This window comes from Agathobaculum sp. Marseille-P7918, assembly GCF_900625105.1.
Classification (GTDB): domain Bacteria; phylum Bacillota; class Clostridia; order Oscillospirales; family Butyricicoccaceae; genus Agathobaculum.
Map to the genome: position 1 here is coordinate 1 of NZ_UYYD01000011.1, position 57,174 is coordinate 57,174.

Sequence of the window (57,174 nt, forward strand, 5' to 3'; positions counted from 1 at the left end):
AGGCTGCCCTCTTGACCGAGGGGCCCAGGCCGGATTTTAAGATTTGCCCTATCTGCGGCGGGCCCGTTGCCCCGGATCGGCGGCAGGCTTACTGCTCGGCGGCCTGTGCAAAGAAAGCCCACCGCCGCCAACAGCGGGAATATATGCGGAAAAAGCGGGGCTGGGGCGTTGACAATTAGGCCCTCGAAACCCGCTGATTACAAGGCTTTTCGGGGCCGCTTTTGGGGCAGGCCGTATGTTTCTACGGCCTGCCCCTGTTTGGCTCGGATGCTGTCAACATTTTAGCGCGGGACTTCTGGACGCTTTGTCCAGAAGTTGCCCGATCCCGGAAAGGAGGTACAATGGACAAAAATCAAGGCTATTCCATTCTGAAAGCTGTTATGCTGGAAAATGGCCGGGGCTTTGCCCTGGGGCATCATCCCACGGCCCCATCCCCCTATGTAACGTGGGCCTGCTACGATGACGAAAAGGGCCAGCGGCAATATGAATGGGGGCACTATGGCAACGATCTGAACGCTATGGGAAAGGACTTTGCAGACCGGGTGCAGGACTACCAGCGGCTTTACAAGGTCAAGGTCGTACAGGTCGAGGCTCCCGGCCTTTACAAGTATTATTCCACCCAGCGCCCAGTGGACATCGGGACATTCCCTAAACCGCCCCACAATGCCCCGGATGAAATCGTCAACTACGATCAGCGCATCCCGGTGGAGGGCGGCGCGTTCCTGGCCTGGGGTCATCTGACCTACACCAAACCGCTGACAGAAAAGCAAGCGGCGGACTATGAGCTCCGTCCCGCCCCGGTTATTTCCGAGCTGCGCCGGGAAAGCGGCGGCAGGCCCCGCCCGATTGCCGAACAACTGAAAGCGGCCCAACGGGAGGCCCAGGAGCAGCGGGCCCCGGACGCCCCCAAAAAGAAAGCCCCTGACCGGGGCGACAGATAGGAGGATGACTATGGACAAGAAGCATGAACAGGATTTTGCCGATCTGGAAGTGAAGCGGCTTTGCGGGGTATTTGGTACGCCGATCCCCGCGCTGCCCCCGGAGCGTGACAAGGCGCTGGACAAGGTAAAAGAGCCGCCCCGTACCAGCCGGAGCCTGGAACGGGAGGAGCGGTGACAAAGAAACGCCGCCGCCCTATTCATCTTCATGTGATGGTGTCCGAGGAGGAGCTGGCGCTGATCCAGGAGCGCATGGCCGAGGCGGGCATCCGCAACATGGGGGCCTATATGCGGAAAATGGCCCTCAATGGCTATGTGCTCCATGTTGACCTGTCACCTGTCCAGGAGCTGGTGTCGCTCCAGCGGCGGTGCTCCAACAACTTAAACCAGGTGGCGATCCAGGCAAACACCTATGGCGGTATCTACCCGGAGGAAATCAAGGCGTTGCAGCGGGACTATGAAAAGCTGTGGCGGCCCCTGTCCGATCTTCTGGAAAAGCTCTCCGCCATTGTGCGGCTCTGACCTGCCGGGGAGCGGCCTTGTGCTGCTCCCCGGCTATCTCGACTTCTGGACATTTTGTCCAGAGGTGGGGATAGCCGAGGCATCCTTGTTGGCCCCCTCCCGCAGAGTTATAATATACATATAGAGGCGAACAACGAACTTTTGTAGGAGGTATGAACGATGCGGATAATCTTAAAAATCATCGCGGCTCCCTTTGTCCTGGCCCTGATCCTTATTGTGGCGGTGCTTACGTTCCTGTCCTGCGTGGCGGGGGCGATGTGCATTGTGGCTTGTGTGGGCCTGTCCCTGCTGGCGATCCTCTGCCTGCTGGCCGGGCAAACAGTAGGCTGCATCGCTATGTTTGTGCTGGCGTTCCTGGTTTCCCCCTTTGGGCTCCCGGCCCTGGGAGGCTGGCTGGTGGAGCGCCTGTATGGTGTGAAGTATGCGGCGATGGATTTTATGGCAAGCTGATACTTCTGGACAAGGTGTCCAGAGGTTACATGGACAGGTTCAAATTAGCATGATATATTATTTGAGTAAGTAAAAATCACTTTTGCAACGGTTCATTGCGGCGGTTCCCGCTTGTGTTGGTAGAAATAGAGTGCCTAATTTGTTATGATTTTCTCAAATCAAACAGCAAGGCTGGAGGAAACAACAATATGACCATCGGAGAGAAAATACAAAGATTAAGAAAGCAACGGGGGCTTTCACAAGAGGCACTCGCTGAAAAGGTAACAGTTACACGACAGACGATTTCAAAATGGGAATTGGGACAATCAACCCCTGATTTGGATTTTATAGCCCAGCTTAGCGACATTTTCAACGTGTCCTCTGATTATCTTATTAAAGATGAAATGACCGAACCAGACGAGTTGCCTTATAAGAAGCGTAGTTATCGTTTATCTGAAAGAGGCAAGCGTATTGTTTTGGTAATCGTTTCTGCGTCAGCATTGATTGCAGGCTGCGTATGCCTGATCTGTGACTACTTTACTTCGGAAAGGTTATCATGGTCATTGATTGCCGCTGTTTCAATCGTAGCTGCATGGCTTATATTGCTTCCAAGTCTGATTTCCAGAACAAAGATCGTTTTGAAAACCTTAGTTGTAGTCAGTACCATTCCTATTCCACTACTGGCAGTCTTGTCCTTGCTATTGAATAAGTCAGTTATATTCACATTGGGCATTTGCATAACGCTGATTGCGATTGCTGCAATCTGGATAATATACGGGATTTTCCGCAAGTGCAGGAAAAATATGTGGCGGGCATTTGGTTTTACCCTGTTGGTTTTGATACCAGTACCGATTGCGATTACCCATATTTCAGCTTACTTTTTGCCACAAGTCCAGTTTGATTTTACATCTGACATATTCAACAGTGGGATCACTCTGGCGCTTTCTCTTGTATGCTTTGGGATAGATTATTTGCATTATCATAAGAAAGGGGATGCCGCAGACAACAAATGAAAACAGTTCTTCTACACGGATTAGGACAAACAGCACAAGACTGGAAAGATGTAGTCTGTCAACTTTCAACTTCTAATGTTGAGTGTCCAGAGCTTTTTCCTTCAATGAGGAATGAAATATCCTACTCCCGGATTTTGGCTAATCTTGAACGGCAGTATTCTAATGCAACAGAGCCACTTCATATTTGTGGCTTATCGTTAGGGGCGCTACTTGCACTCGACTTTACTATTCGGCATGGGGATAAAGTGGCTTCGCTGGTCTTGATCGGCGCACAATACAAAGTACCAACATTACTGATAGATTTTCAAAATCTCTTGTTCCGCTGTATGCCCGCTAAGAGTTTTTACAACATGGGACTATCAAAAAGTGACACGATTAAGCTGTCCCATTCGATGCGGTCATTAGATTTTACTTCACAATTAAGCAAGATTACTTGTCCTGTTACTGTTTTGTGCGGGGGAAAAGATAGGGCCAATCTAAAAGCATCAATAAAGTTAAATGAGTTACTTCCCCAAGCAACTTTGCATATCATCCCTGGTGCGGGACACGAGGTCAATAAATATGCACCAAAAACAATCTCAGCCATATTAAATGAATAGTTAGCCAAAATCCAGAGATAAACCTTGTTTCATAGAGTTATTGCTATGAAAACCTGATTACTAATACTTCTGGACAAAATGTCCAGAGTTGCCGGGCGGCGGGTGGAACAGACCGCCGCCCGTTTTTTCTGCTGGGAAAGGAGGTGCGGCTATCGCTACAACCTACATCCGGCCCTACAAGGTAGCGGATGGGAAAACGGCCATCCAGACGATGGAGGAGCGGTTTGCCTATGGGCTAAATCCGAAAAAGCTGGGGGCCGTGTCTGCCTATCTCTGTGATCCTGCATCCGCCCCCGCTGAGTTCCTGCTGCTGAAAAGTCAGTACCAGGCGGAAACGGGCCGGGCCTTGGAGCGCGGGGCCCTGTTCTTTCAGATCCGGCAGGCGTTCCCTCCCGGCGAGGTCACGCCGGAGGAAGCAAATAAAATCGGCTATGAAACGGCCATGCGCTGGACAAAGGGCAAGTATCAGTTCTTTGTGTGTACCCACATTGACAAGGGCCACATTCACAATCACATTTATTACAACTCCACCGCCCAGGACTGTTCCCGGAAATTCCATAACTTCATCGGCTCCAGCTTTGCGGTGCGGCGGCTCTCTGACCGGGTGTGCATTGAGCACGAGCTGTCTGTTATTCAAAATCCGAAGCAGCACAGCAAGGGCCGCTTTCTTCACTATGGACAATGGATCAGGGAAAAGCTCCCCTCGGCCCAGCAGCGGGTGCGGCTGGGGATCGTGGCGGCTCTGGAGCAAAAGCCCGCCGACTTCCCGGCGTTTCTGCGGCTCATGGAGGAGTCCGGCTTTCAAGTGAAGCATGGGCGGGGCGGCGCGATCTCGTTTCTGGCCCCTGGGCAGGATAAGTACACCCGTCTGCGGGCATCCACCCTGGGCCCCGGTTTCGATCCCGATGACATCCGGGCGGCGATTGCCGGGGAGCGGCCCATCCCGGAGCTTCCCCAGGACAGCCCGGCCCCGGCCCGGCGCGTCAATCTGATCATCGACATTCAAGAGCGTATGGCCCAGGGCAAGAGCCCGGCCTATGAGCGGTGGGCCAAAGTCTATAACATAAAGCAGATGGCCGCCGCGCTTCTGTATCTCCGGGAGCATGGGCTTTCCGATTACGAGGCTCTTGCGACAAGCACCGAGGCGGCGGTGGATCTGGCTCACAAGCTGGCCGGGGAGCTGCGGGACACGGAGGCCGCCCTTTCCAAAACCTCCGAGCTCATGGGCGCGGTGGTGCAGTATGCAAAGACGCGGCCTGTGTTTGACGGCTACAAGGCGGCCCGGTATAGCAGAAAATATCTGTCCCAGCATGAGGCGGAGCTGGCAGACTACCGGGCGGCAAAGACGGCTATGAGTGAGCTTTTGGGCGGAGCAAAGCTCCCCAAAATGGACACGCTGAAAAAGCAGCACCGGGAGCTCTCTGAAAAGAAAAAGGCCCTCTATGCGGAATACCGCAAGGCCCAGGCGGATATGCGGCAGGCCGTGGCAGTCAAGGCGAATATCGATCACCTGATCGGACACGCGGACGAGCAAAAAAATAAGGCCCAGGAGCGTTAGCTCCGGGCCGCCGACAACAGGCGCTTGCGCCGGGACTTCTGGACAAAGTGTCCAGAAGTTCAGCGGGTTTGGGGAGCTCCCCAACAAGCATTTTCACGGGCCTGCGGCCTGTGAAAATTTCGGAGTGTGGCCACACCCGAATTGCTTGCCGTTTTGTGCAACCCCCCGAAAATGGCGCGAAAAAACGGAGGTACACGCTTTTCTTACGCATCCTCCGTTTCCTTAGCCGCTTTCATCGCTTGGATTGTGGCTTCTACAATTTTCAGCTCTTTTTCGTCCAGGGAGCCCAGCATGGCGTCAATCCGCTTTCTGCACTCGCTCCCCTTATTCTTGGACGGATAGAAGTATTGGTCAACCGATATATTGAACATCGTCACCATCTGATAAAAGGTGTTTAGGCTGGGGTGCTGACCGTCATTCTCGTTATACATGATGGTGCGCGGAGCCCGGTCAACAATATAGGCCAGTTGCTCCTGCGTCATCCCAGCGGCCTCCCGCGCCCGCTTAATGGCAAGCCCTATATCGTGAAAATCAAAGCGGCGTTCATCTCGTTTAAACTTCATAATATCACCTAATGTAATTTTACATTTCAGGTATTATTATTTGAACGATGGTGTATTTCATACTACTGACTATTTAATTTCGTTTCAAGTAAACATGACATTTAACTTGTCAAGTTATGCCGATATTTCTTCCCATAGTTGGTGCTTTTGAGAAATTTCCAATCTCCAATCAAGGTATTGACATTCCTACAAATTGATATATAATTAATGTTATATAACATCAATTATAGGAGGGACAAAGCGTGCCGCCAAGAGCGAAGATTACAAAAGAAATGGTCATTGACGCTGCCTTTGAGGTTGCTCGTGAAGTGGGTGCAGAAAATATTAACGCAAGGACAGTCGCAAAAAAACTAAACTGCTCTACTCAGCCAGTTATGTATCACTTTGCAACGATAGAGGAATTGAAAGAAGCTGCTTATGCAAAAGCAGACGGCTATCATTCTGAATACCTGATGAATATTAAAAGCCCGCAAGAAGGTGTTATGCTTGGAATTGGGTTGAACTATATCCATTTTGCAGTTGAAGAACCGCATTTGTTCCGCTTCCTTTTTCAATCAAACTTTTTTAATGGAAGGACATTACTTGAAATAATAGATGCCGAAGAACTTATGCCTGTTCTTTTGGCAATGCAAGGAGCAGTCGGAGGAAGCATAGAGCAAGTAAAAGAAATCTTTTTGACAGTTTTTTTATTTGCTCATGGCTATGCAAGCATTATTGCAAACAATTCATTAGAGTATGATGAAGAACTCATAAGGACGCATATAGAGCGAGCTTATACTGGTGCGGTATTAGCGGCACAGGAGGATACGAAATGAGAACGCTATATGAAAAAAGCGAGCTGACCTTTACAATCGTATGGATTGTGATTTATTGTGTTCTGCAATCTTTAGCCAATCCACTAAATGAAAAAATAGGGATTGAATATTCTGCAAGTGCTATTTTCTGTATCTTACAGTCTGTTGTCCTCTTGGCATTTATTAGGAAAAATAACTTGCTGAAACGATATGGGCTTTGTAAATCTCCCATACCCGCCAGCCGCTTTCTGTTCTATATTCCATTGATAATTTTAGCCACAAGAAATTTTTGGAACGGAGCGGCATTTAATTTGAACTTGACAGGAACCGTCTGCTATATTGCCTGTATGTTTTGTGTTGGGTTTTTAGAAGAAGTGATTTTTAGAGGACTGCTTTTCAAAGCGATAGCAAAAGACAATGTAAAAACGGCGATTATCATTTCAAGTGTTACATTTGGTTTGGGACATTTACTAAACTTGGTGAATGGCAGTGGTGCGGAAATAGTAGAAAACATATTTCAAGTTACAGGGGCGATTGCGATTGGTTTTCTGTTTGTCATTCTTTATTATCGTGGCGGTAGTTTGTTCCCTTGTATGATTACCCACTCCGCAATTAATATCACAAGTGTTTTTGCAAACGTGGTAGGATTGACGATAGAAAAGCGTATCATCTTCCAGTTGGTACTGTTTGCAATTACTATTGCTTATTCTTTTATTCTCACAAAGACACTCCCCCAAAATCAGTATTACGAGAGGGAGCATAACTGATATGGAAAATGTGATTTCAGAATGGTTGCGCTGCCCTGTTTGCGGAAATAAGACAAGGCTGAAAATTCGTGGGGATACAGAACTAAAATATTTTCCGCTGTTCTGTCCTAAGTGTAGACAAGAGACTTTAATCAATGTAAAACATCTGAATACCACAGTTATCAAAGAGCCAGACGCACAGACGCAGAGCCGATAACACGCAGATCAAAATGCGGTTATCGGCTCTTTCTTTTTGACAACTGATTGCGCTGTACGATTGCTGGCTAAGCGGAAAAACTAAACCGCTGCTATTTTGAGTATGGCTGCAAACCGGAAGCAGGCGGTTTTGAAATAACAATTTCAAGCCGCCGTTTTCTTTTCAAAAAATGAGAATACGGGGGGTGTGTTAAAGTCGCCCTTTTTTAAGGATACGGCGGTGTCCAGGAGGTATCGCCGTGTCCTTTTTCCTTTTCCATCCCCCTAACCTGTCAAAAAAAGCCCACCCGCACAGCAGGATCAGTCTGGCGGCGGATGCGAAATTTGGCAGTACATAAATGAATTTGTCATTTCATGCGCTTGTGTGGCCTTGTGTCGCGCAGGCGCATTTTGTTTGTCCTGCTTCTGGACACTTTGTCCAGAGGTACAGATCGGCTCTCCTGGGTGCCGCTCCCCACCGGGGCTCCGTTCAGATCGCCATTCACCCCCTAACTATCTGAACGGAGGAATTACAAATGACGACCATCAATCTGAAAGACTTTTATCCGTGGTACGCCAACAATGAATACATAGAGGTTTCTGACGAAGTGGCCGAGGAACTCATAGCCAGCAAGCGGCACGAAGCCGCCCATGCGGAACGGGTACGCTACAACAAGGCTTATTATTCCCTGGATTGTGACGATGGGATCGAATACTCCGCCTGCCTGCACGAGCCCAGTCCCCAGGAGCTCATGGATCGCAAGGAACTGTTCTTCCGGCTGTGGAACGCCCTCAACTCCCTGTCGGAAATCCAGGGGCGCCGGGTGGACGCTCATTTGATACTGGGAAAGAGTTACCGTCAGATCGCCCGCGAGGAGGGCGTAGACAAAAGCGCCGTCCGGCACTCTGTGGAGAGCGGTATCAAGCAGATGAAAAAATATTTGCAGGAAAATTTCTAATTGCTATCTCCATTTGACCTCTTTTTTCTGGTGGTATATGAGAGGAAGTTCCTCTCCGCAAAGGGACACCGGGGCCCCGATATAGCGCGGGGAGCTCAGCGGCGGGTGTCTGACACCAGCACCGCAAGTGGGACAGGCCATCCCACGGCCACGATCCGCCGGGTCAGGCTGGCCACCTGACCGTCCGGGCCGCCGCCCCTTTGTGCGGGGCCGTCGCGCCGAGTATTGCTGTCTAACGACAGGCCAAGGAAATGAGCGCGGCGGCCCCAATCTTTAGACCTATGGACACTTTGTCCAGAAGTGAGTCAAGGAACAGGGCCAGTATCGGAAACGGTGCTGGCCCTGTTCGTTTCCCAACGGGACAATGGGAAGTTTGTTCGTGTCAGTCCATCCATGAGAGAGGAGGCCGTATATGCCAAAAGCAAATGCCGTTTTTGCCATTGATGGGTTTGAAATATCCGCCACCTTTGCGGAGTCACGAAACACAGCAGCCATTGGACAGGTCAAGCAGATTTTGCTCTCGTCCTTTGTGGCGCAGACCTCATCCACCCGGCCCGGAGTCATCCTTGTCAAACCCTCGGAACAGAGGGATAATAATGGTGGGGGGAGTCCCTATGCACCTTGACAAGTTCAAAAATCCTGCGTATGAAAAGCCTCTTTTCACCTGCCAAAATGACATTTGAAAGGATGGCTTATATATGGAAAATCAAATGATAACTGGCACTCGCGTTGATTGTTTATACCGGGTGTCTACCGATAAGCAGGTGGATCACAACGATAAAAACCAGGCCGACATTCCCATGCAGCGGAAAGCCTGCCACGCCTTTTGTGAGAAAATGGGCTGGACGATTGTTCATGAGGAACAGGAGGACGGCGTTTCCGGCCACAAGGTACGGGCGGAAAACCGGGACAAGCTGCAAATTATCAAGGAACGGGCCCGTCAGGGCAAGTTTGATATTCTGCTGGTGTTCATGTTTGACCGCATCGGGCGGATCGCGGACGAAACGCCCTTTGTGGTGGAATGGTTCGTCAAGAACGGCGTCCGGGTCTGGAGCACCCAGGAGGGTGAACAGCGGTTTGACAACCACACCGACAAACTCACCAACTACATCCGGTTCTGGCAAGCGGACGGCGAAAGCGAAAAAACCTCCATCCGCACCAAAACCGCCCTGGGACAGCTCGTGGAGGATGGAGGCTTCAAGGGCGGCGTTGCGCCCTATGGCTATGACCTTGTGAAAAGCGGGCGCGTGAATAAGCGTAAGCATGAGGTTTACGAGCTGGCGCTCAATGAAACCGAGGCCGCTGTTGTCCGCATTGTCTTTGACAAGTATGTGCATGAGGGCTACGGAGCCCAGCGGATCGCCACCTACTTGAACAAGCAGGGCTACCGGGCCCGGAGCGGCAAGATGTGGCACCACGCTACCATCCGGGGCATCCTCTGTAACCTGACCTATACCGGTGTACTCCGTAGCGGGGAAAGCCGCTCCCCAGTGCTGCCCTATCTGCAAATCATCGAGCCGGAACTGTTTGAGGAGGCCCAGCGGATTCGTACTAACCGGGCCAATGAAACGGAGCGCACCGTTCCCCGCAATATCGCGGGCCAGTCGCTCTTGTCCGGGAATGTGTACTGCGGCCATTGTGGGGCCCGGCTCAACCTCACCACCAGCGGCAAGGCGTACCCCTGCAAGGATGATCCCCACCGGGTCATCAAGCGGGTGCGGTACATCTGCTACGGCAAAACACGCAAGCAGACCGACTGTGACGGGCAGACGGGCTACACGGCACATATCCTGGACGGGATCATTGATAAGCTGGTGCGGCAAATCTTTGAGCGCATGAAAGCAATCCCCAAAAGTGAGATCGTCAACGCCCGCTACCGGGAAAAGATGGAGGAACGAAAAAATCTGCTCCGCTCCGTCCGGGCCGACTACACCAAGGCAGCCGATGAACTGGATATGCTCAAAGCGGAAGTCATCAAGGCTCTGCGAGGGGAAAGTGCCTTTCCCAAAGACTTGCTGGTCTCTATGGTGTCCGAGGCCGAGGCCAAATGCGCCGAGCTGCAAAAGCAGTTTGAGGACGCTCAGGCCGCCTATGAGGAAGGGCAGGCCGTTCTGCACTCCCTGGAGGAGCAGTACGACAATGTAATCTCCTGGGCGGATCTATATGACACGGCCAGCCTGGAGGCAAAGAAAATGATTGTCAACTGCCTGATCCGTCGGGTGGAGGTCTATCGGGACTACAAGCTGCACATTGATTTCAACATTGACTTTGCACAATTCAGCCTGGGGCTGGACATTGTGGAAATCGCCGCATAAAAACAAAAGCCCATTCCCGGCAGGGAATAGGCAAAAAAACTTGCCTTGAAGCAAGACAAGTTATCTAAGAATACCCAGCGCATCCTATGGTGGAGATAAGCGGGATCGAACCGCTGACCTCTTGAATGCCATTCAAGCGCTCTCCCAAACCATATTTTCTATGTGGTTTTGATATGGGGGCGCTTGATGTGCGCCCCCACTCATCAGCTGCTATTTTATGCTGGCGATTTCCCTTTGCTGGCCTTGGTGTTTTCCAGACTGACCAAAAACTGCTCCACACTAATGTTAAGTTTGAGTTTCAGTTGGTAGCCGCGGTATACATCTACCCGGTCAATCATGCGGGAAACAATCATTTTCTTTGCCGACATACTGGCAGTATCATAAGCGGCAGACCATTTAAGCAAATCATCATATCGTTCACCCATACTGGCAATAGCGGTTTCTCCGTCCTCTAATTCTTTTCGCGCTGCATATACCTTACCGCGCAATTCGGAACAGCGTTGTTCTTGCTCTTGGATTACTTCGCTTAGGAGTTCCGTAGAAAAAGCACTTTCACCAGCTAACGATTTCATGATTTCGGTTTTCAAGCGGCCTAAGTCGTTCTCTGCTCGATTCAGCTCTTTCTCCAATTTCTTGAAGATTGTCCTTTTCGCAGAAAGTTCTCGCTTGTAGCAAACATCCAAAACATCATTTCGGTTAAGATTGCAAACCCGCGAGAAAATTCCACGGATGATGGAATCAATAATTGCATCCAGTTTTTCAACTGTATAGCCTGTCTGGCCGTCGCAATTTCCATGTGTACGGCTCTTGGTTTGGCAGGTGTAGCGGATGCGGATATCGTTGGTTCCATCTTGACGTTTCCGACCTTTACCGCTTGTAGTAATACACAAGCGCGCACCACAATGGCCGCAAAAAATATTGCCAGCCAAAAGAGATTTTCCCCGTGTATTCAGTGGGGCAGAGCGGATTGCCTGTTGCTTTCTGGAACGTACTTCTAACATATTCTGCACAGTTTCAAATGTCTTATCGTCAATGATGCGTAACCGCTCTTGCACATCGGAACGGCTTTTGCCGCTGCGTAAAATGCCTGTATACAGGATGTTTTTTAACATTCCTTGAATAGAGGCTGGATGCCAGTTCTTCCCGGAGCGATTTTTTAGTCCTTTGCCGTTGAGGTAGTTGGCAAGCCGTTGGGCACCATATCCCTCGTCTGCGGCAAGGCGAAAAATAATTTGCACAATGTATGCCTCGTCCTCGCAGATTTCCAGATCGTACACCTCTTGCTTGCGTCGGTTGGTGCGTCCCAGTTTAACGTAACGATAACCATAAGCACAAAGGCCGCCGGTGAAATGTCCTTCTTCAGTCAATACTCCCATGCTGTTAGAAGTGCGGGCGGAAATTTTCTGGCTCTCGCCATCTGCCTGCCAGTAGCGGATATAGTTTGTCAGCCTATCGGTGTGCGTTTCAATTCGCTGTTCACCCTCTAAAGCGCTCCAAACACGGATGCCGTTGGAAATCAGCCATTCAACAACAAAAGGGGTTTCATCAGCAATTCGCCCAATGCGATCAAACATGAAAACCAACAGGATATCAAATTTTCCTTCTTTGGCATATTCCTTTATAAGCTGGATTTTGTCGCGCTGTTCTGCTCTGACTTTGTGACCGGAAACACCTTCTTCTTGTAATTCGCATACAAGCGTCCAATTCATCCGTTCACAAAATTCGCGGCACCTAATACGCTGCATGGGAATATCGGCATCGTTGCTATCGGTATGATATAGCTGCTTGTCGGTGGATACCCGATACAACGACAAGACCCGGGAACCGGGTTCAATATACGCGGGTAAGTCCAATCGCCATCCAGTAGCTTTGTCGAAAATATAATTTGGGATAATGCTTGTTTGTGTCATTGTCAATCCGTCCTCTCAAAAGAAAATGAGATGATGAATCGACATATCCGAGTATGTAGTTTTCAAGGTACATACATGGGTTTTCCCATTCATATTATCTCATATTTCTTGCATTTTGTCCAATTTTATATGGATTTTTCCGGCGTTTTGATAACTGAGCCGACAAGAATTGTTTTGAGTTCTTCATAGATATTCGTGTTATCGTCTGGCGCACAGATTGCAGTTACCATACAGCCGTTTACGACAAGATGGATTGTATGGTTTTCTCGGTCAACAGAAGAAACAATAAGACCTGTTCTCGCTCCCTTCACGCTGATGCCTCCTCGATACGACAAAATCCGCACCGTTGAGCAGTGCGGATTTCTCGGTTTTACATCGTATGTTCAAAGGCAAGGCAGACGGCGGCTGGCGGCCGCTCCATAGGTCTAATGTGCCTCCCCCCATTCCCATGGCGGGGCGTCCTACGCTGTGACGCATAGCCGACGCAAGTATCTCTCCTGTATGTGCATTTTGGCCCGCAGTGTTGCCGTCCACTGCTTTACGGTGATGGTGTTAATCGCTCCCGCCCATAGTTTCTTTGCCCTCCTTTCACGATGGACATTCCCGGCGCACCCTCCGCACGGCTCAACACGATACAGAACGTATCTGGCTGCCCTATTCAGTTGTGAAAAATCAAGATAAGGCTGTTTACCAGCCCGCAAAAACGCGCCTTGCAAAAATGACAAGGTGCGTTTTTGATGTATGGTAAACTTTAGTCCAGCTCCAGCACTTCTCCCGGCGGTAAACGGTGAATGTCATAATGGAGCAGGACAGCCTCCAGATATGCCGATTCGATTTGTTTGCGGTATTCTTCATCAATCACGGTATGCGGGATGTTATTTTCGTCGTATACCGTCCGTCTGCAATAATGCAGAATATATCGTTCATAGTGGCGGAGGATTTCCTGAATTGCGTCAGGATCGCCGTGTTTTGCCTCTACAATGGTTTGGTATGCAATCCGTCCGTTATGTTTCATGGCTTTCCATGGCCTCCAAAATATCGCGCAGCGTGTCAAGGGCTTTCTTTTTTCGGTAGTTCACAGCGGCAGCTGTGATATTGAGGATGTGGCCGATTTGCGGTTCGCTTTTGCCTGCAAAGTAAAACAGCAACAATACCTCGCGCCGCTGTGGCGGCAGAAAATATAAGGCTTGTCCCAACGGGTCGGAAATGGTGACGGGCGTTCCCAGAACAAGAAAGGTTGTCCCCTCCGATCCCAGCAGGTATGTATCTTCGGTAAACAGGGAGTCCATCTCTCTTTTTGGCAGCGCCGAAAACGCGACTTCAATATCGGCAAGCGCCTTTTGCTTGTTGTGGAGATCAATGCCAATGTTCTTGATGACCCGCTTACTGAAAGAGTCAAAGGTCTGCTCTTGATAACAGAAAAACTCATCCATTGTCATTTGTGTTGCCTCCTGCATTGTCTTTGTTTCCTGTGGCACTTATTACTACTGGCAAAAGAAACGAAATGAAAAAAATCCATCACAAGCAGACAAAAGTAGTGAAAACAATGATTTGTGCTGCACTTCCCGGCATTTCCCGCGTAATTACATCAAAAAAATGCGTCCCAACTTGGGACAGATTTCGCGCAGAAATGTAAAAAAAGAGCAGGACGGCCTTTGCCGTCCTGCATCTCAATCGGTCATTTCCTCGTTATAAAATCATGTGTAGTACCCACAAAACCGCATGAGCATGGTAGCGATCTCAGCGCGGGTGGCGTTGCCTTGCGGGTCGAGGTAGCCGCCGTTGCCTTGGATGATGCCCGCGCCGCAGGCCCACTGCATGGCGGGGATGGCGTACTCGCTGATCTCCAGGGCGTCAGTGTAGCTTAGAATGTTGGTATCCTCGCCCACGGACACATCGTAGCCCTTGGCCTGGGCGTAGCGGTAGAGGATGGACGCCAGCTGCTCGCGGGTGATGTTGTCCTCCGGCCCGAACAGGCCGCCGCCGTAGCCGCCCACAATGCCCTGAGACGCCGCCCAGGTCACGGCATCGGCATACCACGCGCTGTCCGCTACATCGGTAAAGACGCTGCTGCCGCTTGTCGCGGGCTGGCCCTCCATGTTGTAAATGATCTGGCAGAGCTGTGCCCTGGACAGGTCATCATCGGGGCCAAAGAGGTTTTCTCCATACCCGGCCATGAGATCGTGGCGGTAGACATAGGCCACGGCGTCGGTGTACCATGCGTCCGCTGCCAAATCGGTGAAAGGCAGGTCGTGGCTCTTGCTGTCCAGCACAAGGGCGTACTGGCTGGCATGGTCAAAGGGCAGGGCCACATTGCCGTCCTCGTCCACCAGGGCGGCGGCCTGATAGACCATCTTCCCGGCGTCCTCGTCATAGTGGTAGAGGTTGGCCCACAGACCGGCGTTTTTCACGCCCACGGGGGCGGTCAGCATCATCTTGAAGCCAAACTCACCATTGTGCTTGAGAGTGAGCTGCACCGTGCCTGCCTCACCGGTAACGGCATTGATAAGGTTCACCGGGATGGTGCTGGTGTTCATGGACACACCCATGTCAAGATCGGTGAGGTCTGCGTCCGCCGGAATATCTTGCCCGTTCACTGTCCACATGACACCGCCCGGCAGCTTGATCTCCAGGGTCACATCCTTGCCGGACAACTTTTCAAATACTTCCTTGTTCAGCTTTGTGTTGCCGGTTGTGAGATTGACGGTCACGGTGTCTCCGGCCTTGGCAGCCTCAATCTTATCCGTGGCCTGCTGGCTGGGGGTCTTGCTGGGGGTGGTGGAGCCGGAGGAAATTCTGGTAAATCCGGCAGTCACGGTCACATCACCGGCAGGCATGGTGAAAGTGGTGCTTTCGCTGGACGCATCGGCAAAGGTGCCACCATTGGAGGAAGTCCAGCCGGTAAAGCGGTAGCCCTGGTTGGCCTGGGCGCTGAGGGTGACGGTTTCGCCCTCAGCGTAGGAGCCTCCGCCCGTGGCTGTGCCACCTCCCGACGCATTGACAGTAACCGTATAGACCTTTTCAAACTTTGCGGTAAGGCTGCGGTTGCTGCTGGCTTGGAAGGCATAGGTGGTATCGGTACTCACGGTCTGGTCGCCTTCCATCCAGCCCACAAAGCGGTAGCCGCTGTTGGCCGTGGCGGCAAGGGTGACTTCATCGCCCGCCGTTACGGTAGCCGAGGTGCCGCTGCCATTCACCTTCACGGTGCCCGCGCCTGCGGGGGCAACATTGGCGGAGATGGAGTAAGAAGTGGGCGAAACACCTTTGTTGACCGTCAGGGTGGCGGCTTGGCTGATGACGCCGACGCCGCTGGCGCTCTTCACCACACAGCGGTATTGGTAGTTGCTCATATCGGTAGCGGTGCTGCTTATGGTATAGCTGGCGCTGGTTGCGCTTTCGATATTTGCCCAGCTGCCGCCGTTGTCTGTGCTCTGCTGCCACTGGTAGGTCGGGGTTTCACTCCCTGCGCTGGCCTCCACAGTAAAGGTGGCGGTTTCGCCCGCGGTCACTTCCTTGTTCTGCGGCTGAACGCTGATGCTGGGGGTCGTAACCGTCGTTGAGCCGCCGCTCAGGCTGCCTGTCACGGTGCCGCCGCTGACGAGGATGGTGCCGTTGTTGGTCAGGTTGTTATTGCAGTCGAGCTTGGAGCCATCCGGGACGGTCAGGGTTTCGCCTTCATTGATGGTGAGGTCATTCTGCAACTCCACCGTTCCGTACACGGTGCCGTTCTTGTCGTCAAAGACGATGCCGCTGCTATTATTACCCGTTGGTGTCGGCGTAGGAAGCGTTTCCAAAATTCTTGATGCACTGATCCCGCCATTTCTGGCGTCCACGATCGCATTTTCGCTGACCGTCAGCCTGGTAGTGGCATCGGTGGCTTCAGACGATCCCACATAAAACTGTATCCCATCATTGCCCTCGCTGGCGCTGGCGGTCAGGCTGCCGCCGTCGACGGCAAGAGAGATATTCGGGGGTTCGGTGGCGCTTGCGCCGGACTGCACACAGACGCCGGCGGCATAATTGCCATTGGTGCTGCTTGTGACAGTGGCTTTCTCGATGTTCAGGGAGGCGTTGCCTGTTCCGCTATTGACAAATATTCCGTGATTAGAACCAGATACTTCCAGGCTGCCATTGTTTTCACTCGTAATAGTCAGGGTGGCGTTTGTACCATAGCTGGACGCGTCTATCTCTGCATTCAAAAAAATCCCAAAGGTGCCTGTGATGGTATTCGTGCCAATCAGTTCGATGGTCAGGGCAACTGGTTGATTGCTGCTACACAGAGCATAGATCCCGGAGCCAAAAGGCGCTGATCCGGTATTAGACCCTCCCTGGATGGTCGCATTGTGCAGTTTCAGGGTGCCTTGGCCGTCATAGTATATATAGCTATCTCCCGTTGGTTCCTCCTGTGGTGAGGTCCAATTTGTCCCATCGTCGCTGGATGTCCAGTATCCGGCAGTAATTGTTGTACTGCCCACATACAGTGTTTGAGGCGCAGTGTCTACCGCCAGCGCCGTGACGGGCAGCAGGCCCAGGCAGAGAGCCAACACGCAGAGCAAACTCAAAAATCGGTTTTTCATCTCACACTTCCTCCTTGGCTCTCACAGGGATGAGGGCGGCGATGGCCGCGGCCGCTGCAAGGACCGCGCCGATGGCAGCGAAAATGGCCCACCGCCGATTCCGCCGGTTGATCTCTCCAATGCGCCGCTTGACTGCGGCAACCCGTTCTTCCGTGGTTCGCATCATATTCCGCCTCCGATCTCCAAATTCCGAATCGTCAACGCCCCGTCGGGGCCGATGGTATAGCGGCTGTCCAGTTCCGGCAGTTCCGCCAGCAGCTTTTCAACGGGCCAGGCCGTACAGCCCTGGGCCATCTGCTCCTGGGGCACGCCCTCCCCCTGGACTGACAGACGCTGGTCAAAATAGTTGTGTTCAAATACGGCCCCATCCGCGTGGGCGACAATGGGATGGGCCCTGCCGGTGGGGTCCCTCAGGATCAGACTTCCCAGGCAAACACAGTTCCGCACCAGGATCGCAGTGTCCAGGGGCTTGTTGTAGATCTCACCCACAATACCGCCGCAGGAGCCGCCGGGGCTTTTGGGGGACTGAATCACATCCCCCAGGTTCAGGCAGCAGTCCACGGCAGTGAGGGGAGTCTTTCCCTGGTAATCCATAGCAATCCAACCGGCAATGCCGCCAGCCGCTTTGCACCCGCCGGACATGCTGCCCCGGTTGACGCTCTCCAGAATGACACCATCGCCGTCGATATGGCCGACGACGCCGCCGATAATAGAAAAATCGAAGTCATACTCATAGGCGTCCACGATGCCACGATTGAGGCAGCGCACCACGGTGGAGTGACCCTGGACATTGCCCACGACACCGCCCGCGTCTATATAATAGCCGGGGCCGCCCAGGACCTGGATCGAGCCGTCAAAGGTGCAGTGGGCCACACGGGAGTCCTCGGCGGCGCCTGCCACACCGCCCAGGTAGAGAAAATTACCCAGTACATTTTCAAACCGGGTGCTGGAGCGGCAGCCCCGGATGGTGCCCTCCTTGATCTGGCCCACCACGCCGCCTGCGTACATCCCCAGGGAGAGGCGGTTGCTGTCGATGGTGAGGTCGGCGGTGCAGTTACTAAAGTAATGGGTCGTTCAGACATAATACCGCCCCCTTTGCGTTCATAATGTTATTCCCTCTCCAAGCCCTCCAACGACTTGAAGGGTTTGGAGAGAGGGGGGATGGCTCCCCCGCTCTCGGAAATGGCTGGTTATGCGATGTTTTCGATATATCGCATGAGGATAGTTGCTACCTGTGCTCTGGTAGCCGGGCCCTGGGGACTGAGGGTGGTGGTCGTGGTGCCGCCGATGATGCCCTGCTCCACGCACCAGGCCATAGCCTGCTGCGCATAGGAACTGACCGTGCCAGCGTCGGTATAGCCGCTCAGGCTGTTGGAGACGCTGGGGCTGCCCGCATAGCGCCACAGCATGGTAGCCAGCTGCTCACGGGACAGGCCCTGGTCCATGTTGGTGCCGTCAGAGACGCCGTTTTGCACGGCCCACTGCTGTCCGGCCTCGTACCAGGTGCTGCCGGTGGTGGTGTCCACGCCCTCAAAGCGGGCCAGGACGGTGACGATCATGGCGCGGGTCATGGCCGTGTCGGGGGCGAAGGTGGTGGCGCTGGTGCCCGCGAACAACTCCCGGCTGCTGGCGAAGGCCACGGCCTCAGCGCCCCAATAATTGTCGGAAACATCATCAAAGGTCTTGCTGTTGTCCACGACCTTGACGGTATCTCCGTCGGAGAGGGTCACGGCCACGCCGTTTTCAGTGGTGAGGGAGGTCTTAATGACCTCCTCAGTGCCGTCGGCCTTGACGATGACGGCCACGGTGCCAGGGGTAACATCCGCCACAGGGATTTCCACCTTGGCGGAGGTGCCGCTGGGCAGGTCCACGGTGACGGTGGGGGCATTTTCCCGGTCGGTGGTGACAGGCACCTCCGGCATGGGCAGGGTGACGGCCTCGCCCTTCTCCTGGGCGGCGGCCACGGCAGACTGGGACAGGGTGGCCTCGCTGACCACCTGGCCGTTTTCGTCCACCACGGTGACGGAGCCGGAGCCATCCTTGTTGTCCACGGTGGTCTTGCTGGAGCCGTCGGTGTTCTCCACCACCTGGGTCTTGTTGCCCGCTGTATCGGTGGTGGTCGTCGTCACGGTGCCGTCCTTCTTTGTCTCCACCACCTCCTTGGAGCCGTCGGGGAACTTGGTGGTCTCGGTGACGGTGCCGTTGGAACTGGTCACCGTAGTTGTCGTGGAGCCGTCGGGGTTGGTGGTGGTCTCCGTCTTGTTGCCGGAGCCGGAGGAGCTGCCGCCTCCGCCGCTGGAGCGGACGGTGACCGTCAGGGTGCCGGTGTTCTTCAGCGTAATGTCGTAGTTGTCGGCACCGGTAAAGGTAGTGCCATCCGCGTTGCTCCAGGTGATGGTATAGGTACCGGCGGTCTTGACTGCGTCCGCCAGGGCGATCTCGGTGTCGTCAGACTTGGTGATGGTAAAGGCGGGGGCCTCAGAGGGCGTCACACTCTCGCCGTCCACCAGACCTGTGTAGGTCAGGGCCAGCTCCGGTGCGTTGTCGCCCACATAGACCGACGCGCTGGGGGCGGAAACCGTCAGCGGCTTTTTGGCGATGGCAAACTCCAGAACAATGCTGCCCACATACTGGGGATCGCTGTCCGGGATGGCGATGGTGACGGCGTAGTTCCCGGCGTTGGTGGGTGCCTTGCCATCCGTGGTGTTGTAGGTCACGGTAAAGTCGCCGGTATAGCCCTGGGCGCTGGGAGTGCCGGTGTAGCCCGCCTGCGTCTGGCCGTTGTAGGTGCCGTTCTGGGCGGTGACGCCGGTGATGGTCAGCACCTTCTTATCCGTGCCGGTGAGGGTGACGGTGATCTGGTAGTCGTTGTAATTGGTCGCCCCGGCCACCGGGACGGTGACGGTGTAGGTCTGATCCTTCACAATGCCACTGCCGCCGGTGTAGTGCAGGACGCCGCCGGTGATGCTCATGCCGGTCACATCGTTGCTGGAAGGCTCACCATAGCTGGCCCCGTCGGGGAGGCCGGGCAGCTCCACTTCGCCGGGCCAGTTGGCCAGAACGGTGCCGGTGGCGGTCGTGGTCCCGTCATAGGTCCCCTTGTTGATGGTGATGGTTGCGGACACGCTGGTTCCGTCGTTGTAGTTGTTGTCCCCGGCTTTGACAGCGGTGACAGTGACGGTACCTGCTTTGGTGGGGGTCAGGGTATAGCCGCTGACGGTGGCCGCGCCGGTGCCGTTGGAAACGGTGATGGTGACCGCACCGCTGCCGGAGCCGCCGCTGGTGGTCAGGGTGTAGTCCTGACCATATGTGGCGTCACTTGTACTGGTGATGGTCAGGGCAGCCTGATCCGCCTTGTTGATGGTGTAGCTGGGCGTCTGATTTGCCTCGCCGGAGTAGTTGCCCGTGCCGGTGACAGTGACGGTGACTTCGCCCGCATTGGTGGTGTCGCCGTCATAGGTCACGGTGTAGTCGGTATTCTCGGTCAGGGTCTTGTCGCCCAGCTTCACGGTGACGGTGGGGGTATGGCTGTTGCCGTCGTAGGTGAAGCTCTCCGGGCTCAGGGTCACGGTGGCCCCGGCGATGGACGCGCCGCCAATGCTCCACGCCTGGGTGGTGCCGGTGGCGTTATCCAGAGTATAGTTGGTGTTGTCGAGGCTGGTGACGGTGGCGGTATAGCTGTTCACAGCGGTGCCGGTGTTGCCGGTGTAGGACAGGGTGATTTCGTCCTCGCCGACCCTGTTGTTCACTGTCGCAGTGACGGTCTTTAAGTTGCCGTCATAGGTGAAGCTGGTGGTCTCCCACTCCAGCACCACGGGCAGGGGGCTGATCGTCCCGGTGGCGGAGTCGTAGGTGGCCTCGTCCTGGTTCCCTGCAAAGGTATAGTTGCTGCCCCCCTTCAGGGTCACGGTGACGGTGGCGGTTTGACTGCCCGCATTGGCGCTGCCGAAAACCGCCGTGGCGGTGTAGTCGGTGCCGAGGGACAGGCTCTCGCTGTTCACCAGGCCGGTAAATTCCACGCCGGTGACGGTGGCATCCTGGTTGCCGTCGTAGGTTTTGTCCTGCACTGTGGCGCTGGTGATGCTGATGGTGGCGGGGTTTACCGTGACCTCTTTCACGATGGTACTGGTGCCATTCTTGGCGGTCAGGTTGTAGGTCCCCGCATTTTTGATTTCCTGCTCAACAAGGCTCCAGCCCTCGGTGGTGGCGTCATCGGAGATGGCAAACTCCTTCCCCATCACCGTCACCGTGCCGGTGGGGGCGGTCAGGCTAAAGTCGTTGAACTGGTCGGTGCCGTCATAGGTCAGAGTATCACTGCCGGAGATGACCGGGTCGGGGTTGGTCAGGTTGAAGGCGCCGCTGCCGTCCAGCGTTCCGCTGCCCGTCAGGCTGGACTGGTTGGCAATGTTCAGGGTGCCGTTCACGGTCAGGGTCTTGCCCTGGGGCACCGTCAGGGTGCTGCCCGCCGGGATGGTGAGGGTGTTCCCGCTTTCAATGGTGAGGTTCTCTTCCAGGGTATAGTTGCCGCCCACGGCGCTGGTCTGGTTGCTCTGGCCGTAGATCAGCCAGCTGCCGTCGCCGGTGGGGGCCAGCGGTTTTTCAGCGTAAGACTGATCATACAATATCACACTGTTGGCCAGCAGGGTGGAGTTGTCCCCGACGGTCACAGCCCCTGCGCTGCCAAGGAGGTTCCGGACGTAAATGCCGCCCGCCCTGTCCGCCGATTCGCTCCGGGCGGTGAGGGAGCCGCCGCCGGATATGGTCACGGAAGGGGAAGAGGACTGAATATGAAGGCCATAACTGTACTTTCCTGTGCCGCCGGTGGCGGTCACGATGGCATCGTTCACGGTGACAGACGAAAACATAGAGATGCCGTAACTGCCGCTACCGGTGGTACCGCCGGTGGCGGTCAGCGTCCCGTCCTGCGCCGTAACTGTGCCATCGGATACATAGAGACCTGTCGAAGTATAGTTTCCGTTGATGTTGCCGCCGATGGCGGTGACGCTGCCGCCTTGCTGGGTGAATGATCCAAAGACAAAGATACCATAACTGCTGCCTGAGCTTGTCTCAGCGCCCTGCGCGGTCAGGCTGCCGCCGCCTTGGATGGTCAGGTTTCCCTCTACACGGATGCTCTGGGTCTCGCCGTTTGGATCCTGAACGCCCGTGACGGTGCTGCTGCCCTCCAGCACGATGGTCAGGTCGCCCGAGGCAAAGATGCCCGCGCCGACATGATAGATGGTATTCGTGCCGTTGATGGTGGCGTCCTTCAGGGTCAGGGTGTTGCTGTCCTTGTCGTACTTGACGTTGTAGTCACTTTCGCTGGCCCCGTCGGTGGTCAGGGTGCCGTCGGCGTTGGTTTTCCAGCAGCCGCCGCCGTCCAGCACATTGGTGCCGCCCACGGTGAGGGTGGTGGGTGCCGCCGCCGAAGCCGTGACGGGGGGCAGCATGGCCACCACCAGGCATAGGACGCAGAGGATGCTTATCATTCTTCGTTTCATACGCTGTTCTCCTTTACTTGTAATTCCAAAGCCCTCCAGGTCTCCCAGAGGCGCAGTCCTGCCTGCCAGAGTAAATCCCGCTCAGACAGGAGAAAAAAGTAATCCACATCCGCGCGCCAGGCGTGAATGGCATCATCCCGGTCGCTCCCCCACAGGATGCCGCAGCGGGGGTAGGCCGCGCGGAGCTCCCGGGCCAGAGCCAGCCCATCGTCCCCGGGGCAGAGCATCACCACCAGGTCCACCGGCCTGCCGCACCGGATGGCGCTGCGGCAGCGGGCGGGGCACAGGCCGGACACCTGCGCCAAAAGCCCTTCGTACCGCAGGCGGGTGTCCATGCGCCGACGCAGGGAAAGCCGCTCTGCGGCGTCGGCGGATATGGCCCATACCTGTAAAGAGTTTGGTGCTTGCATGGCGGAGTTCCTTTCGTGGTTTTGAAGGCTGCTCTTAGGAGCCGGGAAGGATGGTTTGGTACACAATTTTCGTTCAGTTGTAATCTGATGCTGAGCAGCGTTCCAACCTTAACCCCATTATACACGAAGTAGGCGAAAACGACAAATTCATTCCCTTCAAAACTGTATAAAGACATAGGAAATCAGACGGGCAACATAAAAGTTTGTGCCCGTCTATTTTTGTGCGCCCAAAATCCCTGCAATGCGATTGGTTTTTGCGTGGTATGAGGGAATTGGCCTTGCGAATCTGTCAAAAATTCGCTATACTGACTATGTATAATCTCTTGTGCCGCAACAGAACGAAAATTCTGTTGTGGTCTTTTTTTATGCCAAAATGACAGAACGAAAATTATGTGACCACCAGCCCCAGCCGCCCGATCTGCCGGGCGTGGATGCTGCCGCTCTCGGCGGTATAAATGCGGGTGGTGGTCACACTGCTGTGGCCCAGGATGTCCGCCAGCCGGGACAGGTCTTTCTCAATGGAGTAAAATGTCCGGGCAAACAAATGGCGAAGATTGTGGGGGAATACCTTGGACGGCGCTACGCCTGCACTCTCGCAAAGGGCCTTCATTTCCCGCCAGATATTGCTTCGGTTCAGAGGTTTTCCGTTTCGGCTGACAAACACCGCTCCGGCGGTGATTTTTTGTTTCTGGAGATAGGATTTCAACAGTTTCCGCAGTTTGTCCGGCAGGAAAACGGTGCGGCACTTGCCCTTGTTGCTGACTTCGGCGCGGCCACACTGCACTGCCTCGGCAGTGATGAAGCGCAATTCACTGACCCGGATGCCGGTGGCGCAGATGGTCTGGATGACCAGGGACAACCTCTCGTTTTCCTTCCGCTGGGCGGCCCGGACAAGGCGCACATACTCGGCGCGGGTCAGTTCCCTGTCCTCGGAGAGAAAGAGGGCCTTTTGTATTTTCAGTTTCCGCAGCCGCAGTTCCCCCATGCCGCAAAAGACAAGAAACCCGTTGACGGCGGCCAGCTTGTTGTTGACGCTGGCCGGGGTGTATTGGCCGATCAAATCCTCCTTCCACTCCAGCAGCGCCCCCTTAGTCACGGGCCGTCCGGCCAGGAAACCGGAGAGGGCGGTCAGGTCGTGGACATACTTTTCAATGGTGGCCGGGCTGCGCTCCTGCTCCCGCAGGTAGGCGGCGTATTTCTGGATCAGCGCCGGGGTGATAGTCAATTCCTGCTTTTTCATGGTGGTATCCTCCTTGGTAGGTGATACCACGATTTTACCGGATGGTTACGCCAGTATGCACAGGGCGTTATGGGTGAACCTGCCGTCCTCCTACAAATACAGCGTGGGTGTAGTAGTCCAAGGACATGATAATGTCATAGCCGCTCACATTAGCAAAGAATGAAATATCATCCGCCAGCCTCAACACCTCTGTAAAATAGCGCAGGCTCCCGCCTTCATAGAAATAGAAGTCGGCGGAGATATGGTCGATATGCTCCGTGATCTTCACATCCAGTTGGTATATTCCAGACACATTCTTCGCCGCCGTGATAAATGCTTATGCGCCATTTACCCGATTTGGAATTGGGATGGAAAATCGGTTTTCAAATGCCCTCCGCATCAATTCTTCAAAGGATATGTCCGGCATTGTCTGTTCTTCCGGCTCTGTCGTCTGTTCTTCAAGGCTCTCTTTGGGGTACTCTTTCTCATAAATAATCCGGCCCACGAAAATCCCCCATTCCTTGCTGTACAAGGTTTGTCACACGGATAAGGCCACGCGCCTGACGATTCAGCGCCGCGTCCAGTATCTTCCGTGAATTACTGCCCGTGTGCCACACATAGGCAATCAGAAAATCGCTGTGGTCAACCATATATTGATTGGCTTTGGGAATGGCTGCCCGTGGCGGTACGCGCTCCATGCCAAAGGGGTAAAAAGTGTTGTCGAATCCTTCCGGCGGGATGGTTGGACGGCCAGAGTTCTGATAGGGCAGCAACATGATAAGCGATACTTCGGGATGGCGCTTTTTTGCCTCTATAACTGCCTGACCTGCCAAAGCGTCAAACTGCCCGTAATGACCTACGACAAAAGAATTTACACCATATTCCGTTATGTGCCGCTCCACTTCGTCGATCAATGTGGGGAGAAGTGAATCCGGTGCCTCCCTGTGGCCGATAAAGAAACAAGTTTTTTTCTGCATGGCTGACATCCTTTCTTGCATTGTGTAGGCAATATTGCCTATAACGGTCTATCTCCATTATAGGCAATAATAGAGATATAGCAAGCGAAAGGAGGGCTGCTGGGTGATTTCTTACGCGCCATTATGGGAAACGATGGAGCGTCGTGGTGCAACCACCTATACGTTACAGGTCAAGGGCGGCATCAGCAGTTCTACCATTCGCCGCATGAAAGCCGGGGAATCGGTATCAACAAATACGCTTGAGGCACTATGCAAGCTGTTGGATTGTACGCTCGCGGATATTCTGGAATATCTGCCGGATGAATAGAACGCAGTCAACCGATGGATGGAAAAAACAACTCCCATCCATCGGCTTTTTTGTGTCCCAACTTGGGACGCATTTCTTCACGGGGTATCGCAGATCAGTCCTCTGGCGGAATTGCAAGCGAAATATGTCTTTGAGTTGCTTTATTATATCATTGTATTGCTATAAAAGACAATCCATTTCCATAAATAAAATGCAAAATAGGTGATACCCTTTTAACAAAAGGGGTGTGCTATGGAAACGAAATATAGGGAGCAATTCATCAAATTTGGACTAAAGGTACAATACTACCGCAAGCTGCGCGGGTTGACGCAGGAGGCATTTGCCGACGAGATCGGCAAGTCATGGTCATTTGTAGCAAAGGTCGAAAGCCCGACAAGGCCGTTTGGCGTGTCGATGGACACGATGTTCCGTATCGCAGAGGTACTTGAAGTGCCGGTGTCTAAATTGTTTGAAGATTAAATAATCTCACGGTAGGCGTGTTTTTCGCGCCCACCGTGAGATTTGTTTTATTCGGTGAAATATGTCGGCCTGGCTATGGAAGTAAAACCGCTCGCGCCGGTAATGACCACATTGTTGGCTCCGCTGGCACAGTGGATGATAAGCAGGTTGCCGCTCTCGTCCCTGCCGCCCACGATACCAACATGGGAGTCCTCTGGATAGAATACCAGATCGCCCGGCTGAGCTTCACCCCATGAGATCGCAGTACAGTAGTTATGCTGGCTTGCTGCCCCTCCGCCGTGACCGATAATATACTCGCCGCCGCTGGCGTTATAGAATACCCAGTCCACAAAGCCCGAACAGTCCATACCGTAGGGACGGTAGGTGCCGCTGCTGGAGCTGCCGGGGGCTGTAACTTTCATGGTAGTGCCCCAGCGGGTATCCCAGCCCAGGGTGAGGCTTTTGCCGCCCCAGAAGTAATTGACCTTGCCTACCAACGTCAGGGCGTGCTGGATCACAGCCTTTCGCTCCGGGGACAGATCTTCTGGCAGGTTTTCCAACAGCGCCACGGCGTCCTCCTGCGTGATGGACAAGTCGCCCAACAGGCCGCCCAGCATTTCCATTTCCTCCAGCAGCGCATCCAGCGCCTCGTTCTGGTAGTCGGTGAAATTGTAGACTGTCCGCATTTCATCGGCGGTCTTGGCGGTGATGGTGATGGTCAAGGCGGTCGTGTCGCCATCCTCACTCTCAACAGTATTTACTTCTGTCGTGATGGTGGTCATATCCCAAAAGACCGTCCGCAGGCGCTCTACGCGATCCGGGTCGAGGGTGGCCACATCCACGCCGTCCTCCGCCGCCGCAGTTTTGCAGGCAAATACGGCGATAACCTCCCGCCAGTCCGGGGGCTGACCATTGATCTGGATGCTGTCATAGTCGCCTTCCTGCAACTGGGCCAGTTTATCCGCATACTCCACGTTGATTTGCGCCACGGCAGCATTGACGGAAATGGCGTCCGGCTCTTTTTGCTGGTCGGCAAAGAAAATGCCGAAAGGTGATGATACGATAGCGGCAACCAAAAACACGATACAGAGCGCAGGGATCAGTACAACAGCCCCTACGGCTCCAACTACGGCGCTTATCAGCGACGCAACTGCATGGACAACGGCCTGTGCCGCTTTCCGGGCCAAATTGGCAGCGGTCTGCGCTGCTTTTTTGGCCCGGTTGATGGCAAGCTGCCGTGCCTGCGTCTGTGCCGCCTGTCCGGCTGCTTTTCGTGCGGCAGTCTTGCCGATGGTCTTTGCCGTGGCCTTGGTGGATGCTCCGGCCTTTCCGGTGGTCTGTATTGTGGCCTTGGCCGACGTTCCCGCCTTGCCGGTGGCCTGCGCTGCGGTGCGCTGTTTGATGGACGCTGCCTGCTTGCTTTTGATTGCGGGCGCATTACTGCGGGGACGCTCCTTCAGCTTTGTAAGGGGCCGCTGTCGCCCGATAGGCTCGGCGGCAGCCTGACTTGCCCGCCCCGGTGTCTTATAAGCAGCAGCCTTACCCGCTGGGGGATGATATACCGGGGGTGGATCAGCGGGGGATATGGCATTGGCATCAGGGGCGATAGATGCAGAAAAGGGCGGCGTTTGTGCAGAAACGTCGCCCTTGCCCTTTATGACCTGTTCTTTCTTTTCTTTGATTGCCGCCTGTTTCATTCGCTCTCCGGGGGTAGGTGTCCGGGGATTGTCCGGTTGCTCCGGCATGGCGGCATCCGGTTTGGCAGTCCGCCGCCCTTTTACGGTGCGCCGCACCCGATCCATCCCACGGCTGGCAGAGTCCGCAACCGTAGTGAAAGATTGCCCGGTATACTGCTCTACCTGTTCTTCAGCGGAAACGGCTGCATCCGATTCGCGCCCCAGCTGGTTTTTGGCCTGCTCCTTGCGATAACGGTCTTTCATCAGTTTCCCGATTTGACCGCCTACGGCGCGCTTGATGCTGCCGCCCCGCTCTTTTAACCGTCTGGGCTTTTCCCGTGGCTTATTGACTTTCTCCTTAATGTCCCGCATGGCGTCCCTCCTTTGCCGTTAATCTGTCCCAACTTGGGACGCATTTATTTTTCCGCCACATCGTCACCGGGGGTCGTGGACATGAGGCGGTAAAGCGCGGTATCTCTGGGAATGGTATTGACAAAGGGGACGATGGTGCCGCCCATACGGATCAGGCCGGAGCCGGGGGCGGAATTGGTGATGTAGCCCATTTGCGTATCAGAAATATGCAGCAGTTTGGATAGCTCTGCGCGATCCGTCGCCGCCTGATTCAGCAGCACCAGAAACTCGCTGTTGGCAAACATGAGGCGGGCAGTTTCGGAGCGCAGGCATTCTTCCACATTCTGCGTCGCTGCCGTCATTGGCGCAGCGTACTTTCTAAACCGTTTCCACGCCTTGTAGAGAAACTGAGCGGAGTAGAAATACTTGAAGAACAGGTACACCTCGTCAATAAACACCCATGTATATTTGCCCCGCCGTCGGTTAGAGGCGACACGGTTCTGGATGGCCTCCAGCGTCACCACAAGGCCGGTGGGGCGGAGCTGTTCACCCATTTCGTACAGGTCAAGGGAAATGATGCGGCTCCCCATGTCCACATTGGTCGCATGGGCGAATACGTTGAGGGTGCCTTCCACGATGATTTCAGAGGCCAGCGCAATTTCCTGCGCGGCCTCCTCCGGCTGTTTCAGCACTTCTTGCCGCCAGTCGGACAGCACCGGGGCAGGCCCCTTGCAGCCGTTTTTCAGATATGGGCGCAGGATGTTGGACGTGCAGCGGTCAATAATGGATTTCTGTGCGCCGCCCAGCGTCCCAGTCCCCATTTGCTGCTCGATGATGCTCATAAGCACCTCGGATTTCATGGCGATGGGGTTTTCCCCGTCGCCGTAGCCGTCCCCGATATCCAGCGGGTTGATATGGTGGTGGCTGTGGGGGGATATCTCGATGATCTCTCCGCCCAGCGCCCGGACAAGGGGGCCGTATTCCCGTTCTGCATCAATGATGATGATATCGTCATCGGTAGCCAACGCGATATTGGTGATGCAGCTTTTCATGGTGACGGATTTGCCGGAGCCGGACACGCCCAGTACAAAGGCATGAGGAGAAATGAGGCGTTTGCGGTCGCAAATCAGGGGATTTTTAGAAACAGCGTTGATACCGTAATTCAGCCCGCCGGGGTCTTGGATTTCCAGCGCCCGGAAGGGCATCAGAACGGCGGTGCTTTCGGTGGTCAGGGTGCGGATGGCCTTGATGCGCCGCAGGCCATAGGGCAGGACAGTGTTCAAGCCGTCCTCCTGCTGATATCGTAAGACAGAAAACTGGCACAGGTGGTTCCGGCCGATGGCCATGAGGGTTTCAGTGTCCGCGTCCAGTTGCTCCAGATCGTCGGCCAGATGGACAATGGTGACAACAGCGAACATCATGCGCTGGTCGCGGGTGGTCAGGTCGTCAAGGAACTCCTTGGCCTCCCCGCGCAGCTGCTCCAACTCATAGGGAACTGTTGCAGAGAAATTATTGTTGGAGTTTTGCTTTTGCTGCCAGCGGGTGATGTCCGTTTCCACAGCCAGGATGCGGCTCTGGATTTCCTTTACTGCCTCGTCCGTAGGGATCGGGAGAATGTCGATGGACAGCATGAGGTCGCGAGAGAAGTCGCATAGATCGGAGATCATATCATCCTTCAGGTAAGAGGCAAAGTCTTTGAGGAACAGCACCCGGCCCACTTTATCGCCCACTTCAAAATGCCCGGCCTTAAAGGCCATACTGTCCGGGCAGATCAGGTCACGGAAGTCCATCCCCTTGCGGATGGTTTCCGTCTTATCAAAGGTGAAATACTGTTCCTCGCCGGGTCGGAAAAAGTCATGGAAAATCCGCAGCCGGTCATGGTTGGAGATTGCACGCGCCCCGGAGTCCAGCCGTCCAAAACTCTTGGTCAAGTCGCCCTCTACCCGGCGGAAATATGCGCGAGTGTCCTCAATCTTCCGCTGGGCGATGGAGAGAGTGATGAATTTCTCCTGTACCAGATTGTTGCTCTGCGCCATCTTGTCCAGCAGGATTTGATTGGATTCCCTGCGGTACATATCCAGCGTATCGCCCCGCTCTTTCATCAGGATCGTGCGCTCGAAGTCCACGGGATTGAGCCTGCGGTTGCAGATGGTGATTTTGGCAGCGGCATCCGTAGGCAGGGAATTGAGCACCCCGCAATAGGACAAAAAAATAGACCGGCGATCCTCGTCGGACGCGGCCTCATAGTTGATATCAGCAAAGCGCCATGTTTTGCTGTGCTTGTTTCCCACCTGCCAGATACCATCGGTATAAATGCGTTTGATGGGAATGGATTTCTGTACGCTGCGCGGGATTGTGAATCTGTCACGCTCTGACTTGTTTGCTGCCAGCAGGGTTTTAATCAAAGTCGATGCCCTCCTTTCTGCCCAGGGCGTTGTAGTAGATATTTTCAGCACGGAACACGCGGTTGCCTGCACACAGCAGTTCGGAGCGGAGAAACGCCCACAAAAACTGTTCCAGCGTCATCCCGTTATAGTTGAAAAAGCCCATGATAGCTACCGGAGCTGCGGCAAGGATACAGACCCAGCTGGCCGTCTGCTTGCCGATCACCGTACCCAGCCCCAGATAGACGCCCACAGCGATGCCAACGGCAAAGAACGCGCACAGGAATTGCCGGGCGGACAGACCGAAAAAAATGGTTTCCTTATGCTGGCGCACTTCCTTGGGAATTTTGATTTCCAATCACATCATCCTTTCTGTTCGCATTTTGGAAATTTGACAGCTTTTTGCAATTATGAGATAATATAAGTGTAAAAAAGACGTTATTTGAAACAAATTACCACACTTCAAAGGGGGTTATCCTATGAGTGCCGTCACACTGATTTTGCGCTGCCTGTTTCAGTTGTTCCTTTTTCTTCTGGCGATAAAGGTTCTTGGTAAATTAAAACTTCTTCCGCTGGCCTTGTACCTGATCGGTGTCAACACGCTTTTCCCCGTTTGGGTAGAGGGGCATCCATTCGCATACTACGGGATTGCCGTTCTATTCCTGCTCTATCCGGCGGCTTTTTGGTGGATGAAATACCAAAAACACCGGCAAGAGGAAATTGCGGCCATGGGGGAACTGCTGGCCGGAGCGCGGCCATTGATTCCGGGGGCTGGAACCGACAAGTGAACCATGATATCAGGAAAAGGCGGGCTGCGGCCCGCCTTTTCCCGTTGTAATGCGTCCCAACCTGGGACAGATTCATAAGCCGAACATCTCACGCACAATACGCTCCGCCCCCTTGACCAAAGCCGTCAGCACCAGCATATTGAATACCATTTGGCCGATGTACTGATAGGCCATTGTGACCGCCGGCAATGAGGTGTCTACGGATGGGCTGCTGCTGGAGAGAAATGCGGAATAGATCAGGCAGGCCAAAATGATAACAGCTCCCTCCATACACACGCCCACATAGGACTTGATGAAAGCCTTACCCATACTGGAAGTTCCCTCACCGGCAAAAGAGGCCAATGGCAGCGGTGACAGAGCCGTATACATATAGAGCCGGAAAAATCGCCCGTACACCGTCAGGATCAGGATAAAAGACAGGACGGTGACAAGGAGCGAGCCTAAGAACGACACCAGCCACAAAGGTATGGATTCCAAAAAGCCGATGCTCTCGATGGCATCCACCAGGTCGGATGGCAGCGTTGCCGCCGTACTCACCGAACCGGCGATGCTCCCCATCACTGTCTGAACGATACCGCCACAGATAGAGAATATGGCGGTCATAAGCTCCATGCCGTATCCAACGGCCACCTTGGCGGCGGCAAAGCGGATGAAATGCCGCAGGGCATACTCGGGGCGCTGGATTTCACGGAAGGATGCTGCGCTCTGAAAGACGCCCATCGCAAAAAACAACACCAGCAGGCCATAGCCGATGCCCTGCAAGGCGCCGTTAATGCCTGTAATGACATTCCAGATATCGCCGCCCTTAAAGGTCTGGGGCGTTTCTGTCAGCAGCGTCCATATCTCCGCCAGTTTATCGTTCCAAGTTCCCAGCGCACTTTCCAGATTGCTGACTACCCAATTATCACTGATCGTCTACACCTCCCGTTTTGCGTCCCAACTTGGGACGCATTTCTTTTGGCCAACCTTTCACACCACACCGATAGCGGTCAGGATTTCCTTGGCAAAGGCGATCAGCAGCCCGCCAAAAAGGCAGAGAAAGCCCTGGCTGCGCTGGGATGCGTCGTGGCTCTGCACGCTCATGCCTACCTGTACGACGCCCCAGCCCAGAATGATAATGCCGATGGCTCGGATACAGGAGAAGATGAAGTCCGAAAGGTTATTGACGATAGTAAGCGGATCGTCCGCAGCCAGCGCGGGAACAGTGAAAACGCAGATCGCCAGCACCAGCGCCGCCCATGCGGCCATCATGCGGCGGGTTTTGCTGCGGTTAGAAGTCAGTCGGTCAGGGTGTTTGTTCATATGATTCCTCCGTTTCTTCAATGTCGGATGTGCCGACGATTTCGACGGCCTCCAAAGATGTAAAGGTGAAACTGATATCCTCCACTGCATACAGGCAGGAGGGGCTGTGAATATAGGGGGCGGCTCCGCCGTCCTCCGTTTCCTTGATGTTGGGGTGTTTCAGAATATCATACTTGTCGTCTATGACCGGCCTTTCGCCTCGGATCAGGACGATAGCTTTGGCGTTGTCCAGCATCCGCACCTCGTCCGGGGTCATCAATTCACGCCCAGTCTGTTGAAAGTTTTGCGAGTAGGAGCCGTTGCGGCCTCGGCTGCGGCTGGAGGTCTGCGTGTCAATGGTTTCCTTTCCCAGCAGCTCCGAAATGTACTTGTGGGACTCTTTTTCGTTGCCGCCCAAATACACAAAACTGTCCGCGTTTCCTACCAGTCCCTCCCAATCGTCTTTGAATAGGGCCTTTAGCTGACTGATATTTTGCAGAATGATGGTGGACATGATGTTGCGGGAGCGCATGGTCGCCTGCAACCGCGCATAGCCGTCCGGCAGAGCCACGTTGGCGAACTCGTCGAACATCAGCCGTACCGGCACAGGCAAGCTGCCGCCATGTACCTTGTCCGCCTGATAATAAAGTTCTTGGAACGCTTGGGTGTAGAGCATACCAACGAGGAAATTCAGGCTGTTATCATTGCTGTCCGGGATTACACAGAAAATGGCCTGTTTTCGCTCTCCGAGTTTTCCCAGCTCCAGCGTGTCAGCAGAAGTGATCCGCTGCACGTCCCGCAGGGTGAACACGGAAAGGCGCACCGCTGCACTCACCAAAATGCTTTTGGCAGTCTTGCCGGCGGCCTGTTTGAAAATCTTGTATTCCCGCACGGCGATGTGGGAAGGCTGTTCTTCCTCCAGCGCCTCAAAAAGCAGGTCAAGAGGGGATTTGTAATCATCATCGTCCTCTTTGGCACCACCGTACTCTATCATGGTCAGGATCATCTCTAAAGTCTGTTCCTCCGGCGGAGCCTCATGGAGCAGATAGAGCATCAAGGCGCTGTCAAGGGCGATCTCGGACTATAGTGATAGGTAATCCTTTGAAATTATCGCCAGATTTTCCCCCACTCCACACCGGACATGCGGCTTTCACCGCATCCGGCGTTCCATCGATTGTGTTATCAGGCATTTAATCAATCACCAATAGAAAGTTGTTCAGATTGCCGCTAATTTTGCGGCAGTACGCAGGTTGTTGATTTTGGTCAGTTGTTTTCTTGTTACAGTCAGTTGTTTACAGATACTCTTGAGGGCAGCAGCATCCTGGTCGGTCAGCAAGGGCAGATACCGTCTATGGAGCAGCACCAGATTGCTGTATCGCTCTTGGCCGCCCTGCTCCTTTGGAACTTTCATGTGACACACTATGCTGTCGGGCTGCAAGAACCATTCACCGCTGACAACGCACTTGCCTTTCTGGGCCGACAACAAAGAGAGCCTGCAATCGGCATATTCCAGGCTGTGGCCCTCCGGCGGATGTTCCCGCAGATACGCGAACAGGGTCGCATCTATCTCCAGATTATCGTGTATCTTTTTCCGTCCCGCGGGAGAGAAGCAGCAGACGACGGTGCTGATTCCGATTGCGGTTTTATACTTGATAAACGCAATGGGGTAGATTGGCCGGTTGATACCGGACACATACCGCACCATCTGAGAAGTGCCGAAACGCTCCTTTTCGCTGTCCGTCCTAGCACCGCCCTCCCGGACAAGCTGACAGCCGCTTTCCGTGTTCAGACGGTTGGTCAGCACTGTCATGACTCTGCGGTGGATTTTCCGGCAGTCCAGACTGATGCAGGTAGCAATCCTGTAGTAGTTCTGGATGCCCAACACCATTTCGTCAAACAGGCCGATTTCCTCTGACTGCGTTCGCCCTTGGGCTGGCTTTGCAATGCGCTTTGCCTGCTCTACGAGCTTGCTTTCTTCCAACTGTAGCTTTTTATCACAGATATGGGACTTCACGACATATTTTCCACCCTTGCGGTACACCATGATTTTGAAGCCGAGAAACTCGGAGTAACGCTTTCGCACATTGACAATGCGTGTTTTCTCCGGGGAGGCCTCCAACTTCAACCGTTCGGTAATCCACCTTGTGACAGCTTCCATGGTCTTCTCCGCGTCCTCTCGGTTCCGGCAGAAGATACGGAAGTCATCCGCATAGCGCACAATGAACATTTCCTTGAGATTGCTGTTCCGCATTTTCTGGTAGCCCTTGCTCTTGTCAAAGACCTCGGAGGTGCGGATGGTGCGCCATGTTCCGTAGCGGTTTGCCACGGGGTGTTCCGTCCATTGGCTGTCGATCCAGTGATCCAGCTCATTAAGCACCACATTGGCCAGCAGCGGGGAAATGATCCCGCCCTGGGGCGTTCCCTTTGTCGGGTAAACGGTGCTGCCGTCCGGCATACGGATGGGAGCCTTTAGGATACGCTTGATGACAAACAGAAGCTGTTTGTCCTGGATACCCATCGTCCAGAGCTGCTTAATAAGTTTGCTGTGATTCACATTGTCAAAGAATCCTTTGATGTCAAACTCCAAAACATAGTGTAAATGCGCCCGTTGCAGCAGGGAGTAAGTACGGGAAATTGCGTGCTCCACTGACCGATTCGGGCGGAACCCATAGCTGTTGTTGCTGAACTTTGCTTCGCAGATGGGTTCCAGGATTTGTTTGATGCATTGCTGCACCAATCTGTCCCAGATGCAGGGAATACCCAGCGGCCTGGTTTTGCCGTTTGGCTTTGGAATGTCTTTCCGGCGCACTGGTTTGGGACGGTAGCCGTGTTCGCTGCCTGTGACGATTTTTCTGACCTTACCGATGACCTCAGCCGGTGGAAGCCGCCCAATGGCACCGATATTCTGCTTATCTGTTCCTGCTGTGTAGCTGCCTGTGTTGGCCTTGATATTCCTGTAGGCCAGCATGATGTTGTCCGGGCTTAATACCAGTTCCATCAGGCCGGTGAAAGTTTCTCCGGCTTTGCTTTTGGCGTACAGTTCGTCAAATGTCCGCTGCATACCGTAATACTCAGCGTGCCGCTGGGCGTCCATACACAGGACTTTTTTCCTTTCTTTTGGCATAAGGCATCACCTCCAATTTGGAGAAGTGACCCTTTTGGTCTTACTCGAATCCTTATGATTGGATTGAATAATGCCTGTTTCCACAATTCGACTTGTGACCATTCCTCCATCCCCATTACAGGGACTTCTTCGGTTCGATCACTACTTTTCAGCAGCGGTTCACCCGCATATTGTTCTTCGCCGGGTTCTTTCTTACGAAAGCCGCTGCCTTTCCTCGTTCCGGTAATTCTATCTGTGCATCTATACCTTTAGGTTTCCGCTATGAGCCTGCCGGCTGGGATGTGCCTGTAACACAACATGGTCGTTCGTAGGGACAATTTCTACTAAACCACACCGGCTGCGCTTGAACGCACCCATACATTTCTATATGGTCTTCTTATAGACCCGTACATTCGCGGATTCGTCAGTCCGCCCGCTACGGCGAACATTCTAACCATGGGTATTTTATAGACCCTTGGCCTATAGGCAACACAGTCTGCCTCCAGACCGCTTTCGGCCACCGTTAGCGGCGGTTACGGTTGCTCTCAGCCGTTGTCGTGGGGCTTCGTACACCGGATTTGCAGCCGACGCACGCCCACCGAGGGCAGGCGTTTCAGGGCGTTACCCCGTCATTCCACCTGTCGAATTACCAGTTATCCAAACAACGGTATTTGTTGTTTGTCCGCTGACTTTTTACCGCCAGCGAACGAGTCGCACTCTCCCAAAACGGGTCGTTGTTTGCCGCGTTCTTTGGGGTCGTATTTTTGATAAGGTTGTCAATGAGCCGGAATACATCAGCATCTTTCCGGATGTAACAGAACGGGTTATACCAGTCTGAATGGGACGGGTCTACCAGATCGAACACCCGCAGGACATAGCCACGTTTCAGCAGCAGCGGCCCGGTGGCTCGGACAATCTCTCCTTTTGGGTCAGTCACAATAAAGGATGCGTTTGCCAGCATGACATTCGGCTTGACCAAAAAACGGGTCTTGCCCGCGCCGCTGCCGCCCACGATGATTTGCAGCAGGTTGCGGCGATGTTTACGGCCGTCCATTCCCATCTGTAAATGCTGGGTCAGTATGACATTGTTGGCAGGGTTTTTGTGATCCCGGTATTTCCGGTTCAGCGCCCGGGGGTCGCCCCATTTGGCAGAGCCATGCTCCACACCAGGGCGGCGGTTGAGCCGGGTGGAATAGTACATGGTAATCGCAAAAGCATACAACATCAGCGCACCCAGCAGGAACTTGGGGGTATGAGCTGTCCAGCCGATTTTCCACGGCTGGCTGACTACAACGGTAAATTGCTCCATCCAGTCAAAGACGGTCATGCCGTCCTGAAAAGCATAGGCGGCGACAGCTCCCAGCCAGAGAACAGGGATCGTCAGCAAGCCCCATAGGGGCAGACTGCTTTTGAAGTCTTTTTCCTGATGCAAGGATGCGCCCCCTTACCGTCCGTGGAGCAGGGCTGTTTTGTTGGGGTGCGGCTCCGTGGGGGCAAGCGCCTTATAAATGGCCTCCCGATTTTGACGGCACTCCGCCTCTGTGGCTCCTCCCTGTGTGATGGTTGCCGTATGGAGTCCCCGGATACGGGTGGCTTGCACACGGTCAAAGGAGCAGCCGTCCAGGATGGATTCTGCAAATGTCACCCTTACCATTTGGCAGTCCAGCGTATGACATCGGTTCAGTCTGGAGCGGATAAAACCGCCCCGTTGCTGGATGCAGTCATAGAAATGCGTGTTTGCCAGCGTACTGTCACTGAAAATAGTGCCGGACAAACAGCAGGAATGAAATTCGCTGCCGTACAGGCTGGCATCCTCAAAATGGATTCCGTTCATCCGGCAAACCGCGAAAGTGCAGCCTTGAAACACAGCGTCCAAACAATGGGTGTAGTCCGGCATACAGTAGATGGTTACGCGGTCAAAATACGCGCCTTCAAAAAATTCCGGGGGAAAGCCGCCTTTAGCCGCCCAGTCAAAAAGCCGTTGGTTCACGATCTTCAGCGGTTTGTCCCCATGTTCAAACATTCTGAAATGATACTGTTTGGCGCTTGTTTTGGTGTACGGCTGGTCGATCATCTGCTTTTGCGCCTGAAATGCAAGAATGTCCTTTTTTACCCCTTTGATCTCTCCGGCATAGTATTCGCCGCCCTTGGATTCCACCTCGGCCAGCAGGCTGTCAATCGTCCGTTCAGACCGGCCCTGCAAAATGTCGTTGACCGTCTGGACTGTTTTGGATAAATCGCTGGGCGGATAGTTTGCAGGGTCGGACATTTCCAGATAAAAAGCAAGGCTTTTGCTGATCTCCCTCGTACTTCTCACCGGCTGATATGCGATATAGGTTCCTCCTTTCAAAGCTGTGGCCTATTGCGTCCCAAGTTGGGACGCAATAGGCCACATGGATTAAAGCATTTACTTGCTCCAGGTTTCAGGATCGGTGAGCAGCGCCGTATGACCGTTGGCAGCCTCCAGTACGGCAAGATAGGCCCAGTGTTTCTCGGTCACATCGGGGAATGTCACCAGACGGCGGCGGTTATTCTCGATGTAGTCCTCGTCAGCCTCACGGCCCAGCAGGCGGTTGACAATGGTAACGACTTCCGCCCGGTCAATGGGATCGTCGGCCCGGAACGTGCCGTCGCCATAGCCCACTACCCAGCCATGGATGGCGGCGTCCTTGATATACTCTGCGGCCCAATAGCCGACGGACACATCATCAAAGCCCTTGTACTGCTCCATGATTTCCGGGTCGCCGTCGCCATAGGCATCAAAGAACCGGGCGGCCATAGCCGTAAACTCGGCGCGGGTGATGGCCTCGTCGCCCCGATAGGTGCGGTCGTTGTAGCCCACAGTCACGCCGTAGCCGGTGAGATATTCCACATAGCCCGCATACCAGGCGCCTGTATCAATATCGTTGAACTTCACGTTAGCCCCGCTGGGGATACGCTCATCCAGTTTGTCGGAGAGCAGGCGGGCAAAAATAGCGGCTGCCTCGCTACGGCTCATACTGCGCTCCGGCCCGAAAGTGCCGTCCGTATAGCCCACAATGTAGGCTCCATGATATTCGGTTTCCGTAACCGCAGGGACAGTCAGTTTTCCATCTTCATCGGTTTCTCCGGTTTCCCGCTGCCCCAGATCGCCTTTGACAATAACGGTCATGCCCTCCTGCGGGACACGCTCCTGGTCGGTGACAGTGACGGTGATCCGGTTGTCCTCGTCCATATCGGTGCCGTCCGGCAGAATAACCGTGATGTTGCCGCCCTTGCCGATGGATACTTCCGCATCCTCAATGGGACGCCCGGTTTCGTGATTCTCCACTTTGACGGTGATCGTCCAGCGGTCGCCATCGTCATCCTCCCAGCCAACGGTGGCGTTGCCGTCCTCGTTGGTCTTGCCGGTGGTGCCGGGGACGGTAATCTGACCGGCGGCGTTGGTGCTGTCCTCGCAATAGTTGTCCTTCCGGTCGGTCACAGTGATGAACATATTTTCCACGGCACTCTTGTCTTTGGAGAGCAGAACGGTGATGGTGGTCTGGTCGGCATAGTCCAGCAGGCGGCCAGAGGGCAGCCGGATGGAAAGGGTGTTGTCCGCATGGAGGGCAACCGTAGCATTGGCAACAGGGTCTTTGGTATCCGTATCGGTGACGATCACCAGATAACCGCCCACAATGGCCTCACCCTTGCTGTCCGTAGTGGCCTGCTTGTAGATTTTCTCGATTTCTTCAGTTTCCAGCGTTTCGCCGCACACGGTACATTCCTTATGCTTGCTGCCCTCGCTGTCGGTGGTGGGTTCCTGGTCAATGATCCAGTCGCCGGGCTTATGGCCTGCTGCGTTGGTGTAGTCGCCCTTGTAGGTGTCGCCGCAGCGGGAGCAGGTGTAGGTGGTGTAGCCCATCTCCGTGCAGGTGGGGGCGGTGACTTCCTCCTGGTAGTCATGGCCCAGGGCGTTGACGATCACAGCGCCGCACTTGGTACAGAGCTGGGGCGTGGTGCAGGTGGCCGCCTCGCCGGGTACATGGCCCGCCGCCGCGTCGCCCTCCAGCCGGGTCGCACCACAGCGGATACAGGTGTATTCGGTCATACCCTCGCCGGTACAGGTGGAGCCGGTGATCTCGGTGCCCTCGTCCCAGGAATGGCCCAGGGGGTCGGTGTAGTCGGTGACAAAGGAACTGCCGCAGCCCTCGCAGATATGAACGGTCTTGCCGCCGCCCTCACAGGTGGCCGGGGTTACTTTGGCAACATAGTTGTGGGGCAGGGCCGCCGTGATGTCCTCGATGTGGCGCTCCCCGCAGATGGAACACTCCCGCAGGGTGTAGCCGGGGCTGGTGCAGGTGGCCGGGATGGTGGTAACGGAGAACTCATGCTCCCCCTTGGGGGTGGTACTTTCCTTGACCTCCCCGCACCGCTCACAGATTTCCAGCACCTTGCCGGGGGCCTCGCAGGTGGCGTCCCGGATGACAACACTCTGGAACGCATGGCCCAGGGCGGCCTCATAGTCCCGCTTTTCGATCTTGCCGCAATCCACGCAAAGGTAGCGGTCATAGCCCAAGGTCAGGCAGGTGGGGTCTACGCTGTCCAGCAGCACCCAGTTGTGATCTTCGCCGCAGGTGCCGTCCCCATCGGTTTCCTCGGTGCTTTCGTCCCGCAGGTGAACATAGGCCACGCCGTCCTCCACCATGTCGGTATCATGGTAGGTGTAGGTGATCTCATAATACACGACATAGTCCCCGGCCTCGGTGTAGTTGGGGGCGCTGGTCAGGGTGCAGCCGTCCGCCGTATGGCCGTAGCGGATGGCGGTGGTGACACCAGCCTCGGAGAGATCGGACACGGTAACGGTGTGGGGCTGGCCGTCCACCACGCCGAAGTAGTCCGCAATTACGGATTTTGCGGCGGTGTAGGCGGTTTCGACATAGCCGCAGTCAGCGCAGGTGTCCATCTCCACAAAGCGGTCATGGGCCAGTTCCGGGCGGATAGCCGTTTCCATGTGGTGCTTTTCCAGCGTAGAGGACGTTTCCTTGTAGGTGCCATAACAGAAACCGCAATAGCTGCCGCTGGTGGTGATAACGCGATGGTAGGTACTGTCCACCTGTTCAATGGTTTCCGTATCCGGCAAATCCTCAAAGAAATTGTTGGCGCAATCGTACAGCCAGTACACATTGTTTTGGTAGCAGTAATCCGTTTTACCCATGTTGGTGTTAATACCACCGCAGGTTTCGCAAACGGCCTTTGTCCAGTGATAGCCGGTGTAGTAGGCATCCTGTCCAGGCACGCCATCCAGAATGGCTCCTTTACCTTCGCCGCCGATCATGGTTCCATCCGAGTACCGGACATTTCGGGTCATAGCCGTTTGGCCGTCACGGGTATACTCTGGGGTACGGAAGGTCAAAAACGAAGTTTCTTGACCACATTCCACACAGGTGAAAGTTTCATGGGTCACGGTGGCGTTGGCATCCAGCTCGTTGGTTCGGTTGTTGGCCTCCTGCCAATGCTCCGCCGGGTCATGGTAGCTGTTCTGCTGGGCAGCAAAGGCTGTCGGCACCAAACCAATGCACATGGTCAGAACCAGCAACAGAGCCAGCATAGAATGGGCGCGTTTTTTCATGGTCATATTGATTCATTACCTCCGTTATTTTGATTTTGAGATGAAAAATGCGTCCCAAGTTGGGACGCAAAACAGGCTGCCTGTCCGGGACAGTTTGGAAATGACCGGGGCTGGCGGTCAGCACTCACTTTGGTTAGAACGCCACACTCCCCAGCATAGACACAGGGCGCGCATGGCGCGCCCTGTGAGGGTGTTATCCCCTTGGTGACAGATATTCCGCTGGACGGCCCCAGTCAAGACCCGCCCAGTCCGCAGACTGGGCGGCTCGCGGGCGGTTGTGTCAGCAACCGCCCGGTCTTGACGGGGGACGGACGGCGGAATACCCTCCCCGCAGGGGAGATAACACCCTTACCGTGTGGGCCGTTTCACCTGACTGCCTCGGGTATGCTCCGGCGGGGCGATATTGCGCTCAATGGAGTTTCCGATTTTTTTGCTCATATCCTGCACGCTGTCCAGAGCCTGCCGTACCTCTTGGGGTGTCCAGTCGCCGTATAGTTCAGCAAGGCGGGACAGATCGGGAACATCGCGCTCCACGCCGAACCGTCGACAAAGAATGTAGGAAACGCTCTGCGCGTCCAAATCACATTCGCCGCGGGTATAGTAGTTGTTGACGCCCTTGGCGTGCATCCGGCAGTGTGCGATTTCAGCGGCGATGGCAGCAAATGCCTCATTGTCTGGATAGTTGGGATTGACGGCCAGCTCCATCCGCTCCGCATCGTAGAATGCAGGCGTGTCCATGTGTTCATCAATGACTACCTGCGCCACAGTGTAATTGAGAACAGTCCGTAGCGCGGCCTCCATTTCCGGGGAGCCATTTTCCAGCTGCACGGTTTTGACCTCCCGCCCGTATGTCTGGGAGATATCATAGGCCGGGGCCAGTGTATAACCTTTTCCGAACGAGGCGCGGGAGAAAATCTGAAAACTCTTGTTTACCTCTGCGTCCATGATGCTGCGTCCGATGGATTTCCATTTTTCCCGTGTGCCGAATTGGGTCACGTTGGGATTCTGGAACATAGCCAGGGCGATGTTGCCGGGGCTGTAATGGGGATTATCCCCTTGCAGCTCCAGATATCGCAGGTACATTTCGGGATTGGATGCGATTTCCACGATGCCAGAGTCCTGCATGGCCGTAGCGTTGTCCCGGTCTGCCTGTCGCTGCAATTTCCACTGCTCATCACTCTGCACCTTTTGGTTAATGATTTCAGCAAGATTTGCGATAAATATTCCTCCTTTTCAGCGTGTACGTTCTTTTTGTTTAATGGGTGCGGCCTTCTCCAGACCTTTTGATGCAGCCTCCAGCGCGGCCAAACGGCCACGGACAGACGGGCGACGTTCCAGCTGTTCCGGCTTTGGTGTGAAGTCATCCATCGTAGCCTTCGTCGGCTGTTTGGAGCCATTCCCGCGCTCGGGCAAGGATTTCTCTTGTGGAGCGCGGGTTTTCGCTTTTTTTGCCGGTTCCTCTTGGACAGATTTTTCCGGCTGCGGATAGCCCAACGCTTGATACAATGCGTTGAGTTTGGCGGCGTATCGTTCATTGGAGATAATGTCCACGGTGCCGCCGGTCTTGCCGTTGGGTCGGGCGATAACATACAATATGCCATAGTCCTTTTTGGCAAGGCGCTCAAATTGCGGCACATCCTCCGCTTTTAGCGGAAGGACAACCGCTGGGGTAGGGTCTTTCGTCAATTTCTTGGCGCTGGCCCTGCCGGTGATTTTACGGTCAGATTGTGCCAGCGCAGCCAGCAGGGCTGCCACATTCTTGATTCCGCTGGCTGTCAGCTTTACCGCCGTTTCACTGGCTTGCAGTCCTTCTTTTATCATCAGGTCGGCAACTTCACCGCTTGCGTCCATGCAGATTCACCTCCTTTCATGGCTCGAATAAAGTCCAGCAGAGTGCTGTCCTGCCCGTACTCTCTCCATGTTTGCATCTGGTGGTAGAGATGTTCGGCGCGTTTCCGCAGAGGCAGCTTGCCGGCGCTCTCCACATCCGCCGCGGATTCTGCATAGTTTAACAGGACAGCTGTGCCTGTCGGCCCCATGTGGTTATGTGTGGCATGGAGATAAAAGGCATAGACCGGCGATGGGGTCATGGTATAGGCCGTCCAACAGAGATAGGCGTAGCTTTCCGGCTGATAAACCTGATAGATTGGGAACAGATAGCTTTTTTCCCGACGTACCAGAAACAGATAGTCTACACTTTCTTGGCGTGCCAACTGCCGCACATCCAGAGCCAAACTGTCCTGATCCAGCTCCGGACAGAGTTCACCGATCATATAGAGAAAATTTATGAGGTTTTGCTTTATCAGTCTTTTGATGTTGATGGTCTTGCTCCTTTCTTTGCGTATCCCGGTAAAGCTGTTCCTGTTCTTGGATATGGGGGATTGTCTGCTCGATTTGAGTACAGGTTTTCAGTTTTCCGCGTAGAACGCGCAATTCCTGATTGATGGTATCTATCTCCGTCCCCACGTCGGCACCGCTGCGTTTTTCTCGATATAGCCCCCGCCGCAGTTCGGTGCGGGCGTCGATTTCCGCTTGCAGCGCGTCGGCCAGCATGGCAAGCTGCCCTTGGGTGTCAATACGGTTGGCCTGCAAAAAGCGGAACTGCGACGCATAGCGGTTCAGTCGTGTTACTTCCTTGCGGACTGCAAAGGGAATAGATTGACGTTTGTGGGGCGGTTTTCGGATGCCCAGCAGATACAGATAATGAACGTACAATGCACGAAAACCTGTAAGTTTCTTTCTGGACTGCCGATGAATTGTTCCGCGCCGGATAGTATACCGGCGGGGCGGTAATTGGGGACGCGGCGGCTCTGGTGCTGTCATTCCGTTCCGCCTTTCGGCAAGCCGATGCTTGATATCTTCCTCGGTGTAACCGTCCCCCAGACTGGACAGCCGGATAAAGCGCGTGCCGCCCGGAGGACGGACGGCAGCATATTTGACCTGCGGGCCTCGCTTTACGGTATAGCCCAGCTGCTCCAACCGCGCCCAAAAGGATTGATGGGTAAAAGCGCGGACGATGGCGGCATCAATATCTTGACGGATTAGCCCCCGCACGGTGGCCTTGCCCTTTGTCTGGGCCTGCCATTCTGCGTAGTGTTCCCCTTTGCCTTCCGGTTGGATAACGGACAGGCCGTGCTTAGTGCTGACGGTATTGGATGTCCCTCGGATATCGCCATAGTAGGCGGCAAAATTATCCCGGTATTTCTTCCCGTCCAACAGGGAAACGGAATTGAACAGGATGTGACAATGCAGATGGTCACGGTCTAAATGGGTGGAAATGACCGCCTCGTATCGTTCTCCCAACAGTTCTCTGGCAAATTCCACACCCAACGCATGGGCCTGCATGGGCGTTACTTCGCCGGGCGCATAGGAGTGGATCAGGTGGTAGCCCAGTACGCCCCCGGTTTTGCCCCATCGGCGCTTGGTGTCCATCATTTCCTGATAAGCGGTTTCCAGACGGCAGTTGAGAGCGGTTTCCAGCATGGTTTCTCCCATCATGTTTTTATCTGCGCTGCCGATATAGTCCAACACAGCGGACAGGTCGGTTTTTTCGTGATTCAGCACATAGCCGACACAGTGATCCAGCCTTGACTTGACCGGGATGATTTTGTCATAGGCCAACTATACCGCCTCCCGCACCAAACGCCATGCTTTTTGCACCAGATCGGATGCCGCCCGGATTTCCTCACGGGTGGCCTCGCCTCTGGCATTGGCCTGATGGGCCAGCTGGTTGACGTTGTTGCCGATGGCGGATAGCTCCCGCAACAGGGCAGCATAAGTGTCAGGCGGCCGGGGGCGCAGGTTTTCGCCCATGATAAGTTTTCGGATATGGGCATTTGCATTGAGGCCGGTTGCGGCACACTGGCGCATGAGATGTTCATGCTCGGCGTCACTGAGCCACAGGCCGATGCAGCGGGGTCTTGTTCTCATGGCATCATCCTTTCGCTTGATATGGAAAATGCGTCCCAACTTGGGACGCATTAGGGGCGCGGGGTCTTAGGGGGTTCTCCCCCTAACAAGTGGCGTTTGTGGCACAAATGCCATACTTGCTCGTCCAGCGCCGCCTACGGCGACGCTGGGCGCGGCTCCCCTTTACCGGCTGGTTTCTGCGGGTGGCTTGACATAGGGCTTTCGTTTCCAGCCTTTTTCAAAGCGGTGTTCCAGCATAATGGCTCGGGTCAATTCTGCCTCGCTTTCCGGTGCATAGCGGATGCGCTGCGGCCTGCCATAGCGGTCATACAGATTGCCCCGGCACTTTTCCAGTTCTGCAAAGGTCATGTGGGCGGTGTAGCCGCTGGGATAGGTGATTTCGACAGTAGCGATAGGGAGCGCCGCCTTTTTGATGCGCTGCACTTGCTCCTTGTAGTTCAGAGGGTACACATCACCTACCACTATGCCGTCCCGCAGGCCGGTGACAACAATACGGAAGGCCCGGATTCCATCGGCAACAGATTCATAGTGTGTCCAAATGGCGTGTCCCTCACTTTCCCGCAGAAACACATCCCTCTCCTTGACACACCATGTTCCTGTGGTGCAAATCATCCAGTAAAACACCCTGTTTTCCATATCGTTTTCCTGAAGGGCGTTAGTGATAGTCCGCACATCATAGCAGAACGTGCGGGCGCTGTCATAAGGATATGGACTGTCTTGTACTGCACGGGAGAGATAGTCCAGCAGGTCAATCCGCTTTTCCATAAATCTGCTCCAGCCGCAGCGGGTCATAATCCGGGGACAGGTACTTGTCCTCAAACTCGGCGGGGGTGTAATAGCCGATCTGCAATTCATCCAGAAAGTCACCGGCCTCAATGATCCGGCCTTCGGCTCCGACCCCCTCCACAGGAATTGGGGTCAGAATGGTGCCGTAAAAGCCGCTGTCCACCTCGGTCATCAGCCGGCGGGGCTGGCTCCAGTCCTCCGGGGCGGCCTGCACCTCATAGCAGTTCATTCCCAGATGGACAGTCTGACGGCTGACCTTGTAGGGAGTATAGAGGGCGGGGATGCCGAAAATCTCGATTTCTTCCATTTTGGTGATACTGGCGTTAATAACATTCATGGTCTTGTCCTCCTTAGCGTTGTTGGGACGTATGCTTTTTGGCCTGCTCCTGCCGGGGCAGAACCGGATATAGTTCGGGGCATTGGCGTTCTATGCCGTCGATCAGTTCAGCAGCGGTTTCACGGATAAACTCAAGGGAGCTTTTCAATTCCTCCAGTTCCCGGTTTTTGCTCCATCCGGCAATATAGCCGAAAGAGTAGTCAGATGTGTCCACACCGAAATGGTGACACACGACATAGGCGATACTCTCCGCCTCCACCTCACGGGTATGCCGGTCTTTTTCCGGCAATCCCGTGACGATCCCATTTTCCACCGGCAAGGCGTGGCATTTGGCATGGGACACTTCATGGATCAGGGTCTTTAAGGTCTGCACTTCGCTCATGCCCGGACGGACGTATACACATTGTTCTATGTGGCTAAAGCAGCCTTTGGCCGCCGACGGAAACGGGAAGTTAAAGTAGACCGGCACGGGTGATACGGCCTCCACAGCAGGAATCAGGGTATTGTAATGCTCCACGCTGCCAGTCAGTTCGTTGACACACAAGGATGGAAGTTCCTTTCCCTCGGTCTGGCTCACATCAAATACTGTGGCAACTTTGAACGATTGGCGCTTTACCATCACATTTTCCTTGACTGGACGGCCATTTTCGTCCAACACTGGGCGTCTGGTGGTCGGGTCTATTTTTTCACGTTCCACCATCGTTTGATAGGGGCAGGGGGCAAGGATGCGGATGCCCTTTTCCCCGCGCTTGACTGTTCTGCCGAAATCCTTTTTCCATGCCTGAAATCCAGCTATCCGGGATGCTCCGGGATATTGCAGCGCAATCAACAGCGCATTGTTGTAACTGTACCTGTGGAATTTAGACATGATTTTCAAATATTCCGCATAGCGCCCGCTTTCAAACAGGTCTTTGATACCCTGTTCCAGCGTATCAGTGACTTCTTTCAACCGTTCTGCCGCTGTGGGATAATCTACAAGGGGGTTTCGCATTTAGCCACGCTCCATAGGCTTATCACGGCCTTTGGGCTGAGGCGGCGCCTTGGGACGGGCAGGGACTTTCAGTGTTTCCAAATCGTTGCCTTTGACGGCAAGGAGGATCTCGGCGTGTTGGAATTTTTGCTTGAAAGTCTTAACTTGTTCCGGCGTAAGGGAACAAAAATTCTCCTCGCCCAAACCACAGACAAAGAATGTACCAAACACGCCGCCGTAACCGCCCTCTACACTTCGATTAAACGGAAGTTGCAGCAGCAGACCTTCTTCGTTGCAAACAATGGCAACTGGTTCTTGGTAGGGGTAGATTGCCTGAATTAGCCCACCTACTACGTCCTGCATTTCTTTCAGGCCATTGATTTCCTTTTCATAGGGGGCTATTCCCGGCTCAACAACTAACACGTTCAGCTTTTATCACTCCTTTTCTGATTTTAGGCACAAAAAAAGCGCCTCTCGGCGCTGTTTCGGTTTATCTTCCTTTTATTCCGTCTTTGATGGCCTGTTTGGCTTTATCGCGTTCTTCCATCTTCCTCTGCAAATCCAGCGCATTGAACACCTTACGCTTGACCTCGCTGATGGTCGGCAGGCGGGTATTCGGGAAATATTCCTTCAGCTCACCGCTGGTAAAAATATACTTCTGTTCCGGCTCTGCCTTGGGCTTGTCAGGGGTAATGATAGCAGCGATTTTCTTTTCGTCCACCGGAGCGGGGGGCGGCTTGACGGCAGCGGGCTTGCTGGCAGGTGTGGGCGGTGAAGGCGTTTTGTTGGGTGCCTTGGCCTGTTCTGCTTTCGCGGCTTTTTCCGCCTCCTGAGCAGCGCGGCTGGCCTCTTTTAATTCAGTGGCCTGCGCCATAGTGGGTACAGTTCCCTTGGATTTTATAAAACTGACCACTTTGGATTGTTCATCCGGTTTGAGGTAGGATAGTTCTACGGCTGTATTAAACGGTAGTTTTTTGTCATCTACCTGTTGTTTCAGTTCGGGCACAAGGGAGTCGATGCGGACAAGGCGATTGACCTGGTTGCGGCTCATTCCCATATCCTCGGCCACGATCTGATCGGTACGCTTGCTCGGCCCGGCAAGCATATCCATCTTGGAACGGCGTCCGGCCTTGCGGGCAAGCGCCTCCATCTTCATTTTGGCAGCGCGGGCCAGTTCCGACGTGGGAATATCCTGACGGTGCAGGTTTCCATCCACCACTTCAATGCGGGCGCTGTCATCGTCCATCTGAACGATGACAACGGGAACAGGGTAATTAAGCTGTTTGGCGATGTCATGCCGTCGATGACCGGACAGCAATTCCAGTCCACCGCCCTCGCGGGGACGGGCCTTAACCGGCTCGTTGATACCGTTTGCCTTGATAGAATCAAACAGTTCTTTGTAGTCATCCACTTCCCGGTTGATTGTAAAGGGATGATCCAGAAAGTCAAAGAAATAGTCCGGGTGCAGACGCATAGAGTAGCCTTCCCCCTCTTTGGGAATAGGGATGGCTTTCAGCGCCTTATCATCCGGCTTATCCAGGCGGTCTGAAAACACCTGCGTAATTTTTACGCCTTTCGGCGGTTCTTTTGCGGGTGATGCTTTGGTATCAGGAGCCTTGGCCACCTCGGCGGGTTTCTTGACCTCGGGAGCAGGCGCGGCCTTGGGGTCGGGTGCCTTGGCTGCCTCGGCGGGTTTTTTGACCTCGGGAGCAGGCGCAGCCTTGGGATCGGGAGCCTTGGCCGCCTCGGCGGGTTTCTTGACCTCGGGGACAGGTGCAGCCTTGGGGTCAGGAGCCTTGGCCGCCTCGGCGGGTTTCTTGACCTCGGGAGCAGGCGCGGCCTTGGGATCGGGTGCCTTGGCCGCCTCGGCGGGTTTCTTGACCTCGGGGGCAGGTGCAGCCTTGGGGTCAGGAGCCTTGGCCGCCTCGGCAGGTTTCTTGACCTCGGAGGCAGGCGCGGCCTTGGGATCGGGTGCCTTGGCCGCCTCGGCAGGTTTCTTGACCTCGGAGGCAGGCGCGGCCTTGGGGTCGGGTGCCTTGGCTGCCTTGGCAGGTTTTTTGACCTCGGGAGCAGGCGTGGCCTTGGGATCAGGTGCCTTGGCCGCCTCGGCTGGCTTTTTGACCTCGGGAGCCGGTGCGGCCTTGGGATCAGGTGCCTTGGCCGCCTCGTCAGGCTTTTTCACCTCGGTGGTAGATACGGCTTTGGCATCCGGTTTGCTGTCAGGTAGAGAGGGCGAAGATTGCATATTAACATTGGCTTTGGCTTTATCAGCCAGTTTGTTTGGAAGGTTGAGCGCCACAGCCTTGATGGTCTGCTTGCCAGCTTTTTTTGCTGCGGCAACTCGCCGTGCCCCGTCAAGAACTTCATATTGCCCATCTTCCAACAGGCGGACGCTGATCGGTTCTTTAATTCCGTGTTTTCGTACATCTTCCACCAGCGCCTCAAAAGCGGGGGAGCGTTCATCCAGCTTGAAAAGTGGGTTTATCTTGAGCTTGGATAGTTCAACCTCGCTCTCGATTTTTACGACCGGCTCCCCGTCTGTTTTCGTGTTGTCCGGCCCAGTCGGTGATTTGGCCGTTTGATTATTGGCGGCAGGTGATTCAGAGTGTTTGTTATCGGGCATATAATTCCTCCTTTTCGGCCCAAAATATCAGAAATGCGTCCCAACTTGGGACGCAATACGGCGGGCAATATGCAATTTTGCGTTGTTCACCTCCTGCGCTTGCGGTCTTACTGCCCGTATAGGTCATGCTGCACCTCGGCTTGGTAGTAATGCCCTATGGTTGCCGGGGCATTATATAGCGCGGTCAGCAGATACCCTCGGATGTTGCGGATTTTTGTGGTGTTTTCCTTCATGCGCTCCAGCACATACTCTATGTGTGATTGCTCCAGGCGCCAAAACCGATCTTTTACTGCATCTATGGGTCTTTCTTCGCCTCCTATGCGGATTGTGGCTCGGGTACTGCAAAGGGTATCGGTGATTAAATCCAGAATTTCATTTACCTCATCAAGTCCATACCGTTCTCTAAGCTGGTTGTACTCGATATTGTCTTTCACTTCCTCACGGCACTCGCGTCGATCCATCGGTCGTATCGGAATACCTTGTGATGGATGGATAGATGGATCAAGATAACTCCCGTAAGGATAGATTATATTATTATAATTACCGTCCGATTTTCGGAAGTCTGCACTTCCGATTTCCGGAAGTCTTGAAGTCTGTTTTTCCGAAGTCAAGACTTCTGATATTCCGAAGTCTTGACTTCCGAAATTCGGAAGTCTGGGGTCTGTTGCAGCCGGAGGTGGGGACACCTCCGGCTGCTTGGGAAGGTCTGGTGAGGTAAATTGCTTGACATAAATTTTTGCTGGTCTGCCTTGTCCTTGGCGGATACGTTCTATCAAGCCGATGCCTTTGGCTGCATCCAGTTCAGCTAAAAGTTTGACGGCTTTTTCATGGCCGCAGTTCAGATCGCGCTGTATCTCATCCAAGGAATAGTAGATGTATACGCGGCCTAATTCATCATACCATCCGTTTCGGGAAGATAGTCCCATTCGGTCAAGCAACAGGCCATAGAGCAGTTTGGCATCGGTTGACAGGCTTTTGAATTGCGGGGCGGTTATCAGTAGACGGGGGATGCGGTAGTAGCTAAACCCATCTGACTGCCCGCCGTAGAAATAGTCAAAATTCACTTTCTCGCCCACACTGTCACCTCCGTATGGGTATAAAAAAAGGGACGTTCGTTTTTGAACGTCCCTATGGATTGCGTCTTGAATGGCAAAGATATGTCGATTTCATCATAGAAAAGGGAAAAGGCTTGTTTTCTGACGAAAACAAGCCTTTTTGCGTACCCTTTGGTGGAGATAAGCGGGATCGAACCGCTGACCTCTTGAATGCCATTCAAGCGCTCTCCCAGCTGAGCTATACCCCCATATTCTTCCAAAAATGGAAGTTTATAGGGTACGCGGTATGAAGTTGTCGATTGTTGGTTGCTCATTGGGGGCATACTTTTCATTTCGCAGGCTCCCAGCTGAGCTATACCCCCATATAAGAGGATGCGCTGGGTATTTCTTATTCAGTTTTGTGTGGGGTGCTGGTACACGATTGTAACGGGCTCCCAGCTGAGCTACGCCCCCATCACAGGATGCGTCAGCAGTTCTGACGACAAAATATATTATACTCAGCAAAGGGGCGTATGTCAAGGAAAAAATCCAATATCCCGCAAGTTTTTGCAAAATTTCTGCGCCAGACAGCAAAACGCCCGTGCTTGGAGACGGCACGGGCGTTTTGCATTTGTGGGATAGGGATGGTTATCAGTATGATAGAAACTCCGGCAAAACCGGAAATGGCTTGCGGGAAAAAATCAGCGCTGGATACGGCCGGAACCGTCGCCGCCGGCGAGCTTCTCGACCTCGGCAACCGTAACCATGTTGTAGTCGCCTTCGATGGAGTGCTTGAGCGCGGAAGCCGCAACAGCGAACTCAACCGCTTCCTGGGTGGACTTGCCGGTCAGCAGGGAGTAGATCAGGCCGCCGCCGAAGGAGTCGCCGCCGCCGACACGGTCGATGATGTGCAGGTCGTACTTCTTGGAGAAGCAGTACTCGCCGGAAGCCACGTCGTACAGCATAGCGCTCCAGCCGTTGTCGAACGCGGAGTGGGACTCACGCAGGGTGATGGCAACCTTCTCGAAGCCGAACTTGTCAGCCAGCTGCTTGGCAACCGACTTGTAGCCCTCGCGGTTGATTTCGCCCGCGTAGATGTCGGTCGCTTCCGCCTCGATGCCGAATACGTCCTTGGCATCCTCCTCGTTGGAGATGCACACGTCAACATACTGGCACAGGTCGGTCATCGCTTCGCGCGCCTGCTCGCGGGTCCACAGCTTGCCGCGGTAGTTCAGGTCGCAGGAGATTTTGACGCCGTGCGCCTTGGCAGCCTGGCAGGCCTCGCGGCAGATGTCAACCACGTTCGGGCCCAGTGCCGGGGTGATGCCGGTGAAGTGGAACCAGTCCACGCCCTCGAAGATCTTGTTCCAGTCGAAGTCTGCGGTGGTTGCTTCCTGGATGGCGGAGTGCGCACGGTCATAGATGCAGACCGAGCCGCGCTGAGAAGCGCCCTTCTCGTTGTAGTAGATGCCGACACGGTCGCCGCCGCGGGTGATCATGCTGGTGTCTACGCCGTAGCGGCGCAGGGAGTTGACCGCCGCCTGGCCGATCGCGTGGGTCGGCAGCTTTGTGACGTAAGCGGCATCCAGGCCGTAGTTGGCCAGGGAAACGGCAACGTTAGCTTCGCCGCCGCCGAAGGTGAATTCGAGGTGGTCAGCCTGTACGAAACGCTCGTAGTTGTACGGCTGGAGACGGACCATCAGTTCGCCGAAAGTAACGATTTTCATGTTGTATCCTCCGTAATAATTTGGTGATTACTGCTTGCCGACCAGATGGATCGCAAAGCCGCAGATCTCGTCGGTCAGGTAGATGGCGTTAAGCGTGCCGTCCGCCTTGAACTTGGCGGTGGCGTCGTTGAAGGAAAAGCCGCGTGCTTCCAGCTCGGCCTTGGCCGCGGCAACGTCCGGCGTACCGATGGCGATGTGGCCGTTCTTGCCCATGTAGGGCTCCTTCATCAGTTCGATATCGCCGGAGAAGAACGAGCTGTTGCCTTCCTTGACCGCAAAGCCGAACAGGGTGTGGAACATCTCGGCGGCCTTCTGCGCCTCTTCCTTGTTGGCGGCGTTGATGCCGATGTGCGCCAGCGAATACTTAACCATTGCGCGCCTCTTTCACGATCTCAACCGACTTCTTGCACAGGTCGGTGATTTCGTCCCACTTGCCGTTGTCGATCAGGTCAGCGGTAACCATGTAGGAGCCGCCGCAGGCAGCGATAACCGGGTTCTTGATGTAATCAGCCAGATTCTTGAGGTTGATGCCGCCGGTCGGCATGACCTTGAACATCGGGAACGGAGCGCTCATGGCCTTGATCTTGGCGATGCCGCCGGACTGCTCAGCGGGGAAGAACTTAACGACTTCCAGACCGAACTTGTAGGCGGTGTGATAATCCGTGGGCGAGCTGCAGCCGGGGAATACTGCGATGCCAACCTTCTGGCAGTAAGCAACGATTTCGGGATCCATGCCGGGGGTGACGATGAACTCTGCGCCGGCGGCCATCGCTTCGTCAACCTGTGCGGTGGTCAGAACCGTGCCGGCACCGACACACATTTCCGGGAAGTTGTCATGCATCAGCTTGATGGCGGTTGCGGCGCCAGCAGCACGGAAGGTGACCTCGGCAGCCGGGACACCACCGGCAATCAAAGCTTTTGCCAGCGGGATAGCGTCACGTTCCGGATTGTTGAGCTTGATGACAGGTACTACACCGATGGACTGAAACTTTTTCTCGATCTCATTCATTGCATTCTTCCTCCATGTTTCATATTGCGGAATGGCGTTTCACAAATCCGCTTGATGATTTTATTATAAAACTTTACCGTCAGATTGCAAGAGTTTTTCGCAAACAATCTGTGCAAAGTTTCTCTTGTATTTTTGGTGAAAATCCATTAAAATGGAACAAGGTTTTATAATGTGGAACGAAAGGGGCCTCGTTATGGCAGAATCCTCTTCGGTACAGTCGCTCGACCGTGCCTTTGACCTGCTGGAGCTGTTGTGCAAGAGCAGAAACGGGATGACGATCGGTTTGTTGTCGGCGGAAACCGGCCTGCACAAGAGCACGGTGCACCGCCTGCTGTCCAGCATGTGCACGCGCGGCTATGTGCAGCGCGACGCGGCGACCAGCATCTATCGGGCGGGCATGCGCCTGTGCGAACTGAGCAGTTATATTATGGATAATCTGGATGTGGTGGAGCGCGCGCGCCTGCCGATGGAGCAGCTCGGGCAGGAGACCAATGAGACCGTCCATCTGGTCATGCAGGAAGAGCGCGATATCGTCTATATCCATAAGGTGGAAAGCAGCCGCGGCGCGATCCGTATGTTCTCGCGCATCGGCATGCGCCGGCCGCTGTACTGCACGGGTGTGGGCAAGGCCATCCTTGCCACCTGGCCGGACAGCGAAGTGCATGAGCTGTGGCAGGAGAGCAACGTCAAACCGTGGACGGCGCATACCATCGTGTCCGAGGATGCGTTTTTCCGCGAGCTGGAGCGCGTGCGCCGTCTGGGCTACGCGCTGGATGATGAGGAAAATGAGCTTGGCGTGCGCTGCATTGCGGCGGCGATCCCGGATTACCGCGGCCGCGCGTCCTATGCGGTTTCGGTTTCCGCGCCGATCAGCCGCATGTCGGATGAGCGCATCGCGGCCCTGCGCGGCCCGCTGCTGCGCGCGTGCGACGAGATCGCGGCGGCGCTGGGCGGCAGCATGAACCGTGCATAACGCCGCAATGGCTACGGCAGTCTCGCCTCCGGGCGGGACGATAGAACAGGAGTGAATCAATGGCAGTCACATTGGCAGAGATCGCGGCGCTGGCCGGGGTCTCGCGCGGCACGGTGGACCGTGCCCTGAACAACCGCGGACGCGTGGACCCCAAGGTGGCCGCGCGGGTGCGGCGCATTGCGGTGGAAATGGGCTACCGGCCCAACCGCGCCGGCCGGATGCTGGCGCTGGCCAAGCACCCGATCAAGATCGGCGTGATCGTGCAGTCGGTGGAAACCATGTTTATGCATATGGTGTACGAGGAGACCAGCCGCGCCTGTGCGCGGCTCAAGAGCGAAGGGGCGGACGTGCTGCTGCGCCCGATCGAGGGCGTGGACGCGGCGCGTCAGCTGGAGGCGATCGACGAACTGGTTGCGGAAGGCATGAACGGCCTTGCCATCACCCCGGCGGAGGACGAAGCGGTGCGCGCGCGGCTGCGTGCGCTGTCGGAAGACATGCCGATCGTCACCTTCAACACCGACCTGCCGGAATGCGGCCGTATTTGCTATATTGGATCGGATAATTATGCCTGCGGCCGCGCCTGCGCGGGGCTGATGGACCTGCTGCTCGCCGGGGACGGCGAGGTGCTCGTGGTCGCGGGTCAGGAAAACAACCTGTCCCACCGGCAGAGGGTCGAGGGCTTCTGTGACGAAGCGGCGGCGCATTTCCCCGGCTTGCAGCTGCTGCCGCCCGAGACCTGCGGGGATGACCAGAAGCTGGCGCACGATATCATCTGCCGTGCGGTGGCTGAGCATCCCGACCTGCGCGGGGTGTACGTTTCGGTCAACGGGCAGATCGGCGCGTGCGACGCGCTGCGCGAGCTGGGTCTGCAAGGGAAGGTGCACCTAATTTGCCATGACCTGTCCGAAATCAACGCGGCCAACATCCGCGCGGGGCTGATCGATTTTCTGATCGACCAGGATGCACGCCTGCAAGGGGTGCGTCCGGTCAAGCTGCTGCTCGACTATCTGCTGGTGGGCGAAAAACCGGAAACCGACCGGATTCTGGCGCGCATTGATATCCGCAACCGGTATAATGTCTGATTGCGGCAAAGGAGGAAGCCATCCATGATGGAACAGGTACAGCTGCTGTACGGTGTGCTGCGGCATTTCGGCGCGGCGGCGGGGGAGCGCAAGCCCGCGCTGGTGATCTGCCCGGGCGGCGGATATGAATTCTGTTCGATCCGCGAGGGTGCGCCCGTGGCGCGGGCGTTCGCGCGCGACGGGATCGAGTCGTTTGTGCTCGAATACGACTGTATGGACGCGCCGCTCGGCACGCGGCCGGTGCGCACGCTGGCCGCGGCGGTCGCATGGGTGCGGCAGAATGCCGCGCGCTTCGGCGTGGATGCAAACCGCATCGCGGTCGGCGGGTTTTCCGCCGGCGGGCATCTGGCGGGCACGCTCGCGGCCGTGTGGAACAAGCCGGACTGGTTTGCACCGGGCACCGATCTGGAACAGCACCGGCCGTATGCCGCGGCGCTGTGGTATCCGGTCGTGTCCGCGGGGGCGTACGCGCACCGCGGCAGCTTTGTGCAGCTGGCGGGCGAGGACGAACACCGCCAGCAGGCGTTTTCGCTGGAAACGCTGGTGGACGCGAATACGCCGCCGGTGTTTTTGTGGCATACGCTGACCGACGCGACCGTGCCGGTCGAAAATACGCTGCTGCTCGAGGCCGCGCTGCGGAAAGCGGGCGTGCCGCATGAAGTGCATCTGTTCCCGCGGGGCGTGCATGGCTTGGCGCTGGCGGATTTTGAAACCTATGACCCCGCAGGCGGCCGCCGCCCGGACCGGCATGTGGCCCGGTGGCAGGCGCTGTGCGCGGAGTGGCTGAAGGAGATATAACCATGGAAATACAACGCACACAGCGGTCGGACCTGCCGGTGCTGCTCGATATTTTCGTGGGCGCGCGCCGCTTTATGGCGCAGAACGGCAACCCGCACCAGTGGGGCGACCGGTTCCCGACGCGCGAGATGCTGGAAGCGGACATTGCGGCGGGGCACAGCTTTGTCTGCCTGGACGGCGGCCGCATCGTCGCGACCTTTTGCTTTTCCACGGCGGGCGAGCCGACCTACCGGGTCATCCGCGAAGGCGCGTGGCTGGACGACGCGCCCTACGGCGTGGTGCACCGCATCGCGGCGGCCGAACAGGGGCACGGCGCGGCGGCGTACTGCCTGGAGTGGTGCCTGCAGCAGTGCGGCAACATCCGCATCGACACCCACCGCGACAACAAGCCGATGCAGCGGCTGCTCGCGCGTCTGGGCTACACCTACTGCGGGCTGATCGACCTGGAAAACGGCCGCGGCGAGCGGCTCGCGTTCCAGAAACGGCTGGCACAAGCGTAACCCAACAACCACCTCGAAAAAGAGGTGGTTTTTCTTTTGTAAAAAACAAAATGAAAGATTGACTTTAATAAAATTAAAGTATATACTGAAGATACCGAAAGGGGTGACAGCATGGCGATCGAGGTGCTTCCCGGCTGGATGGCGCAGCTCGAGGAAGAGGACGTGGCGTTTATCAAGCGGTTTGTGCTCGCGTCCGGCTCGCTCAAGCAGATCGCGGGCGAATACGGCGTGACCTATCCGACCGTGCGCCTGCGGCTCGACC

Annotated in this window: 58 protein-coding genes and 2 tRNA genes (1 of these 60 only partly in view); 21 read left to right on the plus strand and 39 right to left on the minus strand. The window is 55.0% G+C overall.

What is annotated here, in order from left to right:
- Positions 1-341 precede the first annotated feature (341 nt).
- The 7 genes from EJL02_RS11935 to EJL02_RS11960 all read left to right on the plus strand — a co-directional run bounded on the left by EJL02_RS11935 (position 342) and on the right by EJL02_RS11960 (position 5,059).
- Complete coding sequence (locus tag EJL02_RS11935; protein ID WP_125116672.1) at positions 342-941, plus strand: hypothetical protein; 600 nt, start codon at positions 342-344, stop codon at positions 939-941.
- A 10-nt stretch (positions 942-951) separates the two neighbouring features.
- On the plus strand, positions 952-1,116 hold the full coding sequence (locus tag EJL02_RS14230) for a hypothetical protein (protein WP_021659247.1): 165 nt from the start codon (positions 952-954) through the stop codon (positions 1,114-1,116).
- Complete coding sequence (locus EJL02_RS11940; RefSeq protein WP_040647923.1) at positions 1,113-1,460, plus strand: plasmid mobilization protein; 348 nt, start codon at positions 1,113-1,115, stop codon at positions 1,458-1,460. The genes EJL02_RS14230 and EJL02_RS11940 overlap by 4 nt, the downstream gene beginning before the upstream one ends.
- A 159-nt stretch (positions 1,461-1,619) precedes the next feature.
- Entirely contained in the window at positions 1,620-1,910 is a 291-nt protein-coding gene (locus EJL02_RS11945; RefSeq protein WP_125116598.1) for a CD1845 family protein, read from the plus strand.
- Between the two features lie 188 nt (positions 1,911-2,098).
- A complete protein-coding gene (locus tag EJL02_RS11950) occupies positions 2,099-2,902 on the plus strand; it encodes a helix-turn-helix domain-containing protein (RefSeq protein ID WP_125116599.1) in 804 nt (267 codons plus the stop codon).
- On the plus strand, positions 2,899-3,501 hold the full coding sequence (locus EJL02_RS11955) for an alpha/beta fold hydrolase (RefSeq protein WP_125116600.1): 603 nt from the start codon (positions 2,899-2,901) through the stop codon (positions 3,499-3,501). The genes EJL02_RS11950 and EJL02_RS11955 overlap by 4 nt, the downstream gene beginning before the upstream one ends.
- Before the next feature lie 211 nt (positions 3,502-3,712).
- On the plus strand, positions 3,713-5,059 hold the full coding sequence (locus EJL02_RS11960; RefSeq protein WP_125116601.1) for a relaxase/mobilization nuclease domain-containing protein: 1,347 nt from the start codon (positions 3,713-3,715) through the stop codon (positions 5,057-5,059).
- Between the two features lie 203 nt (positions 5,060-5,262).
- Here EJL02_RS11960 and EJL02_RS11965 read toward each other — a convergent pair whose 3' ends face one another.
- Entirely contained in the window at positions 5,263-5,622 is a 360-nt protein-coding gene (locus EJL02_RS11965) for a helix-turn-helix transcriptional regulator (RefSeq protein WP_125116602.1), read from the minus strand.
- Between the two features lie 242 nt (positions 5,623-5,864).
- Between EJL02_RS11965 and EJL02_RS11970 the strand changes: the two genes are divergently transcribed.
- The 6 genes from EJL02_RS11970 (at position 5,865) to EJL02_RS11995 (ending at position 10,631) form a co-directional block, all read left to right on the plus strand.
- Positions 5,865-6,437 (plus strand): TetR/AcrR family transcriptional regulator, encoded by a 573-nt coding sequence (locus EJL02_RS11970; protein ID WP_125116603.1) that lies wholly within the window; start codon positions 5,865-5,867, stop codon positions 6,435-6,437.
- Positions 6,434-7,183 (plus strand): CPBP family intramembrane glutamic endopeptidase, encoded by a 750-nt coding sequence (locus tag EJL02_RS11975; protein ID WP_125116604.1) that lies wholly within the window; start codon positions 6,434-6,436, stop codon positions 7,181-7,183. Before EJL02_RS11970 ends, EJL02_RS11975 begins: the two co-directional genes overlap by 4 nt.
- A gap of 1 nt (position 7,184) precedes the next feature.
- Positions 7,185-7,379, plus strand: a complete 195-nt coding sequence (locus EJL02_RS11980) for a cysteine-rich KTR domain-containing protein (protein ID WP_087168412.1) — start codon at positions 7,185-7,187, stop codon at positions 7,377-7,379.
- Positions 7,380-7,893: 514 nt separating this feature from the next.
- Positions 7,894-8,316, plus strand: coding sequence for an RNA polymerase sigma factor (locus tag EJL02_RS11985; protein ID WP_125116605.1), 423 nt, complete (start codon positions 7,894-7,896; stop codon positions 8,314-8,316).
- A gap of 412 nt (positions 8,317-8,728) precedes the next feature.
- Positions 8,729-8,941 (plus strand): hypothetical protein, encoded by a 213-nt coding sequence (locus EJL02_RS11990; protein ID WP_125116606.1) that lies wholly within the window; start codon positions 8,729-8,731, stop codon positions 8,939-8,941.
- Between the two features lie 73 nt (positions 8,942-9,014).
- The gene (locus EJL02_RS11995; RefSeq protein WP_125116607.1) at positions 9,015-10,631 is read left to right on the plus strand and encodes a recombinase family protein; all 1,617 of its coding nucleotides are present in this window, start codon (positions 9,015-9,017) and stop codon (positions 10,629-10,631) included.
- A gap of 87 nt (positions 10,632-10,718) precedes the next feature.
- Here EJL02_RS11995 and EJL02_RS12000 read toward each other — a convergent pair.
- The 13 genes from EJL02_RS12000 to EJL02_RS12055 all read right to left on the minus strand — a co-directional run bounded on the left by EJL02_RS12000 (position 10,719) and on the right by EJL02_RS12055 (position 25,222).
- Positions 10,719-10,790: transfer RNA gene (locus EJL02_RS12000), tRNA-Ala, on the minus strand.
- A 56-nt stretch (positions 10,791-10,846) separates the two neighbouring features.
- On the minus strand, positions 10,847-12,541 hold the full coding sequence (locus EJL02_RS12005; protein WP_125116608.1) for a recombinase family protein: 1,695 nt from the start codon (positions 12,539-12,541) through the stop codon (positions 10,847-10,849).
- A 125-nt stretch (positions 12,542-12,666) separates the two neighbouring features.
- Positions 12,667-12,852: a hypothetical protein gene (locus tag EJL02_RS12010; RefSeq protein ID WP_125116609.1), complete on the minus strand. Its 186-nt coding sequence runs from the start codon at positions 12,850-12,852 to the stop codon at positions 12,667-12,669.
- Positions 12,853-13,292: 440 nt separating this feature from the next.
- Entirely contained in the window at positions 13,293-13,556 is a 264-nt protein-coding gene (locus EJL02_RS12015; RefSeq protein ID WP_125116610.1) for a helix-turn-helix domain-containing protein, read from the minus strand.
- Positions 13,546-13,980: an RNA polymerase sigma factor gene (locus EJL02_RS12020; protein WP_164510413.1), complete on the minus strand. Its 435-nt coding sequence runs from the start codon at positions 13,978-13,980 to the stop codon at positions 13,546-13,548. Before EJL02_RS12020 ends, EJL02_RS12015 begins: the two co-directional genes overlap by 11 nt.
- A 258-nt stretch (positions 13,981-14,238) precedes the next feature.
- The gene (locus EJL02_RS12025; protein ID WP_164510414.1) at positions 14,239-16,740 is read right to left on the minus strand and encodes an S-layer homology domain-containing protein; all 2,502 of its coding nucleotides are present in this window, start codon (positions 16,738-16,740) and stop codon (positions 14,239-14,241) included.
- Positions 16,741-17,119: 379 nt separating this feature from the next.
- On the minus strand, positions 17,120-17,284 hold the full coding sequence (locus EJL02_RS14235) for a hypothetical protein (protein WP_164510415.1): 165 nt from the start codon (positions 17,282-17,284) through the stop codon (positions 17,120-17,122).
- Complete coding sequence (locus tag EJL02_RS12030; protein WP_125116613.1) at positions 17,281-18,108, minus strand: GLUG motif-containing protein; 828 nt, start codon at positions 18,106-18,108, stop codon at positions 17,281-17,283. Before EJL02_RS12030 ends, EJL02_RS14235 begins: the two co-directional genes overlap by 4 nt.
- A gap of 200 nt (positions 18,109-18,308) precedes the next feature.
- Positions 18,309-22,616 (minus strand): beta strand repeat-containing protein, encoded by a 4,308-nt coding sequence (locus EJL02_RS12035; RefSeq protein ID WP_125116614.1) that lies wholly within the window; start codon positions 22,614-22,616, stop codon positions 18,309-18,311.
- Complete coding sequence (locus EJL02_RS12040) at positions 22,613-23,026, minus strand: hypothetical protein (RefSeq protein WP_125116615.1); 414 nt, start codon at positions 23,024-23,026, stop codon at positions 22,613-22,615. The genes EJL02_RS12035 and EJL02_RS12040 overlap by 4 nt, the downstream gene beginning before the upstream one ends.
- 388 nt (positions 23,027-23,414) lie before the next feature.
- The gene (locus tag EJL02_RS12045; protein WP_125116616.1) at positions 23,415-24,266 is read right to left on the minus strand and encodes a tyrosine-type recombinase/integrase; all 852 of its coding nucleotides are present in this window, start codon (positions 24,264-24,266) and stop codon (positions 23,415-23,417) included.
- A 67-nt stretch (positions 24,267-24,333) separates the two neighbouring features.
- Positions 24,334-24,558 carry a hypothetical protein gene (locus tag EJL02_RS12050; RefSeq protein ID WP_125116617.1) on the minus strand — a complete coding sequence of 75 codons (225 nt, stop codon included), beginning with the start codon at positions 24,556-24,558 and terminating at the stop codon, positions 24,334-24,336.
- Between the two features lie 172 nt (positions 24,559-24,730).
- Positions 24,731-25,222 carry a hypothetical protein gene (locus EJL02_RS12055; protein ID WP_125116618.1) on the minus strand — a complete coding sequence of 164 codons (492 nt, stop codon included), beginning with the start codon at positions 25,220-25,222 and terminating at the stop codon, positions 24,731-24,733.
- Between the two features lie 103 nt (positions 25,223-25,325).
- On the opposite strand from EJL02_RS12055, the gene EJL02_RS12060 reads away from it, so the two are divergent.
- The gene (locus tag EJL02_RS12060; RefSeq protein WP_125116619.1) at positions 25,326-25,529 is read left to right on the plus strand and encodes a helix-turn-helix domain-containing protein; all 204 of its coding nucleotides are present in this window, start codon (positions 25,326-25,328) and stop codon (positions 25,527-25,529) included.
- 231 nt (positions 25,530-25,760) lie between these two features.
- Positions 25,761-25,988 carry a helix-turn-helix domain-containing protein gene (locus EJL02_RS12065; RefSeq protein WP_125116620.1) on the plus strand — a complete coding sequence of 76 codons (228 nt, stop codon included), beginning with the start codon at positions 25,761-25,763 and terminating at the stop codon, positions 25,986-25,988.
- Between the two features lie 47 nt (positions 25,989-26,035).
- Here the strand turns inward: EJL02_RS12065 and EJL02_RS12070 are convergent, their stop codons facing one another.
- Genes EJL02_RS12070 through EJL02_RS12080 form a run of 3 tightly spaced genes read right to left on the minus strand, consistent with a single transcriptional unit; the run spans position 26,036 to position 30,736 of the window.
- The gene (locus EJL02_RS12070) at positions 26,036-28,015 is read right to left on the minus strand and encodes an NlpC/P60 family protein (RefSeq protein ID WP_243114478.1); all 1,980 of its coding nucleotides are present in this window, start codon (positions 28,013-28,015) and stop codon (positions 26,036-26,038) included.
- A 44-nt stretch (positions 28,016-28,059) separates the two neighbouring features.
- The gene (locus tag EJL02_RS12075; RefSeq protein WP_125116621.1) at positions 28,060-30,399 is read right to left on the minus strand and encodes a VirB4-like conjugal transfer ATPase, CD1110 family; all 2,340 of its coding nucleotides are present in this window, start codon (positions 30,397-30,399) and stop codon (positions 28,060-28,062) included.
- Entirely contained in the window at positions 30,392-30,736 is a 345-nt protein-coding gene (locus EJL02_RS12080; protein WP_125116622.1) for a PrgI family protein, read from the minus strand. Before EJL02_RS12080 ends, EJL02_RS12075 begins: the two co-directional genes overlap by 8 nt.
- A 121-nt stretch (positions 30,737-30,857) precedes the next feature.
- On the opposite strand from EJL02_RS12080, the gene EJL02_RS12085 reads away from it, so the two are divergent.
- Complete coding sequence (locus EJL02_RS12085) at positions 30,858-31,166, plus strand: hypothetical protein (RefSeq protein WP_125116623.1); 309 nt, start codon at positions 30,858-30,860, stop codon at positions 31,164-31,166.
- Between the two features lie 72 nt (positions 31,167-31,238).
- Here the strand turns inward: EJL02_RS12085 and EJL02_RS12090 are convergent, their stop codons facing one another.
- The 22 genes from EJL02_RS12090 to eda all read right to left on the minus strand — a co-directional run bounded on the left by EJL02_RS12090 (position 31,239) and on the right by eda (position 53,559).
- Positions 31,239-32,078, minus strand: coding sequence for a hypothetical protein (locus EJL02_RS12090; RefSeq protein ID WP_125116624.1), 840 nt, complete (start codon positions 32,076-32,078; stop codon positions 31,239-31,241).
- A gap of 57 nt (positions 32,079-32,135) precedes the next feature.
- Complete coding sequence (locus tag EJL02_RS12095; RefSeq protein ID WP_125116625.1) at positions 32,136-32,468, minus strand: glutamyl-tRNA amidotransferase; 333 nt, start codon at positions 32,466-32,468, stop codon at positions 32,136-32,138.
- Positions 32,452-33,501, minus strand: a complete 1,050-nt coding sequence (locus EJL02_RS12100) for a VirD4-like conjugal transfer protein, CD1115 family (RefSeq protein ID WP_125116626.1) — start codon at positions 33,499-33,501, stop codon at positions 32,452-32,454. The genes EJL02_RS12095 and EJL02_RS12100 overlap by 17 nt, the downstream gene beginning before the upstream one ends.
- A 162-nt stretch (positions 33,502-33,663) precedes the next feature.
- On the minus strand, positions 33,664-35,571 hold the full coding sequence (gene ltrA / locus EJL02_RS12105; RefSeq protein WP_125116627.1) for a group II intron reverse transcriptase/maturase: 1,908 nt from the start codon (positions 35,569-35,571) through the stop codon (positions 33,664-33,666).
- A 625-nt stretch (positions 35,572-36,196) separates the two neighbouring features.
- The gene (locus EJL02_RS12115; RefSeq protein WP_125116628.1) at positions 36,197-36,982 is read right to left on the minus strand and encodes a type IV secretory system conjugative DNA transfer family protein; all 786 of its coding nucleotides are present in this window, start codon (positions 36,980-36,982) and stop codon (positions 36,197-36,199) included.
- 12 nt (positions 36,983-36,994) lie between these two features.
- Positions 36,995-37,708 carry a pentapeptide repeat-containing protein gene (locus EJL02_RS12120; protein WP_164510416.1) on the minus strand — a complete coding sequence of 238 codons (714 nt, stop codon included), beginning with the start codon at positions 37,706-37,708 and terminating at the stop codon, positions 36,995-36,997.
- Between the two features lie 249 nt (positions 37,709-37,957).
- Positions 37,958-41,149, minus strand: a complete 3,192-nt coding sequence (locus EJL02_RS12125; RefSeq protein ID WP_125116630.1) for an S-layer homology domain-containing protein — start codon at positions 41,147-41,149, stop codon at positions 37,958-37,960.
- 342 nt (positions 41,150-41,491) lie between these two features.
- Entirely contained in the window at positions 41,492-42,304 is an 813-nt protein-coding gene (locus tag EJL02_RS12130) for a hypothetical protein (RefSeq protein ID WP_125116631.1), read from the minus strand.
- Between the two features lie 72 nt (positions 42,305-42,376).
- Positions 42,377-42,994: a DUF3801 domain-containing protein gene (locus EJL02_RS12135; RefSeq protein ID WP_125116632.1), complete on the minus strand. Its 618-nt coding sequence runs from the start codon at positions 42,992-42,994 to the stop codon at positions 42,377-42,379.
- A complete protein-coding gene (locus EJL02_RS12140) occupies positions 42,964-43,416 on the minus strand; it encodes a hypothetical protein (RefSeq protein ID WP_125116633.1) in 453 nt (150 codons plus the stop codon). The genes EJL02_RS12135 and EJL02_RS12140 overlap by 31 nt, the downstream gene beginning before the upstream one ends.
- Positions 43,406-44,764 carry a relaxase/mobilization nuclease domain-containing protein gene (locus EJL02_RS12145; protein WP_125116634.1) on the minus strand — a complete coding sequence of 453 codons (1,359 nt, stop codon included), beginning with the start codon at positions 44,762-44,764 and terminating at the stop codon, positions 43,406-43,408. The genes EJL02_RS12140 and EJL02_RS12145 overlap by 11 nt, the downstream gene beginning before the upstream one ends.
- Positions 44,765-45,073, minus strand: coding sequence for a plasmid mobilization protein (locus EJL02_RS12150; RefSeq protein WP_164510417.1), 309 nt, complete (start codon positions 45,071-45,073; stop codon positions 44,765-44,767).
- Positions 45,074-45,235: 162 nt separating this feature from the next.
- A complete protein-coding gene (locus tag EJL02_RS12155) occupies positions 45,236-45,838 on the minus strand; it encodes a hypothetical protein (RefSeq protein ID WP_125116635.1) in 603 nt (200 codons plus the stop codon).
- The gene (locus EJL02_RS12160; RefSeq protein WP_125116636.1) at positions 45,822-46,196 is read right to left on the minus strand and encodes an LPD28 domain-containing protein; all 375 of its coding nucleotides are present in this window, start codon (positions 46,194-46,196) and stop codon (positions 45,822-45,824) included. Before EJL02_RS12160 ends, EJL02_RS12155 begins: the two co-directional genes overlap by 17 nt.
- A 13-nt stretch (positions 46,197-46,209) precedes the next feature.
- Positions 46,210-47,187 (minus strand): ArdC-like ssDNA-binding domain-containing protein, encoded by a 978-nt coding sequence (locus EJL02_RS12165; RefSeq protein WP_125116637.1) that lies wholly within the window; start codon positions 47,185-47,187, stop codon positions 46,210-46,212.
- Positions 47,188-47,589 carry a DUF3846 domain-containing protein gene (locus EJL02_RS12170; RefSeq protein ID WP_243114480.1) on the minus strand — a complete coding sequence of 134 codons (402 nt, stop codon included), beginning with the start codon at positions 47,587-47,589 and terminating at the stop codon, positions 47,188-47,190.
- Between the two features lie 67 nt (positions 47,590-47,656).
- Positions 47,657-49,789, minus strand: a complete 2,133-nt coding sequence (locus EJL02_RS12175) for a ParB/RepB/Spo0J family partition protein (protein WP_125116639.1) — start codon at positions 49,787-49,789, stop codon at positions 47,657-47,659.
- Positions 49,790-49,896: 107 nt separating this feature from the next.
- Positions 49,897-50,865 (minus strand): DUF6017 domain-containing protein, encoded by a 969-nt coding sequence (locus EJL02_RS12180; RefSeq protein WP_243114482.1) that lies wholly within the window; start codon positions 50,863-50,865, stop codon positions 49,897-49,899.
- 151 nt (positions 50,866-51,016) lie between these two features.
- A tRNA-Ala gene (locus tag EJL02_RS12185) sits at positions 51,017-51,092 on the minus strand.
- Between the two features lie 432 nt (positions 51,093-51,524).
- On the minus strand, positions 51,525-52,550 hold the full coding sequence (locus tag EJL02_RS12190; protein ID WP_125116640.1) for a sugar kinase: 1,026 nt from the start codon (positions 52,548-52,550) through the stop codon (positions 51,525-51,527).
- Positions 52,551-52,577: 27 nt separating this feature from the next.
- On the minus strand, positions 52,578-52,922 hold the full coding sequence (locus tag EJL02_RS14345; protein WP_206426973.1) for a VOC family protein: 345 nt from the start codon (positions 52,920-52,922) through the stop codon (positions 52,578-52,580).
- Positions 52,915-53,559: a bifunctional 4-hydroxy-2-oxoglutarate aldolase/2-dehydro-3-deoxy-phosphogluconate aldolase gene (eda, locus tag EJL02_RS12195; protein ID WP_206426974.1), complete on the minus strand. Its 645-nt coding sequence runs from the start codon at positions 53,557-53,559 to the stop codon at positions 52,915-52,917. Before eda ends, EJL02_RS14345 begins: the two co-directional genes overlap by 8 nt.
- A 193-nt stretch (positions 53,560-53,752) precedes the next feature.
- Between eda and EJL02_RS12200 the strand changes: the two genes are divergently transcribed.
- The 5 genes from EJL02_RS12200 to EJL02_RS12220 all read left to right on the plus strand — a co-directional run.
- The gene (locus tag EJL02_RS12200) at positions 53,753-54,532 is read left to right on the plus strand and encodes an IclR family transcriptional regulator (protein WP_125116641.1); all 780 of its coding nucleotides are present in this window, start codon (positions 53,753-53,755) and stop codon (positions 54,530-54,532) included.
- Between the two features lie 59 nt (positions 54,533-54,591).
- Entirely contained in the window at positions 54,592-55,614 is a 1,023-nt protein-coding gene (locus EJL02_RS12205; protein ID WP_125116642.1) for a LacI family DNA-binding transcriptional regulator, read from the plus strand.
- A 24-nt stretch (positions 55,615-55,638) separates the two neighbouring features.
- Positions 55,639-56,412: an alpha/beta hydrolase gene (locus EJL02_RS12210; protein WP_125116643.1), complete on the plus strand. Its 774-nt coding sequence runs from the start codon at positions 55,639-55,641 to the stop codon at positions 56,410-56,412.
- A 2-nt stretch (positions 56,413-56,414) separates the two neighbouring features.
- Positions 56,415-56,912, plus strand: a complete 498-nt coding sequence (locus EJL02_RS12215) for a GNAT family N-acetyltransferase (protein ID WP_125116644.1) — start codon at positions 56,415-56,417, stop codon at positions 56,910-56,912.
- Positions 56,913-57,023: 111 nt separating this feature from the next.
- Positions 57,024-57,174: the 5' portion of a DUF2089 family protein gene (locus EJL02_RS12220; protein ID WP_125116645.1), read on the plus strand. Its footprint extends 161 nt past the window's final position; only the first 151 of its 312 coding nucleotides appear in the window; it begins with the start codon at positions 57,024-57,026; its stop codon lies beyond the right edge, outside the window.

Excerpts from the sequence above, each read along its gene's own strand:
- EJL02_RS11935 (WP_125116672.1), top strand. The coding sequence starts at position 342 with ATGGACAAAAATCAAGGCTATTCCATTCTGAAAGCTGTTATGCTGGAA.
- EJL02_RS14230 (WP_021659247.1), top strand. The coding sequence starts at position 952 with ATGGACAAGAAGCATGAACAGGATTTTGCCGATCTGGAAGTGAAGCGG.
- EJL02_RS11945 (WP_125116598.1), top strand. The coding sequence starts at position 1,620 with ATGCGGATAATCTTAAAAATCATCGCGGCTCCCTTTGTCCTGGCCCTG.
- EJL02_RS11950 (WP_125116599.1), top strand. The coding sequence starts at position 2,099 with ATGACCATCGGAGAGAAAATACAAAGATTAAGAAAGCAACGGGGGCTT.
- EJL02_RS11955 (WP_125116600.1), top strand. The coding sequence starts at position 2,899 with ATGAAAACAGTTCTTCTACACGGATTAGGACAAACAGCACAAGACTGG.
- EJL02_RS11960 (WP_125116601.1), top strand. The coding sequence starts at position 3,713 with ATGGAGGAGCGGTTTGCCTATGGGCTAAATCCGAAAAAGCTGGGGGCC.
- EJL02_RS11965 (WP_125116602.1), bottom strand. The coding sequence starts at position 5,622 with ATGAAGTTTAAACGAGATGAACGCCGCTTTGATTTTCACGATATAGGG.
- EJL02_RS11975 (WP_125116604.1), top strand. The coding sequence starts at position 6,434 with ATGAGAACGCTATATGAAAAAAGCGAGCTGACCTTTACAATCGTATGG.
- EJL02_RS11980 (WP_087168412.1), top strand. The coding sequence starts at position 7,185 with ATGGAAAATGTGATTTCAGAATGGTTGCGCTGCCCTGTTTGCGGAAAT.
- EJL02_RS11985 (WP_125116605.1), top strand. The coding sequence starts at position 7,894 with ATGACGACCATCAATCTGAAAGACTTTTATCCGTGGTACGCCAACAAT.
- EJL02_RS11990 (WP_125116606.1), top strand. The coding sequence starts at position 8,729 with ATGCCAAAAGCAAATGCCGTTTTTGCCATTGATGGGTTTGAAATATCC.
- EJL02_RS11995 (WP_125116607.1), top strand. The coding sequence starts at position 9,015 with ATGGAAAATCAAATGATAACTGGCACTCGCGTTGATTGTTTATACCGG.
- EJL02_RS12005 (WP_125116608.1), bottom strand. The coding sequence starts at position 12,541 with ATGACACAAACAAGCATTATCCCAAATTATATTTTCGACAAAGCTACT.
- EJL02_RS12015 (WP_125116610.1), bottom strand. The coding sequence starts at position 13,556 with ATGAAACATAACGGACGGATTGCATACCAAACCATTGTAGAGGCAAAA.
- EJL02_RS12020 (WP_164510413.1), bottom strand. The coding sequence starts at position 13,980 with ATGACAATGGATGAGTTTTTCTGTTATCAAGAGCAGACCTTTGACTCT.
- EJL02_RS14235 (WP_164510415.1), bottom strand. The coding sequence starts at position 17,284 with ATGATGCGAACCACGGAAGAACGGGTTGCCGCAGTCAAGCGGCGCATT.
- EJL02_RS12035 (WP_125116614.1), bottom strand. The coding sequence starts at position 22,616 with ATGAAACGAAGAATGATAAGCATCCTCTGCGTCCTATGCCTGGTGGTG.
- EJL02_RS12040 (WP_125116615.1), bottom strand. The coding sequence starts at position 23,026 with ATGCAAGCACCAAACTCTTTACAGGTATGGGCCATATCCGCCGACGCC.
- EJL02_RS12045 (WP_125116616.1), bottom strand. The coding sequence starts at position 24,266 with ATGAAAAAGCAGGAATTGACTATCACCCCGGCGCTGATCCAGAAATAC.
- EJL02_RS12055 (WP_125116618.1), bottom strand. The coding sequence starts at position 25,222 with ATGCAGAAAAAAACTTGTTTCTTTATCGGCCACAGGGAGGCACCGGAT.
- EJL02_RS12065 (WP_125116620.1), top strand. The coding sequence starts at position 25,761 with ATGGAAACGAAATATAGGGAGCAATTCATCAAATTTGGACTAAAGGTA.
- EJL02_RS12070 (WP_243114478.1), bottom strand. The coding sequence starts at position 28,015 with ATGCGGGACATTAAGGAGAAAGTCAATAAGCCACGGGAAAAGCCCAGA.
- EJL02_RS12085 (WP_125116623.1), top strand. The coding sequence starts at position 30,858 with ATGAGTGCCGTCACACTGATTTTGCGCTGCCTGTTTCAGTTGTTCCTT.
- EJL02_RS12095 (WP_125116625.1), bottom strand. The coding sequence starts at position 32,468 with ATGAACAAACACCCTGACCGACTGACTTCTAACCGCAGCAAAACCCGC.
- EJL02_RS12100 (WP_125116626.1), bottom strand. The coding sequence starts at position 33,501 with ATGCTCTATCTGCTCCATGAGGCTCCGCCGGAGGAACAGACTTTAGAG.
- ltrA (WP_125116627.1), bottom strand. The coding sequence starts at position 35,571 with ATGCCAAAAGAAAGGAAAAAAGTCCTGTGTATGGACGCCCAGCGGCAC.
- EJL02_RS12125 (WP_125116630.1), bottom strand. The coding sequence starts at position 41,149 with ATGACCATGAAAAAACGCGCCCATTCTATGCTGGCTCTGTTGCTGGTT.
- EJL02_RS12135 (WP_125116632.1), bottom strand. The coding sequence starts at position 42,994 with ATGGACGCAAGCGGTGAAGTTGCCGACCTGATGATAAAAGAAGGACTG.
- EJL02_RS12140 (WP_125116633.1), bottom strand. The coding sequence starts at position 43,416 with ATGATCGGTGAACTCTGTCCGGAGCTGGATCAGGACAGTTTGGCTCTG.
- EJL02_RS12150 (WP_164510417.1), bottom strand. The coding sequence starts at position 45,073 with ATGAGAACAAGACCCCGCTGCATCGGCCTGTGGCTCAGTGACGCCGAG.
- EJL02_RS12155 (WP_125116635.1), bottom strand. The coding sequence starts at position 45,838 with ATGGAAAAGCGGATTGACCTGCTGGACTATCTCTCCCGTGCAGTACAA.
- EJL02_RS12160 (WP_125116636.1), bottom strand. The coding sequence starts at position 46,196 with ATGAATGTTATTAACGCCAGTATCACCAAAATGGAAGAAATCGAGATT.
- EJL02_RS12165 (WP_125116637.1), bottom strand. The coding sequence starts at position 47,187 with ATGCGAAACCCCCTTGTAGATTATCCCACAGCGGCAGAACGGTTGAAA.
- EJL02_RS12175 (WP_125116639.1), bottom strand. The coding sequence starts at position 49,789 with ATGCCCGATAACAAACACTCTGAATCACCTGCCGCCAATAATCAAACG.
- EJL02_RS12190 (WP_125116640.1), bottom strand. The coding sequence starts at position 52,550 with ATGAAAATCGTTACTTTCGGCGAACTGATGGTCCGTCTCCAGCCGTAC.
- EJL02_RS14345 (WP_206426973.1), bottom strand. The coding sequence starts at position 52,922 with ATGGTTAAGTATTCGCTGGCGCACATCGGCATCAACGCCGCCAACAAG.
- eda (WP_206426974.1), bottom strand. The coding sequence starts at position 53,559 with ATGAATGAGATCGAGAAAAAGTTTCAGTCCATCGGTGTAGTACCTGTC.
- EJL02_RS12200 (WP_125116641.1), top strand. The coding sequence starts at position 53,753 with ATGGCAGAATCCTCTTCGGTACAGTCGCTCGACCGTGCCTTTGACCTG.
- EJL02_RS12205 (WP_125116642.1), top strand. The coding sequence starts at position 54,592 with ATGGCAGTCACATTGGCAGAGATCGCGGCGCTGGCCGGGGTCTCGCGC.
- EJL02_RS12210 (WP_125116643.1), top strand. The coding sequence starts at position 55,639 with ATGATGGAACAGGTACAGCTGCTGTACGGTGTGCTGCGGCATTTCGGC.
- EJL02_RS12215 (WP_125116644.1), top strand. The coding sequence starts at position 56,415 with ATGGAAATACAACGCACACAGCGGTCGGACCTGCCGGTGCTGCTCGAT.